Below are 56,816 nucleotides of genomic sequence, written 5' to 3' on the forward strand. Positions count from 1 at the left end.
GGGCGGGAGGGGTGGATCTTGGCATTAGTGCTCCGGTACCCCGAGCGGCTGCTCGGAGGGCTTGTCAGTGGGTGCTGGCAGCGGTTTTTGCGGCACTTTCGGGCCAGCGGTGACGATCACCAGTTTATCGGCTGACAGGTGTTTGTTCATGGCCGTTCTTACCTGTTCGACGGTGAGGGCCTGGGACTGCTGCATGAAGTCCTCCAGCCAGGTCAGCGGCAGGTTGTAGAAGCCAATGGCACCCAGTTGGCCGACGATACTGGCGTTGCTGGCATTGGACAGCGGGAAGCTGCCAGCCAGTTCGCGCTTGGCATCGTCCAGCTCCTGCTGGGTGGGGCCGGCCTTGAGGTAGTCGGCGAGAATATCCTGCACCAGCTTGAGCGTGCCCTCGCTGAGTTCGGCACGGGTCTGCAGGTTGATCATGAACGGGCCGCGCACCTGCATCGGGCTGAACACCGAGTACACGCCGTAGGTCAGGCCGCGCTTTTCACGCACCTCGCTCATCAGCCGGGTGCCGAACGCACCGCCGCCGAGAATCTGGTTGCCCAATGACAGGGCCGGCCAGTCCGGGTCCTGGCGGTCGATGCCGAGTTCGGCCAGCATCAGGTGAGTCTGCTTGGACGGGAAGTCGATGTGGGTCAGGCCTGCCTTGGCTTCGCCGGGTTGGGCCGGTGCGGCCAGCGCGGGGCCCTTGGGCAGGCCAGCTGATACCTGGGCGGCGATGGCTTCTGCCTCGGCGCGGCTGAGATCGCCGACCAGGGCGATGACCGCGTTGCCGCTGGTGTAGGCCTTGGCGTGGAAGGCGCGAAGCTGTGCCAGGGTGATGCCGCTGATGCTTTCGGCGGTGCCGTCGCTCGGGTGGGCGTAGGGGTGGTCGCCGTAGAGCTTGGCGAACAGGGCCTTGCCAGCGACCTTGCCGGGGTTCTGCTTTTCATACTCGAAGCCGGCCAGCATCTGGTTCTTGATGCGCTTGAGGGCGTCTTCGGGGAAGGTCGGCTTGCCGGCCACCTCGGTGAACAGCTTGAGCGCCGGTTCGCGCTTGTCCCTGGCGCTGAGGCTGCGCAGCGAAGCCACGGCCATATCGCGGTAGGAACCGTTGCCAAAGTCGGCGCCCAGGCCCTCGAAGCCTTCGGCGATGGCAGTCACGTCCTTGCCGGCCACGCCCTCGTTGAGCATGGCGTTGGTCAGGGCGGCAAGGCCTGGGGTGCCGCCATCCTGGCTGCTGCCGGCGGCGAAGGTGACGCGCAGGTCGAACATCGGCAGTTCGCGGGCTTCGACGAACAGCACCCGGGCGCCTTCGGCGGTGTTCCAGTGCTGGATGTTCAATTGGCGCCGGCTGGGCGCCTTGCCATCCAGCTCGGCCAGCGACTGCAAGGTGTTGGCCGGACGAGCCGCGTTGCTGTCGGCCTTGGCGGCGTTGTCGGCCATGACCGGAGCGGCCAGCACCGCTGCCAGCGCCAGTGCGCGGATGCCCGTGGCCAGCAGGGTTGGGCGTGGTGCGCGGCGATCACTCATGAGCGGACTCCTCGGGCAGTACATGGGCAACGCTCAGGCGTTCGCGGGTGAAGTAGGTGCGCGCGGCGTTCTGGATGTCCTGCGGGGTAACGCGCCTGAGTTCGTCCAGCTCGCTGTCGATCAGCTTCCAGGACAGGCCGACGGTTTCCAGTTGCCCGATGGTGGTGGCCTGGCTGCTGATGGAGTCGCGGTCGTAGACCAGGCCGGCAATGACCTGGGCGCGTACGCGCTCCAGCTCTTCGGCGCTGGGTGGGGTGGTCTTGAGCTCATCCAGCAGCTGCCAGACGCCTTTCTCGACATCGGTGAGGGTTTTCTGCTTCTGCACGTTCGGGGTGGCCGAGATCAGGAACAGGCTGTCGCCACGGGTGAAGGCGTTGTAGCTGGACGAAGCGCCGGCCACCAGCTCCTGGCCACGCTCCAGGCGTGCCGGCATGCGGGCACTGTAGCCGCCGTCGAGCAGCGCCGAGATCAGGCGCAGGGCATGCACTGTACGCGGGTCCTTGGCAGTGGGCAGGCCAGGTACGTTGAAACCGTAGATCAGGCTCGGCAACTGGGTGCGCACATGCAGGGTCAGCTGGCGCTGGCCTGGTTTGGCCAGTTCGAGCGGCAACTTGGCCGGCGGCACGGCACGTTTGGGGATACTGCCGAAGTACTTTTGCGCCAGGCCCTTGACCTCATCGGCGGTGACATCGCCGACCACCACCAGGGTGGCGTTATTGGGGGCGTACCAGGCTTCGTACCAGCGGCGCAGTTCCTCGACCTTCATGCGCTCCAGGTCGGCCATCCAGCCGATGGTCGGGGTGTGGTAGCCGCTGGCCGGGTAGGCCATGGCGCGGAACAGCTCGAACGCCTTGGCGTTGGGCTGGTCGTCGGTGCGCAGGCGGCGTTCTTCCTTGATCACCTCGATTTCGCGGCTGAACTCGTCGGCGGGCAGGCGCAGGCTGGCCAGGCGGTCGGCCTCCAGCTCCAGGGCCACCGGCAGGCGGTCGCGGGCCAGTACCTGGTAATAGGCGGTGTAGTCATCACTGGTGAAGGCGTTTTCTTCGGCGCCAATGTCACGCAGGATGCGCGAGGCCTCGCCGGGGCCGACCTTGGCGCTGCCTTTGAACATCATGTGTTCCAGCGCGTGGGACAGGCCGGTCTGGCCCGGGGTTTCGTAGCTGGAGCCAACCTTGTACCAGATCTGCGAGACCACCACCGGGGCGCGATGGTCCTCGCGCACGACCACTTTCAGGCCGTTGTCGAGGATGAATTCGTGGGTGGGTTGCACATCGGCGGCGAAGGCCGTGAGTGGCAGGCAGAGCGTGCCAAGCAACAGGCCAGCGGCGCGGCGGGCTAGAGCATTCATACGGTGTTTAACCTGTTCGACGGCCCGCTGGGTTTAGCGTCGGCGGGCCAGGAGGTGCTAGGATACTGATCCGGTTGCCTGGCGACCATGCCTGTCGCCGTTCTGGCCCGCAGGACACTAAGACAAAACGTTGCGCATGAACCAGCCGGCTTCAAGATAGTCTGTTCTGCGTAGAGAGAATTCCTGATGCGCCATAGCTGGCCCATCGCTACCCTGAGATAGCCGTCTTCCATGTTTGGTTCCAACGACGACAAAAAAGCGCCGGCCGAGGCTGGCGAAAAGAAAGGCCTGTTCAGCTGGTTCCGCAAGAAACCGCAGCAACCTGTGGCAACGGGCGTGCCCGCGAATGAAGCCCCCGCCGTCGAGCAGCCTGCAGCCGCTCCGGTCGAGGGATCTACCGCCGAAGTGGCACAGGCCCCCGAGCCCGTTCAGGCCCCTGCGGCCCCACAGCTGACTGAACCGCAGCAGGTCCCCGCACCAGCCCTGTCCCCGGTAGTCGAGGCCCCCGTTCCCGAACCGGTTGCTTCCCAGCCGTTGCAGGCCCCTGAGCCCGAACCGGTCGCGTCCCGGCCGTTGGTGGCACCTGCACCGCAACCGGTCGCGTCGATGCCCTTGCAGGCAGCCCTGGTCGAACCGGCCCCTGTCGAGGCGGCCCCGGTCGTCGAGCCGGTCGCGCCGGTCAGCAACCTGGTGCTGCCGGTTGCCGAAGAGCCCGTGGCCCTGGTGCCGGACCTGGAGCCGAAAGCGCCGCCCGCCATCCCGGAACGCCCTGCACCAGCGCCTGCTGCCCCTGTGGCTGCGGCCCCGGTCGCCGCGCAGGCCGAACAGGCCAAGCCCGGCTTCTTCGCCCGCCTCAAGCAGGGCCTGTCGAAGACCAGCGCCAGCATCGGCGAGGGCATGGCCAGCCTGTTCCTGGGCAAGAAAGTCATCGATGACGACCTGCTCGACGAAATCGAAACCCGCCTGCTGACCGCCGACGTTGGTGTGGAAGCCACTTCGACCATCGTCCAGAACCTGACCCAGAAGGTTGCACGCAAGCAGCTGGCCGACGCCGATGCCCTGTACAAGTCGCTGCAGGAAGAGCTGGCTGCGCTGCTGCGCCCGGTCGAGCAGCCACTGGTGGTACAGGCGCAGAACAAGCCTTATGTGATCCTGGTGGTCGGTGTGAACGGTGCCGGCAAGACCACCACCATCGGCAAACTGGCCAAGAAACTGCAGCTTGAAGGCAAGAAAGTAATGCTGGCAGCTGGTGACACCTTCCGTGCCGCTGCGGTCGAGCAGTTGCAGGTGTGGGGCGAGCGTAACCAGATCCCGGTGATCGCCCAGCACACCGGTGCCGACTCCGCTTCGGTGATCTTCGATGCCGTACAGGCCGCCAAGGCCCGTGGTGTCGACGTGCTGATCGCCGACACCGCTGGCCGCCTGCACACCAAAGACAACCTGATGGAAGAGCTGAAGAAGGTCCGCCGGGTCATCGGCAAGCTCGACGCCGAGGCGCCGCACGAGGTGCTGCTGGTGCTCGATGCCGGCACCGGCCAGAACGCCATCAGCCAGGCCAAGTACTTCAACCAGAGCGTCGAGCTGACCGGTCTGGCCCTGACCAAGCTGGACGGCACTGCCAAGGGCGGTGTGATCTTCGCCCTGGCCAAGCAGTTCAAGCTGCCGATCCGCTTCATCGGTGTCGGTGAAGGCATCGACGACCTGCGTACCTTCGAAGCCGAGCCGTTCGTCAAGGCTCTGTTCGCCGAGCGAGACTGACCATGATCCGATTCGAACAGGTTGCCAAGCGCTACCCCAATGGTCATGTGGGTTTGCATGAGCTGAGTTTCCGGGCGCGCCGGGGCGAATTCCTGTTCGTCACCGGCCATTCGGGCGCGGGCAAGAGCACCTTGCTGCGCCTGCTGCTGGCCATGGAACGCCCGACCAGCGGCAAGCTGATGCTGGCCGGGCAGGACCTGGGCCAGATCAGCAATTCGCAGATCCCGTTCCTGCGCCGGCAGATCGGCGTGGTGTTCCAGAACCACCAGCTGTTGTTCGATCGCACGGTGTTCAACAACATCGCCTTGCCGCTGCAGATTCTCGGCCTGTCCAAGGCCGAGGTCGCCAAGCGCGTGGACTCGGCGCTGGAGCGTGTGTCGCTGGCCGACAAGGGCGAGCTGTTTCCGGCCGACCTGTCCACCGGGCAGCAGCAGCGGGTGGGTATCGCCCGCGCCATCGTTCACCAGCCAGCCCTGCTGCTGGCCGACGAGCCCACCGGTAACCTCGACCCACGCCTGGCCGCGGAGATCATGGGCGTGTTCGAGGACATCAACCGCCTGGGTACCACGGTATTGATCGCCAGCCACGACCTGGCACTGATTGCGCGCATGCGTCACCGCATGCTGACCTTGCAGCGCGGCCGCTTGATCGGCGATGGGGAGGCCGGGCAATGAGCACTACACGTACGCCGAAGGTTTCCGAGCGGGTTGCGCCGAAACCGGCCGACCCGCAACCGGCGAAGAAAAAGCGCGACGACGATGACGGCCCGGATTTCCGCACGCTGCTGCATGCCTGGCTGGAAAGCCACCGTGCCAGCATGGCCGACAGCCTGCGTCGCCTGGGCAAGCAGCCGATCGGCAGCTTTTTCACCTGCCTGGTGATGGCGGTGGCGCTGAGCATGCCCATGGGCCTGTCGTTGCTGCTGAAGAACGTCGAGCAGCTTGGCGGCTCGTGGCAGCGCGCCGCGCAAATTTCGCTGTACCTCAAGCTCGATGCCGGCAGCCGCGAAGGCGAGGCGCTGCGCGACGAGATCAAGGGCATGCCTGGTGTGGCCGACGCGCAGTATGTCAGCCGCGAGCAGGCGCTGGAGGAGTTCCAGCAGCAGTCCGGCCTGGGCGAAGCCCTGCGTGAACTGCCCGACAACCCGCTGCCTGGCGTGGTGGTGGTGACCCCGACCGAGGTCGACAAACCAGCCCTGGAAGCCTTGCGTCAGCGCTTGTCGGAGCTGCCACGGGTGGAAACGGCGCAGCTCGACCTGGTGTGGGTCGAGCGCCTGGCGGCCATCCTCAAGCTGGGTGACCGCTTCGTCTTCGGCCTGGCCGTGATGCTGATTTCTGCGCTGCTGTTAGTAATCGGTAACACAATTCGTCTACACATTGAAAACCGCCGCACCGAGATCGAAGTGATCAAGCTGGTCGGCGGCACAGACGCCTACGTGCGCCGGCCTTTCCTGTACATGGGCGCGCTGTATGGCCTGGGTGCAGGCGTGATCGCATGGGGCATCCTGGCGTTTGGCCTGAACTGGCTGAACGAGGCGGTGGTAGGGCTTTCCGGGCTGTACGGCAGCGACTTCGCCCTGGGCGGGGTACCGGCGTCCGATGGTCTGTCCCTCTTGATCGGGGCGGTGCTGTTGGGGTATATCGGTGCATGGATCGCAGTGGCCCGCCACCTGAACGAGCTGGCGCCGCGATAGTTTTTACCTGCCAGCATTGACAAATTCTTCACTACGGAACTTGTACCGTCGTTCCAGGTCAATGTTGGCAGCGCCCACAAGGCGCGAGTTTTGTAAGTCGGAGGTTCTTGAATGACCACATCGTTGCAACCTGCCTATGCCCTGGTGCCCGGTGCAAACCTGGAAGCCTACGTGCACACGGTCAACAGCATCCCGCTGCTGACTGTCGAGCAGGAGCGTGATCTGGGCGAGCGTCTCTATTATGAGCAGGATGTCGAGGCCGCTCGTCAAATGGTGATGGCCCACCTGCGTTTCGTCGTACATATCGCCCGTAGCTATGCCGGCTACGGGCTGGCCCAGGCTGACCTGATCCAGGAAGGCAATGTCGGCCTGATGAAAGCCGTCAAGCGCTTCAACCCGGAAATGGGCGTGCGCCTGGTGTCGTTCGCCGTGCACTGGATCAAGGCAGAGATCCACGAGTTCATCCTGCGCAACTGGCGCATCGTCAAGGTGGCTACCACCAAGGCCCAGCGCAAGCTGTTCTTCAACCTGCGCAGCCAGAAGAAGCGTCTGGCCTGGCTGAACAACGACGAAGTGCACCGCGTGGCGGAAAGCCTGGGCGTGGAGCCGCGTGAAGTTCGCGAGATGGAAAGCCGCCTCAGCGGCCAGGACATGGCCTTCGATCCGGCAGCGGAAGCTGACGACGACAGCGCTTTCCAGTCGCCTGCGCATTACCTGGAAGACCACCGTTACGACCCGGCGGTGCAGCTGGAGGATGCCGACTGGAGCGACAACTCCACCAGCAACCTGCACGAAGCGCTGCAAGGTCTGGACGAACGTAGCCGTGACATTCTCTACCAGCGCTGGTTGGCGGAAGAGAAGGCCACGTTGCATGAGCTGGCGGACAAGTACAGCGTTTCGGCTGAGCGGATTCGCCAGCTGGAGAAAAATGCGATGAACAAGGTCAAGGCGCTGATCGCGGTCTGATCGAGCCCTGCCTGCAAAGAAAAGCCGCTGGCCCGGATAGGGCGAGCGGCTTTTTTATTGGTGTTGGCTTTGCCGGCCTCTTCGCGGGCGCGCCCGCTCCCACAGGGCCCCTGCTAATTCAATGAGTCATGTGCAGTTCTATGAGGGCGGGCGTGCCCGCGAAGAGGCCCTCAAAGCTTGCGTGAAGTGTCGAGCTGCATCAGGTAGCTGGGCCCACCCAATTGGCTCATCTGCCGGCGGATCCAGCCGGCCCGGCTGGCCACATAGGCACTCGGCCGACTGGCACTCCACTTGATCGGGCTCGGCAGCACCGCTGCCAGCTGCGCCGCCTGCTGTCGGCTGAGTCGACTGGCATCGACGCCAAAGTGATAGCGCGCTGCAGCCTGGGCGCCAAACACACCTTTGCCCCATTCGGCACTGTTCAGGTAGACCTCGAGAATCCGCTCCTTCGACCAGAACAGCTCGATCAATGCGGTGAACCAGGCTTCCAGCCCTTTGCGGAACCAGCTGCGCCCGGACCACAGGAACAGGTTCTTGGCCACCTGTTGGGTCAGGGTGCTGGCCCCGCGAATGCTGCCGCCGCGCTCGTTGTAGGCCAGTGCCGCCTGGATGGCCGGGATGTCGAAGCCCCAGTGGTTGGCGAACTTCTGGTCCTCGCCAGCGATGACCGCGACCTTGAGATCGTCGGAGATGTTCTCCCACGGCTCCCAGTCGCGCTGCAGGTCGATCGGCTCGCCATTCACCCAGGACTCCACCTTGCGCTCGACCATGAGCGCGGTACCGGGTGGTGGCACCCAGCGGAACACCAGCACCAGCACGATGCTGCCGGCAGCGAACCAGAGCAGGGCGCGGGAGAGGCGGCGGAGAAGGGTTGGCAGCATGACGATGGCTTGGCCGTACGGGTTGAAGGGGCCATTATACAGACCCGATCCAAGGAGTCGTCCCATGCTTCGCAGCTTCCTGATGCTTGCCGCCTTTTTCGGCTTCACCGGTGTCGCCCTGGGGGCTTTCGCCGCCCACGGCCTGAAAAGCCGACTGACGGCCGACTACCTGGCAATCTTCCAGACCGGTGTGTCCTACCAGTTGGTGCATGCCCTGGCGATCTTCGCCGTCGCCGTGCTCTCGGTGCACCTGCCGGGGCGCCTGGTCGGCTGGGCTGGCGGCCTGTTTGCCCTGGGGATAGTACTGTTCTCCGGTAGCCTGTACCTGCTGACCCTGAGTGGCTTGGGCAAGCTTGGCATCATCACCCCGATTGGTGGCCTGTGCTTCCTCGCCGGCTGGTTGTGCCTGGGCCTTGCAGCCTGGCGGCTCGGTTGACCATGTGGTCCACAATCGCGACTAATGGCGTGCACCGCCCTTGGGTTGCAGGGCGGTTCAGCGCTAGAATGCGGGCCCCCAAAGAACAATGGTGGCCGTGCGCATGCGCATTCAACTGAACGGTGAACCTTACGAATTGCCCGCTGGCGAAAGCGTCGCGGCCCTGCTGGCCCGCCTGGAACTGACCGGGCGCCGCGTCGCGGTGGAGCTGAACCTGGATATCGTGCCGCGTAGCCAGCACGACAGTACGCTGTTGAACGACGGTGACCAGGTCGAAGTGGTCCACGCCATCGGTGGCGGCTGATTCCGGCCGGCGATTCACCTGCAAGCCCAGCAACCTATTCCCGAGGAACAACCATGAGCAACGTTCGTAGCGACAAGCCCTTCACCCTGGCCGGGCGTACTTTCCAGTCGCGCCTGCTGGTCGGTACCGGCAAGTACCGTGACATGGAAGAAACCCGCCTGGCCATCGAGGCTTCGGGTGCCGAGATCGTCACCGTTGCCGTGCGCCGCACCAACATCGGCCAGAACCCGGGCGAGCCGAACCTGCTCGACGTGTTGCCACCGGACCGCTACACCATCCTGCCGAACACCGCTGGTTGCTACGACGCAGTCGAAGCCGTGCGCACCTGCCGCCTGGCCCGTGAACTGCTGGATGGCCACAACCTGGTCAAGCTGGAAGTGCTGGCCGACCAGAAAACCTTGTTCCCCAATGTGATCGAAACCCTCAAGGCCGCCGAAGTGTTGGTCAAGGACGGTTTCGACGTGATGGTCTACACCAGTGACGATCCGATCATCGCCCGCCAGCTGGCCGAAGCCGGCTGCATCGCGGTCATGCCGCTGGCTGGCCTGATCGGTACCGGCCTGGGTATCTGCAACCCCTACAACCTGCAGATCATCCTGGAAGAGTCCAAGGTGCCGGTGCTGGTCGATGCCGGTGTAGGTACCGCGTCCGACGCTACCATCGCCATGGAAATGGGCTGTGAAGCGGTGCTGATGAACTCGGCCATCGCCCACGCCCAGCAGCCGGTGCTGATGGCCGAGGCCATGAAGCACGCCATCGTCGCCGGTCGCATGGCCTACCTGGCCGGCCGTATGCCGAAGAAACTCTATGCCAGCGCCTCTTCGCCGCTGGATGGTCTGATCAAGTAAGAGCCCCTGATGACTGAATCGCACGATACGCCGATCACCCCCGACGGCGAAGCCCGCCCGCACCGCCGCATCAAGAGTTTCGTGATGCGCGCCGGGCGCATGACCGAAGGCCAGCAACGTGGCCTGGAGCAGGGCGGCCCGCTGTACATCCTGCCGCTGGCCGACAGCCCGGTGGACTACGACCAGGTGTTCGGCCGTTCGGCGCCGCGCACCCTGGAGATCGGCTTCGGCATGGGCCATTCCCTGCTGGAAATGGCGGCTGCCGCGCCTGAGCAGGACTTCATCGGTGTGGAAGTACACCGCCCGGGTGTTGGCGCGCTGCTCAACGGTGTGCTTACCCAAGGCCTGAAGAACCTGCGGGTATATGACTGCGATGCCATCGAAGTGCTGAACCGCTGCGTGGCGGACAACAGCCTCGACCGCCTGATGCTGTTCTTCCCTGACCCATGGCACAAGGCGCGTCACCACAAGCGCCGCATCGTCCAGCTGGAGTTCGCCGAGCTGGTACGGCGCAAGCTCAAGCCCGGTGGTGTGTTCCACATGGCTACCGACTGGGAGCCGTATGCCGAGTACATGCTGGAAGTGATGAGCGCTGCCCCGGGCTATCGCAACCGTGCGGCCGACGGTACCTACGTGCCACGCCCGGAAGAGCGCCCGATCACCAAGTTCGAGCGCCGCGGCGAGCGGCTGGGACATGGGGTTTGGGATTTGAAGTTCGAGAAGGTGGATTGATCGGCTGATACGGCCTTTCGGTGCACTGGTGCCTGCAGGAATGCAGGCGAAAAAAAACCGCCTTGAGAAGGGCGGTTTTTTTATGTGAGCGACAGGACTGAGTATCCTTCGCTCTGAGGTTTCACAGAAAACCCTCACACAGTTTTCGAAGTCATCGAAGTGCCGGTTAGATGCTGGAAGATTGGCCCGCCAATACGGAGGCCAGGGCATATGAAGCGTTTGCTTGATGCGCTGAGCCGCGTTTGGAAGCTGGTCCGGATCTTGACTGTGCTCAAGACCGTTCGGGATTTCATGCGCGATCACTTCGATGATGCCCAGTAAGGGCTAGTCAAGTGGTAGGGCTGCCCTGGTTTTCCGGGGCAGCTTTTAGAACCCATCTCTGTACTCGGATTACGCGCTCCTACAAGGGTTCAGTGCCAGGCCGTGGCTCAGCCCCGGCGATCCGCCACTACCCCGATCAGCACCAATACCACCAGCAAAACCGGCGCCAGCGCGTAGTTGTTGAACTGGCTCAGCCCCTTCACCACCCACGGCGTGGCGTAGATCAGTGCCGCACCGCTGCCGATCATCACCAGCAAGGCCATGAACGGTACGCGCAGGGCGCCCGCCAGGCCGCCCAGGCGCTGTTCCACCCAGCCCTTGATATCGGTGCCGAACAGCACCAGCAGGCAGCCTACCAAGGCCAGTGAAATCTCCGACAGGTTGCTGCGGCTCCAGCGAGAAACCGTCGCGAGCAGATCAAGTACCAGATCCATGGGTCATCCTTAGGTCAAGAAATACTGCAGCAGGTCATTGAGGAACAACTGGCCCCTTGGCGTGGCCACCAGTCGATCCGGTTGGACCTGCAAAAGGCCTTTTTGTTCGGCGGCGCGGCGGGCTTCGGCCAGCTGTGCCAGCGGCAAACCGGTACGCTGGGTGAACAGTTCGGCTTCCACGCCATCGGTCAGGCGCAGTGCGTTCATCAGGAACTCGAACGGCAGTTCGTCGACCGGCAGCCGCTTCTCGCCGGCCTTGAACGGCTTGGCCAGGTTCAGGTAGTCCTTGGGCAGGCGGGTTTTCCAGGTGCGCAGGATGCGCCCGTCGGCGAAGGTCAGCTTGCCGTGGGCACCGGCACCGATGCCGATGAAGTCGCCAAAGCGCCAATAGTTGAGGTTGTGCCGTGCGGCGCGGCCCGCCTGGGCGTAGGCCGAGACTTCGTACTGGCGGAAGCCGTGCTCGGCCATCAGCGCCTGGCCGGCTTCCTGGATATCCCAGAGGATGTCGTCCTCGGGCAGCTCGGGTGGCTGGTTCCAGAACACCGTGTTCGGCTCCACGGTCAGCTGGTACCACGACAGGTGCGTCGGCCCCAGGTCGATGGCCTGGCGCAGGTCGCCCAGCGCGTCGTCCAACGACTGCTCGGGCAGGCCGTGCATCAGGTCCATGTTGAAGTTGTCGAAGCCGGCGGCGCGCGCCATGCCGGCGGCACGGACCGCTTCATCGCCGTTGTGGATGCGCCCGAGCGCCTGCAGTTTGGCTGGCTGGAAGCTCTGCACGCCGATGGACAGGCGGTTGATGCCGGTTTGCCGGTAGGCCTTGAACTTGTCCTGCTCGAACGTACCCGGGTTGGCCTCCAGGGTTATTTCGATGTCCGGCGCAAACGGGATACGTTGCTCCACGCCACGCAGCAGCCGGCCAAGGGCGTCGGCACTGAACAGGCTGGGGGTACCGCCACCGAAGAAGATCGAGCTGATCGGCCGGCCTTGCACGGCGGCCAGTTCCTGGTCGAGGTCGGTCAGCAGGGCGGCGACGTAGGCGTCTTCCGGCAGTTCAGGCCCGGCAGCGTGGGAGTTGAAGTCGCAGTAAGGGCATTTGCGTACGCACCACGGAATGTGGATGTACAGCGCCAGCGGCGGCAGGCTGGTGAAGCCCGCCGCGCCGGGGTTGGACAGCGTTTCGATCATGCCAGGCCCAGACGTTGGCGCAGCAGGGCCATGGCGCGGGCGCGGTGGCTGAGCTGGTTCTTGTCCACAGGAGCCAGGTCGGCGCTGGAGCAGCCGCGCTCCGGAACCCAGAACAGCGGGTCGTAGCCAAAGCCGTGCTCGCCACTGGCCTCGAACATGATGCGCCCGTGCCACAGGCCTTCGCAGAGGATCGGCAGCGGGTCGTCGGCATGGCGCACCAGCGCCAGGACGCAGACGAACTGCGCACCGCGCTCGGCTTCAGGCACGTCTTTCAGCGCTTCGAGCAGCTTGGCGTTGTTCGCCGCATCACCCTTGCCGTCGGCATAGCGCGCCGAGTAGATGCCCGGCGCGCCGCCGAGGAAGTCCACCGCCAGGCCCGAATCGTCGGCCAGGGCCGGCAGGCCGGAAATGCGTGCGGCGTTGCGTGCCTTGAGGATGGCGTTCTCGACGAACGACAGGCCGGTTTCTTCCGGCTCGACCTGGCTGAACTCGCCGATCGAGTGCAGCTGCACGGAGGCGCCGAGCATGGCCTGGAGTTCCTTGAGTTTGCCGGCGTTGTGGCTGGCCAATACGAGTTGCTGGAAATTCATCATTCGCCTGGGAACACTTCCTGGTTGAAGCTGAGGGAGTTGCTGATGCCGCCGGTTTCGATGTTCAGGTCGAAGGTGACGGTTTCTGGCTGGTCGATCTTGAACTGGGCGATGTAGTACACGGCGCCCTGTTCGGTGATCTGCTTGAATGACAGCGGGCTGCTACGCCCGGTCAGGTCCTTGACCGTGCCGCTGACCACCGCCATGGCGGGCTTGTTGGCCTTGAGCACGGCAATGTTGAGCACACCCTGGTTCTTGCTGCGGACCAGGCCGGTGGCCGCGGCCACCTCCGGTGTCAGCATGCTCGAGGTGAACGCACTGTAGTGCACCGTCACGTCGCCAAACACTTCCTTGCGCTCGGGGCGGGCGGCATCGGCAGCCAGTACCGGCAGGGCCAGGCACAGGCTGATCAGGAACAGGGCTAGGCGACGCATGGGGTGACTCCTCCGGTGGGCGTCAGACCGCGAGCTGATGCTCTTGCAGGCCCGGGCTGCTGACGCGATAGATGCCGATCTCACCTAGAAGATTAGGCCAAAGCCGGCCACCCCACCCATTACGGTGCAAGTGATCGACGGCCAGGCGGTCGAGCACCTTGGCCCGGCGTTCGTGCACCAGCTCTTCGAAGTCGGCGAAGGTGCAGAAGTGGATGTTCGGCGTGTTGTACCAGGTGTACGGCATGAAGTCCGATACCGGCATGCGGCCTTTGGTCGCCAGGTACCAGCGGCAACGCCAGTGGCCGAAGTTGGGGAAGGTGATGATGCACTGGCGGCCCACGCGCAGCATCTCGTCGAGGATGCGGTCGGGGTACTCCACGGCCTGCAGGGCCTGGGTCATGATCACCACGTCGAAACTGTTGCTGGCGAAGTTGCCCAGGCCCTTGTCCAGGTCCTGCTCGATCACGTTGACGCCCTTGGCCACGCAGGCGGCGATGTTGTCGGCGTCGATTTCCAGGCCATAGCCGGTGACCTGCTTGCGGTCGCGCAGCGAGGCCAGCAGTTCGCCGCTGCCGCAGCCCAGGTCGAGTACCCGGCTGCCGGCGGGGATCCAGTCGTGGATGATTTCCAGATCGGCTCTCATGCTGTCCTCAGATGGCAATGCGGTTCATGTAGTTCGAGAAACCCTGCATGTAGCGAGGTGTGGGGATCAGGAAGGCATCGTGCCCGTAAGGCGAGTCGATCTCCAGGTAGCAGACGTTCTTGCGCGCAGCCATCAGGGCGTCGACGATCTCGCGCGAACGGGCCGGGGAGAAGCGCCAGTCGGTAGTGAACGACATGATGCAGTAATCCGCCTTGACGTGGTCCAGGGTGGCCGCCAGGTCGCCGCCTTTGGCTGCAGCCGGGTCGAAATAGTCCAGCGCCTTGGTCATCAGCAGGTAGGTGTTGGCGTCGAAACGGCCGGAGAACTCCTCGCCCTGATAGCGCAGGTAGCTCTCGACCTGGAATTCGACGCTGTGGAAGTCGTAGTTGAGCTTGTCGCTCTTCAGCTCACGGCCGAATTTTTCACCCATCGAGTCGTCCGACAGATAGGTGATGTGGCCGACCATGCGCGCCAGCATCAGGCCGCGTTTGGGGATTACCCCCTGGTCCTGGAACGAACCGCCGTGGAATTCGGGGTCGGTGAGGATGGCCTGGCGTGCCACTTCGTTGAAGGCGATGTTCTGTGCCGACAGCTTGGGCGCCGAGGCGATGTCGACGCAATGGCGCACGCGCTCGGGGTAGCTGATGGTCCACTGCAGCGCCTGCATGCCACCCAGGCTGCCACCGACTACCGCGGCCCACTGATGGATGCCCAGGCGCTCGGCCAGGCGCACCTGGCTGTGTACCCAGTCTTCCACGGTCAGCACCGGGAAGTCGGCGCCATAGGCTTTGCCGGTGGCCGGGTTGATGCTGCTGGGGCCGGTACTGCCGTTGCAGCCGCCCAGGTTGTTCAGGCTGACCACGAAGAAACGGTTGGTGTCGATCGGCTTGCCAGGGCCGATGCAGCTGTCCCACCAGCCCGGCTTGCGGTCGGTGGCGGCATGGTAGCCAGCGGCATGATGGTGGCCGGACAGGGCATGGCAGATCAGCACGGCATTGCTCGCGCTGGCGTTCAGGGTGCCATAGGTCTCGTAGACCAGTTCATAACTGGCCAGGGAGCGGCCACAGGCCAGGGCCAGCGGCTCATCGAACCGGGCTGTTTGCGGTACTACCAGACCGACGGAATCTTCGGGAAAGACAGTGGACATCGACCCTGCTCACGCTTGACGGAGGCGTAAGTCTAAAGAGCGCTACCCCCAGCGGCAAGCAAAGGCTTGCCGCTGGAAGCAACCAAGGTCAGGTGAGGCTCAGATCATCCGCCACAGCTCTTGTGGCATGCCGGCATAGGCGGCCAGCGGCGGCATGACGAACGACTGGATTACCTGGATCGCAAGGAAGGCGAAGATCGGCGAGATATCCATGCCGCCCAGGTTGGGCACGATGCGGCGGAACGGTGCCAGCACCGGCTCGCTGATCTGGTAGGCCAGTTCAGCTGCGGGGTTGTGGCTGTTGGGGGCCACCCAGGACACGATCACCATGACGATCATCGCCACCCAGAAAATCTTCAGGAATAGCGAGGTGATACCGATGATTGCCCACATCAGCAGGTGCAGGATGTCACCGAAGGTGCCGTAGGTGACCATCAGCACGAAGGCCATCAGCAGCGCCTGGATGAGCACCGACAGTAGCAGAGACGAGGTGTCCAGCCCGCCGACGCTGGGGATGACCCGGCGAATCGGCTTGAGCAGCGGCTGTGTGGCACGCACGGCGAACTGGCACAGCGGGTTGTAGAAGTTGGCCTTGACCAGCTGCAGGACGAAGCGCAGCAGGACGATCACCAGGTACAGGCTGACCAGGGTTTGCACCACGAAGATCGCGGCGCCGGACAGTGCATTCATCTATGGCTCCTTATTTGCCCAATTGTTCGGCCAGCTCTGCGGAGCGTGTGGCCGCGGCCTGCAGCGCCTGTTCGACGATGGCTTCGAAGCCGCTGGCCTGGAACGACTTGATCGCAGCTTCCGTGGTGCCGGCAGGCGAGGTGACCCGGCGGCGCAGTTCGGCGGCATCGACATCGCTGGCAACCGCCATGCGCGCGGCGCCCAGGGCTGTCTGCAGGGTCAGCTGGGAGGCGGTTTCACGTGGCAGGCCAAGCTTTTCGCCCGCCGCGGTCATGGCCTCGATCAGCAGGAAGAAGTACGCCGGGCCGCTGCCGGAGACGGCGGTCACGGCGTCCAGTTGCTGCTCCTGTTCCAGCCACAGGGCGGTGCCCACGGCCGACAGCAGTTGCTCGGCCTGCTCGCGCTGTGCGCCGGACACTTCGGCGGTGGCGTACAGGCCGCTGACGCCCTGGCGCAGCAGTGCCGGGGTGTTGGGCATGCAGCGCACCACCGGGCGAGCGCCCACCCAGCTCTGCAGGCTGGCGCAGGTGATGCCGGCGGCGATGGAAACGATCAGCTGGCCATCCTGCAGGTTCGGTTGCAGGGCCTGGCACACGGCTTTCATGACCTGCGGCTTGACCGCCAGCACGATGACGTCGGCGCCATCGATGGCCTGGGCGTTGTTCTCGAAGGTTTCGATGCCGTGCTCGGCCTGGATGCGGCTGCGGGTCTCGGCGCCCGGGTCGCTGGCGCGGATCTGCGAGGCGTCCAGGCCCTGGGCACGCAGACCACCGATCAGGCTGGCGGCCATGTTGCCGGCGCCGATAAAGGCAATACGAGTCTTGCTCATGTCAGGTCCTTGTGGGGAAGAGTGAGTAAAGCATGGAATCAGGGCTGCCCGTAGTCGCGGGCACCGAACAGGGCGGTGCCGATACGCACCCAGGTCGCCCCCTGTGCAATGGCCGCTTCCAGGTCGTGGCTCATGCCCATGGACAGGGTGTCCAGGCCAAGGCCCAGGCCTTCCTGCAGCTGGCGCAGGGTGGCGAAGGCGGCTTCCTGGGCGGCTCGGTCATCGGTGGGTTCGGGGATGGCCATCAGCCCGCGCAGGCACAGGTTGGGCAGCGCGGCTACCGCCTTGGCCAGGGCCGGCAGGTCGGCAGGGGCGCAGCCAGACTTGCTGTCTTCGCCGCTGACGTTCACCTGCAGGCAGATGTTCAGTGGCGCCAGCCCGGCCGGGCGCTGCTCCGACAGGCGTTGGGCGATTTTCAGGCGGTCCACGGAATGTACCCAGTCGAAATGCTCGGCGATGGCCTTGGTCTTGTTCGACTGAATGGGGCCGATGAAGTGCCAGATCAAGGGCAGGTCGCTGAGTGCCTGCTGCTTTGTCAGCGCTTCCTGTAGGTAATTTTCCCCGACATCGCGTACGCCAGCGGCATGGATCTCACGGATGGCGCTGGCTGGCTTGGTCTTGCTCACGGCCAGCAACTGGACGCTGGCCGGATCGCGCCCGGCAGCCTGGGCAGCGCTGGTGATACGGGCGGAAATAGCGGAAAGGTTGTCTGCTAGGGTGGACATGGACTGATGCCGGCGGCTGTGGGGTTTGCGGCATTCTACCTACTTGAAGGCCTTTGGGGAGTCTCATGGATGTGACCGACCTGTTGGCCCGGGCTGTAGATGCGGGGGCTTGCGACCTGCACCTGGCAGCGGGGCAGATACCGATGTTGCGCCTGGATGGCGAGCTGCAGCGCATGGCCCTGCCGGCCTTGTGCTCGGCCGCCTTGATCGAGGGGCTGGCACCCATGTTGGGTGAAGACCAGCGCCGGCAATGGGCCCAGGGTGATGAGCTGGACCTGGCGCTGGAACTGCCTGCGCTCGGGCGCTTTCGGCTGAACCTGTTTCGCCAGTTGCATGGCCCTGCCGCCACCTTTCGCCTGATCCCGCGGCGCATCGCCACGCTCGATGAACTCGACCTGAGGGATGTGTTTCAAGCTGTTGCGCAGTGCAGTGATGGCTTGATCCTGGTGGGTGGGCCGACCGGCAGCGGCAAGTCCAGCACCCTGGCGACGCTACTGGACCAGCTGAACCGTGATCGGGCACTGCATATCATTACCCTCGAAGACCCTGTCGAAGTTATCCACAGCAGCCAGCGCAGCCTGGTCAACCAGCGTGAGATCGGTCGCCACTGCGGTGGGTTCGCCCAAGGGCTACGCAGTGCCCTGCGCCAGGACCCGGATGTGATCATGATCGGTGAGCTGCGCGACCTGGAAACCATTCGCCTGGCCTTGCGCGCGGCCGAGACCGGGCACCTGGTGCTGGCGACCGTGCATACGCGTTCGGCGGCCAACAGCATTGACCGGTTGGTGGAGGTGTTTGCTGCCGAGGAAAAGCCGCTGGTGCGGACGATGCTGGCCGAGTCATTGCGCCTGGTGGTGGCGCAGGTACTGGTCAGGCGTGCGGGTGGTGGGCGGATTGCGGCGCGGGAAGTGCTGGTGGTGACGCCAGCGGTGCGCAACCTGGTTCGGGAGGGGCGGATGGCGCAGTTGTGTTCGGTGATGCAGGCGGGTGGTGCGGACGGGATGCGGACGATGGAGGGGGCGATGCGAGGGTTGAAGGAGAGGGGGCTGATCAGCGATCTATAGTGCCTGTGCTGGCCCTTTCGCGGGTAAACCCGCTCCCACATGGATAACACAGCCTTCGAATGCTGTGGTGTACCTGTGGGAGCGGGTTTACCCGCGAAGAGGCCCGGGCAGGAGAGCGCCGATCAGCTCAGCGCTTGGCCAGGTTCAGCTGCTGCTGTTCTTTCGGCAGCACCCGCTTGGCCACTACGTAATGCTTCTGCCAGTAAGGCTTGCTCAGGGTGTCGATGCTTACCCGCTTGCCACGGCGTGGTGCATGGATGAAGCGGTCGTTGCCCAGGTAGATGGCAACGTGGTTCACCCGGCGGCTCTTGATGTTGAAGAAGATCAGGTCACCTGGCTTCAGGTCACCCTTGGCCACCTTCACGCCGTGGCCCTGGGCCATGGCATTGGAGGTGCGCGGCAGGTCGACGTCGGCGACGTCGTTGAAGGCGTATTTGACCAGCCCGCTGCAGTCGAAGCCTTTCTTCGGGCTGCTGCCACCCCAGACATAAGGGGTGCCGAGCACATTCACCGCACGGCTGAGCACATCGCTGCTCTGCTTCGGCGACATGGCAGCGATCGGCATGCCGGGCACGCCGCGGCTGCTGCTGGCAGCATTGCCTGGGCGGGTGCGCAGCGCGGTCTGCTTGACCGGTGCGTGTCTCACCGAGGCGTTGGTGGTATAGCCGGTGAAACCATTGGGAAGACGTTGCTCACGGTTGGTGGCGTGGGCGGCCAGGGGCAATAATAGGCAGAGGGTCAGCCATGTCTTGAGTAAAGGCGGCATAGATGAAGCTCTTATGAATAGTTATGTGTTGGGCGCGCAACTTTATAACAGCTTTTTGATCAGTCTTTGATCCGTTGGTCGATTGTTCAGGTGCCGTACGTCGGCCTGCGACAAGAAAGTCACATTTTTTTTTAGAAAATTTTCGGATAACCCAAGGGGGCTATGAATGAACAGTTATCAACAGGGGGCGCCGTTTCACGACACCCACAGCAAGACCATTGGCTATCTGCTATGGATTTTCGGCTTTACCGGGTCGCATCGCTTCTATTACGGCAAGCCCGTCACCGGCACCATCTGGTTCTTCACCCTGGGCCTGCTGGGCATCGGTTGGTTGATCGACCTGTTCCTGATCCCGTCCATGGACCGTGAAGCCGACCTGAGGTTCCAGTCCGGGCGCGTTGACTACAACATCGCCTGGATCCTGCTGACCTTCCTCGGGGTGTTTGGCCTGCACCGGCTGTACCAGGGCAAGTGGGTGACCGCGATCATCTACTTCTTTACCGGCGGGCTGTTCCTGGTGGGGGTGCTGTATGACTTCTGGACACTGAACAGCCAGGTTTCCGAGCGGAACGCATCGCGCTGAAATTATTCGCGGGTGAACCCGCTCCTACAGGCACCATAGAGCCCTGTGGGAGCGGGTTCACCCGCGAAGAGGCCGGAAGCGCCTATGAAAAAGGCCTGTCGCACCGAAGCGGCAAGGCCTTTTTTGTTACTGACGGGTCTGCCGCTGCTGCAGCAACAGGTTGCTGAAACCTGCCCCGGCCAACTGTTTCTGCGCCCCGGTAAGCTGCTCACGGTTGCTGAACGGGCCCACCAGTACGCGGTACCAGGTTTCGTCCTTGACCGTGCCCGACTCTACCTTCACTGCCTGGCCCAGCAGAATGATCTGCGCGCGCACCTTGTCGGCATCGGCCTGCTTGCGGAACGAGCCTGCCTGCAGGAAGAACTGGGTGGTCGCCGCCGGCTTGATCACCGGTGGTGCCGGTGGCGGAGTCTGCCCCATCAGCGCTGCCTGGGCGCGCGCCGTGTCGATCTTCGCCGCTTCGGCCGGTGTCACCGGAGTCACCGGTTGGGCCGGTACTGGAGGCGTTTTCTCTGGCACGGCCTCCGGCGGCACGATCACCTCGGACTCCGGCAGCAGCGTGTAGAAGTCATACTTCGGCTTCACCGGCTGCTGCGGGGTGGCCTGCGCCGGCTTGCCGGCTTCGGCCACTTTCTCCGCCTTCTGCTGCTCAGGCTTGGTGCGCTTGATGTCTTCGCCACCGGGCTCGAGTTTCATCAGGAACACGATGAACGCGCCTACGGTCAGGCCGACCGCCAGCCATACCCAACCGGGAATCGGCTGCTTGGCCGGCGCCGTCTGGCGGCTGGCGCCGCGTTTGGGTGCGGGTTTTTTCTTGGCAGCCAACTTACATGCGCTCCAGGGTTTCCAGGCCGAGCAGTTCCAGACCTTGCTTGAGGGTGCGGCCAGTCAGGGCTGCCAGGCGCAGGCGGCTCTGTTGTTGCTCCGGGGTATCGGCAGCCAGAATCGGGCAGTTCTCGTAGAAGCTGGAGAACAGGCCGGCCAGGTCGTACAGGTAGCTGCACAGCACGTGCGGCGTGCCCTTGTCGGCGACGTTGTTGAGGATTTCGCCAAACTGCGCCAGGCGCGCGGCCAGGTCCTGCTCGTGGGCAGCCTGCAGCACGATGTTGCCTTCGACTTCATCGAAGCCCTTGCCCAGCTTGCGGAACACGCCGGCCACGCGGGTGTAGGCGTACAACAGGTAAGGCGCGGTGTTGCCTTCGAAGTTGAGCATCAGTTCGAAGTTGAAGCTGTAGTCGCTGGTGCGGTGCTTGGACAGGTCGGCGTACTTCACCGCGCCAATGCCCACCACTTCACCGATGTGGCGCAGTTCTTCGTCGGCCAGGCTCGGGTTCTTTTCCTTGACCAGCGCGTAGGCGCGCTCCTTGGCCTCGGTGAGCAGGTCGATCAGCTTCACGGTGCCGCCGTCACGGGTCTTGAACGGGCGGCCGTCGGCGCCGTTCATGGTGCCGAAGCCCATGTGTTCCATCTGCATCGGGTGGCCGACGAAGCCTGCGCGGCGTGCAACTTCGAACACCTGGTTGAAGTGCAGGGCCTGGCGCTGGTCGACGAAGTACAGGGCGCGGTCCGCCTTGAGCACGTTGCTGCGGTAGCGCACGGCGGCCAGGTCGGTGGTGGCGTACAGGTAGCCGCCGTCGGCCTTCTGCACGATTACCGGCAGTGGTTCGCCTTCGCTGTTCTTGAACTCGTCGAGGAACACGCACTGGGCGCCCTGGTCTTCGACCAGCAGGCCCTTGGCCTTGAGGTCGGCAACCACGTTGGCCAGGTCGTCGTTGTAGGCGCTTTCACCCATCACGTCGGCCATGGTCAGCTTGACGTTGAGCAGCTCGTAGGTTTTCTGGCAGTGCGACAGCGAAATGTCCTTGAAGCGCGTCCACAGGGCCATGCAGTCCGCGTCGCCGGCCTGCAGCTTGACCACCAGGCCGCGGGCGCGGGTGGCGAATTCTTCGGATTCGTCGAAGCGCTTCTTGGCGGCACGGTAGAAGTTTTCCAGGTCCGACAGCTCGTCGCTGGTGATCGGGTTTTCTTCCAGGTAAGCCAGCAGCATGCCGAACTGGGTGCCCCAGTCGCCCACGTGGTTCTGGCGGATCACGTCATCACCGAGAAACTCCAGCACGCGCGCCACACTGTCACCGATGATGGTCGAACGCAGGTGGCCGACGTGCATCTCCTTGGCCAGGTTGGGTGCCGACATGTCGATCACCACCTTTTGCGCAGGGCCGGCCTTGCGCGCGCCCAGGTGGGCGTCGGCCAGTGCAGCATCCAGGCGGTTGGCCAGGGCGTCGGTGTTCTGGAAGAAGTTGAGGAAGCCGGGGCCGGCGATCTCGACCTTGCTGATGTCGGCGCTGGCCGGCAGGGCATTGATCAGTTTCTCGGCCAGGTCGCGCGGCTTCATGCCGGCCGGCTTGGCCAGCATCATGGCGATGTTGCTGGCAAAGTCGCCGTGGGTCTTGTCCCGGGCGTTTTCCACCTGGATCGCCGGCGACAGCCCTTCAGGCAGCACACCGTCGGTGACGAGTTGGGTGAGGGCTTGCTGGATCAGCTGGCGAATGGTGTCTTTCATGGGGATCTCTTTTCGACCGCAAGCGCGGTGGAGCGCTTGGATGCGCAGGTGGAAAAACTGGGCATTATCCGTGGCTGGGGGCGGGTTGCCAACCTTTGGGGCTGCAAAGCAGCCCGCAGGATCAATAAAGGTCTACCGGGTCGACATCCAGCGACCAGCGCACCTGGCGCCCGCTCGGCATCTGCTCCAACACTAGCAACCAGGCGCTGATCAGTCGATGCAAAGGCGCCCGCGTATTGGCCTGTATCAACAATTGCGCGCGGAAGCGCCCGGCGCGGCGCTCCATGGGGGCCGGTACCGGCCCCAGCAGCTCGATGCCAGGCAGCTGCTGTTCGGCCACCAGGCGCTCGGCGGCGGCACAGGCCTCGTCGAGGAAACCTTCGGCCTGCCCGGGCTTGTGCGCTTCGGCGCGCAGCAGTGCCAGGTGCGAGTAAGGCGGCAGCCCGGCGGCGCGGCGTTCGTCCAGGGCCTGCTCGGCGAAGGCGAAGTAGCCCTGCTCGGTAAGCTGCACCAGCAGCGGATGGTCGGCCAGGTGGGTCTGGATGATGACCTTGCCGGGTTCTTCGGCCCGCCCGGCTCGCCCGGCAACCTGCACGATCAGCTGCGCCATGCGTTCGCTGGCGCGGAAATCGCCGGAGAACAGCCCGCCATCGGCATCGAGGATGGCCACCAGGGTCACCCGCGGGAAGTGGTGGCCCTTGGCGAGCATCTGGGTGCCGACAAGGATGCTCGGCTGGCCGCGCTGGATGGTGCTGAACAGGTTGTGCATGGCGTCCTTGCGTGCCGTGCTGTCGCGGTCCACGCGCAGGATCGGGTAATCCGGGAACAGCACTTTCAGGCGCTCTTCGGCGCGCTCGGTGCCGGCACCGACCGGGCGCAGGTCAACGTGGTTGCACTGCGGGCACTGCTGCGGCAGGCGCTCGTCATAGCCGCAATGGTGGCAGCGCAGCACGCCGGAGCGCTGGTGCACGGTCATGCGTGCATCGCAGCGCGGGCATTCGGACAGCCAGCCGCAATCGTGGCACAGCAAGGTCGGGGCGAAGCCGCGGCGGTTGAGGAACACCAGCACTTGCTGGCCCGCCTCCAGGGTCTGGCGGATGGCCTGCTGCAGCGGACCGCTGATGCCGCTGTCCAGCGGCAGGCTCTTCACATCCAGACGCAGCATGCGCGGCGGGCGGGCGCCGCCGGCGCGCTGGTTCATGCGCAGCAGGCGGTAGCGACCGGTCAGGGCGTTGTGCAGGGTTTCCAGCGATGGCGTGGCAGAACCGAGCAGGATCGGGATGTTTTCCTGGTGGGCGCGCACCAGCGCCAGGTCGCGGGCGTGGTAGCGCAAGCCTTCCTGCTGTTTATAGGAACCGTCGTGCTCCTCGTCGATGATGATCAGGCCGGGGTTCTTCATCGGCGTGAACAGCGCCGAGCGGGTGCCGATGATGATGTCGGCCTCGCCATCCCGGGCGGCCAGCCAGGCATCCAGGCGCTCGCGGTCGTTCACCGCCGAATGCAGCAGGGCGATGCGGGCGTTGAAGCGTTGCTCGAAGCGGGCCAGGGTCTGTGGGCCGAGGTTGATCTCCGGGATCAGTACCAGGGCCTGCTTGCCGGCTTCGAGGGTTTCGCGGATCAGCTGCAGGTACACCTCGGTCTTGCCGCTGCCGGTGACACCGGCCAGCAGGAAGGCACCAAAGCCGCCAAAGCCTTCGCATACGGCGTCGAAGGCGTCGCGTTGCTCTTCGTTGAGCGGTAGTTCCGGCTGGGCCAGCCAGTGTTCATGGCGCAGTGTCGGCAGGTGGCGACGGACCTCGATCTGCACCAGGTCCTTGGCCAGCAGCAGGTCGAGGCTGTCCTTGTTCAGGTTGAGCTTGGCCAGCAGGCTGTGGGCCACACCGTGCGGGTGCTGGGCCAGGGTCTTGAGGGCATCGCGCTGGCGTGGTGCGCGGGCGATGCGCGGGTCTTCCAGGCGGGCGCCGGGGGCGACGTGCCAGAAGCGCTCCTGGCGCATTTCGGCGGGTTCACCCTGGCGCAACAGGGTTGGCAAGGCCCAGCTCAGCGTGTCGCCCAGGCTGTGCTGGTAGTACTGGGCGGTCCACAGGCACAATTTGAATAGCGACGGCGGGATCGGCGACACCGGGTCGAGCAGGGCGCTGGCCGGCTTTAGCTTGTCGGCTGGCACTTCGCTCTGCTCGCACACCTCCACCAGCACGCCGATCATTTCGCGGCGGCCGAATGGCACGCGAATGCGCATGCCCGGGCTCAGGGTCTGGCGCGCCATGCTTGCCGGCGCCTTGTAGTCGAACAGGCGACGCAGCGGAGAGGGCAGGGCAAGGCGCAGGATGACGTCGGACACGCGGAAAGTCTCGGAGGGCGTTTCAAAGACTGGCGAGCCTAGCAGACGACGGTCGGTGCAAGCGACAACTTGCGTTGGCGTGATGCTCTGGTATTATTCGCCGCCTAATTACGTGCGGTATTCAACAATTGGTGTTGGGTGGCGGCACGCAGCTCGAGGAAGTGACCATGAAAGCAGATATTCATCCGAACTACGAAGTAGTTGCAGTCACCTGCAGCTGCGGCAACAAATTCGAAACGCGTTCGACCCTGGGCAACACCCTGGCGATCGACGTTTGCAACCTGTGCCACCCGTTCTACACCGGTAAGCAGAAAGTCCTGGACACCGGTGGTCGCGTACAGAAGTTCGCCGATCGCTTCGGTATGTTCGGTACCAAGAAGTAATCATGCGCATGGCGAATCCTTCGGGCTTCGCGTTGCTGCTGAAAAAAGCGCCCCTTGTGGGCGCTTTTTTTATGGGCGTCATCTGGCATGTCCCGGCCCTGGCGTTCTGCCCACTGCCAGGGCAAATGCAGCAGGTGGCGGTACGCCAGGTGGTGGATGGCGATACCTTGCGCCTGGTCGATGGCCGCAGTGTGCGCCTGATCGGCATAAATACCCCGGAAATCGGCCGCAACGGCCGCACCAGCGAGCCCTATGCCGAGGCCGCCAGGCAGCGCCTGCAGGCGTTGGTCAAGGCCAGTGACGGGCGTGTCGGGCTGGTGCCGGGCATCGAGGCCAGGGACAAATACGGCCGTACGCTGGCGCACATCTACGGCCGCAATGGCGACAATCTGGAAGCGCAATTGCTCAGCGAGGGCCTGGGTTATCGTGTGGCGGTTGCCCCCAATGTGCGCCTCAGCGCTTGCCAACAGCTTGCCGAGCAGGCAGCGCGCAAGGCTGGCAGCGGACTGTGGCGCCGTTCGCCGGTGGTGCGTGCTGGGGATGTGAGGCAGTCGGGTTTCGCGATCATTGCAGGCCGCATCGAAGGCGTGGAGCGCAACCGGGGCGGGGTCTGGCTGACCCTGGACAGTGCTGTGGTGCTGCAGGTTCCCGCTCGTCTGCAACGCAACTTCCCCGCCAGCTTCTTCGATAACCTCAAGGGACGCCAGGTCGAAGCGCGTGGTTGGGTGCTGGATCGTTCCCGCAAGGGCGGCCTCAAACCTGGGCAGCGACGCTGGGTGTTGCCGTTGACCGATCCGAGCATGTTGGAGCGCATTTCAGGCTAAAAGATGTAGACATTTCGCTATTAGATTGTACACACTGTGAGCCGTATGCCCCGTGGGTTATAGCGTAAAGTCGTAGGCTAAAGGCCTTGACACAAGTGACCGACCAGTCTTGTGACTCCCCGGCTCTTTGCGTATCCTCGGCGGTCCGTCAGAACAGTAAATAGCGGAATGCCCACCATGTCAGACCTGAAAACCGCCGCTCTCGAATACCACGCTCAACCTCGTCCGGGGAAACTGAGCGTCGAGCTCTCCAAGCCCACTGCCACCGCCCGTGACCTCGCCCTGGCCTACAGCCCAGGTGTTGCTGAGCCCGTGCGCGAAATCGGCCGTGATCCAGAGCTGGCTTACAAATACACCGGCAAAGGCAACCTGGTTGCGGTGATTTCCGATGGCACCGCCATCCTCGGTCTGGGCGACCTCGGCCCACTGGCTTCCAAGCCGGTCATGGAAGGCAAGGGTGTTCTGTTCAAGCGTTTCGCCGGTATCGACGTGTTCGACATCGAAGTCGAATCGGAAAGCCCGCAAGCGTTCATCGACACCGTTCGCCGCATCTCGATCACCTTCGGTGGCATCAACCTCGAAGACATCAAGGCACCTGAGTGCTTTGAAATCGAGCGCACCCTGATCGAACAGTGCGACATCCCGGTATTCCACGATGACCAGCACGGTACCGCCATCGTGACCGCGGCCGGCATGATCAACGCCCTGGAAATCGCCGGCAAGAAGCTGGAAGACGCCAAGATCGTCTGCCTGGGTGCCGGCGCTGCGGCCATCTCCTGCATGAAGCTGCTGGTGAGCATGGGTGCCAAGGTCGAGAACATCTACATGATCGACCGCAGCGGCGTGATTCACGCTGGCCGTGACGACCTGAACCAGTACAAGGCTCAGTTCGCTCACGCCACCGACAAGCGCACCCTGGCTGACGCCCTCGACGGTGCCGACGTGTTCGTAGGCCTGTCCGGCCCGAACCTGCTGAGCGCCGAAGGCCTGAAGTCGATGGCTGCCAACCCGATCGTGTTCGCCTGCTCGAACCCGGACCCGGAAATCGCGCCAGAGCTGGCTCACGCCACTCGCAGCGACGTGATCATGGCGACCGGTCGTTCCGACTACCCGAACCAGGTCAACAACGTACTGGGCTTCCCGTTCATCTTCCGTGGTGCCCTGGACGTTCGCGCCAAGCGCATCAACGAAGAAATGAAGATCGCTGCCGCCATCGCCCTGAAAGACCTGGCCAAGCTGCCAGTGCCGAAGGAAGTGTGCGACGCCTACGGCGTACAGGCTCTGGAGTTCGGCCGTGAGTACATCATTCCGAAGCCGCTGGACGCCCGCCTGATCACCGTCGTTTCCGACGCTGTGGCCAAGGCCGCCATCGAATCCGGCGTGGCTACCCTGCCGTATCCGAAGCACTACCCGCTGACCAGCGTGGATGACGTGTTCAAAGGCTGATTGCTGCCTGGCGACACAAAAAAGCCCCGGCTCGCATGAGCCGGGGCTTTTTGTTGGCTCATGAGAATGTGTCAGGGCTGCAAGGTGCTTGTCACAACATTTTTGGCGCCTATGAGATCGAGCGCCGCCCGCGCGGCGCATCGCGAGCGAAGCTCGCTCCTACATTTGTTTCGGGCCAGTTATTCCTGAAATAGAAGCGCGCGGCCCCCTGGCGTCCACCTCGATATTGTGTCGGGCAAACAAGGCGGTCGCGTGCGTTGGTGCAGGCGATACCGGCCCGAAACAAATGTAGGAGCGAGCTTCGCTCGCGATGCGCCGCGCGGGCGGCGCTCGATTTACGCGCCCACGTAAAACCTGAGCCGAACGCCCTGCTTCAGAACAAATCCATCGGTGCCGCTTCATCCGCCGGCAGCGGGCTGCCCGGTGCTGCGCCAGTGCCCAGTTCGTCCACCGACGGCGGCGAGTCCTCGGCCTTGAACAGCTCGAAGTAGGCATTCGGCGTGCTCGGCGAAGCGGCACGGCCGCTGACCGGGTCGACGCGCAGACTGAGGATGCCTTCCGGCTCGGCAGGCGCATGCTCAGGCTTGTCCTTGAGTGCCGCACCCATGAAACTCATCCAGATCGGTAGCGCCACGGTGCCGCCATACTCGCGGCGGCCCAGGGTTTCGGGCTGGTCGAAACCAACCCACACGGTAGTCACGTAGTCGGCGTTGTAGCCGGAGAACCAGGCGTCCTTGGACTCGTTGGTGGTACCGGTCTTGCCTGCCAGGTCGGTACGGCCCAGGGCCAGCGCCCGGCGACCGGTACCGCGCTTGATCACGTCCTGCAGCATGCTGGTGAGGATGTAGGTGGTGCGCCCGTCGATGATCTGCTCGGCCACCGCCGGCGCTTGCGGTGCAGACGCCACCTGGCTGAAGGCAGCGGGTGCCTCGCCCGGCATGGCTGCGGTGCTGATCGGCTGTTCGGGCGCTGCCAGGCCCGCCTGGTCCTCGGCTCCTTGCGGTACCCGGGCCGGGTTGGCGGTAAACAGCGTCTCGCCGCTGCGGCTTTCGATGCGCTCGATCAGGTACGGGGTGATCTTGTAGCCGCCGTTGGCAAAGGTGCTCCAGCCGGTAGCGATTTCCATCGGGGTCAGGGTGGCGGTGCCCAGTGCCAGCGACAGGTTGCGTGGCAAGTCCTGCTTGTTGAAGCCGAACTTGGCGATGTAGTCGATGGTGCGGTCCACGCCCATGGCCTGCAGCAGGCGGATCGACACCAGGTTGCGTGACTTGTACAGCGCCTCGCGCATGCGGATCGGGCCAAGGAAGGTATTGGTGTCGTTCTTCGGCCGCCAGACCTTGTCCAGGTACTCGTCGACGAACACGATCGGTGCGTCGTTCACCAGGCTGGATGCGGTATAGCCACTGTCCAGGGCGGCACTGTAGACGAACGGCTTGAAGCTCGAGCCCGGCTGACGCTTGGCCTGCATGGCGCGGTTGTAGTTGCTCTGCTCGAACGAGAAACCGCCGACCAGGGCGCGGATGGCGCCGTTGTAGGGGTCGAGGGTGACCAGTGCACTCTGCGCCCCAGGTACCTGGCTGAACTTGAGCTTGCCATCCTCCAGGCGCTGCACGCGCACCAGGTCGCCGACCTGGGCCACGTCCGCCGGTGACTGCGGCGCACGGCCCTGGGAGTTGCTGTTGATGAACGGGCGCGCCCATTTCATGGTGTCCCAGGCAACCAGCTCTTCCTGGCCAGCGCGGGTCAGCACCTTGAGGCCGTTTTTTTCGACCTGGGTGACGATGGCCGGTTCCAGGCCGCCTAGGCTGCGCTGCTTGCCCAGTTCCTGCAGCCAGACCGCCTGGGTGCGGCCCGGGAAGCGTGCTTCGGGGCCGCGATAGCCGTGGCGCTCGTCGTAGTCGGAGAGGCCGTTGAGGATGGCCTTGTTGGCCATTTCCTGCATGTCGCTGGGCACCGTGGTGGTAACGCGGAAGCCTTCGGTATAGGCGTCGCTGCCGTAGCGGCCGACCATTTCGGCACGGGCCATTTCGGCGATGTAAGGCGCATTCACTTCAGGTGCGGGCACGTGGTAGCTGGCGTTGAGTGGCTCGGCCAGGGCTGCCTGGTAGCTGGCTTCGTCGATCTTGCCCAGCTTGTACATGCGGCCGAGGATCCAGTCGCGGCGTTCTTTGGCGCGCACCGGGTTGGCCAGCGGGTTGAAGCGCGAAGGTGCCTTGGGCAGGCCGGCGATCATCGCCATCTGCGCCAGGCTCACGTCGCGGATCGACTTGCCGTAGTACACCTGTGCAGCGGCGTCGATACCGTAGGCGCGGTTGCCCAGGTAGATCTTGTTCACGTACAGCTCGAGGATCTCGTCCTTGGTCAGCTCACGCTCGATCTGCAGGGCCAGCAGGATCTCGTTGGTCTTGCGCGAGAAACTGCGCTCGCTGGTGAGGAAGAAGTTCTTCGCCACCTGCATGGTGATGGTACTGCCGCCGGTCTGGATATGCCCGGTTTTCACCAGCTGGGTCGCGGCGCGCATCAGGCTGCTGGGGTCGACACCGTAGTGGTTGAGGAAATTGTCGTCCTCGGCCGACAGAAGCGCCTGGATGAACTGTGGGGGAATTTCCGCGAAACGGATTGGTGAGCGACGCATTTCGCCGAACTCGGCAATCAGCTTGCCGTCGCTGCTGTACACCCTGAGGGGGATCTGCAACTGGATGCTTCTGAGCGATTCGACCGAGGGCAGGCTGGGGCTAAGATACAGAAACGCACCGCTCACACCGAGTACGAGCGCGCAGATGACTGCGACGGAAGACCACCAGAAGAACTTCAGCAGGCGTATCAAGGCTTTTCGGTGTCCAGGTTGGGAGTGGATTGCGTGCAGGTCCGGCGGACCAGAAAACGCTGGGCATTATAAGCATTTTTTCGCCTCTCCGGGTTACCGGTCAGGCTGCCCGTCGCCTCGATGGGCCTGCGTGGCCCAGTGTTGGCGCGGGGTTGAGGCAGATAGCTGCGACAGACAACAAGGATGCCACGATGCTAGGACGCTTCGGCAAGGATGCCGGTTCACTCGTGGGGGTGGAAATTGCCCCTGACACCGTTCGGATGGTGCAACTGCAGCGGCATAACCGACGCTGCAGGGTGCTTGTGTCGTTACAAGAGCCGTTCGAATCACCGGCTGGCAGTGATTGGGTAGCAGAGCCTGCCGCCGTTGTGGCTGCCTTGAGGCGTGCCTATCGACGCAGCGGCCTCAGGCAGCGCCGGGTAGCGCTGGCGCTGCCGGCCAACCAGGTGATCTGCAAGCTGTGCCACTTGCCAGTGGAACAGGGCGGAGCAGAGATGGAGGCGCAGCTGCTGGCTGACGCCGAACGGCTATTCCCATTTCCGTTGGAAGACCTGGCCCTGGATTTTCAGGTCATGGGGGGCTCCCGTGACCAGCCAGGTTGCGCCGAGGTGATGGTGGCTGCGTGTCGGCAGAGTGCGCTGGCGCCACTTGAAGCCGTCGTCGAGGAGGCCGGGTTGCAGCTGGAGGCCGTGGAGATTGACAGCATTGCCTTGGGTCGCATGCTGCCGCAGGGCAGTCATCAGGGCGCGGCGTTGCTGCGTATCGAGGCGCACAGCACCACCCTCTATAGCTGGCAGTCGGGCTGGCCGCAGCAACGGCGTGAGCTGAGCCTGGGCATGTCGACGATATCGGGGGCGCTGCCGGAGCGCCTGCAGGACCTGCTCGCCAATGAGCCTTTGCCCGATTGCCTGTTGGTCGCCAGTCGTTCGCCGATAGGGGCGGGCCGGCTGCAGGACCTGGGCTCCCGGTTGAACCTGCCGTGTCACCTGGTGCCCGACCTGGCAGGCCTGGAGCACCTCGATGGCGCGATGATCCTGGCGAGCGCCCTGGCGCTTGGAGGGTTGCACCGATGATGCGGCTGAACCTTCTGCCCTGGCGCGAACGGCAGCGTCAGGCGGCGTTGCGGTGTTTTCGCAGGCAGCTGGTCGCCGGTGCGCTGCTGGCCCTGTGTGCCGTGATGCTGGTCGACCAGTTGGCCCGCCAGCGCGGGCAGCAGCAGGCGCTGGCCAACACCCAGCGCCAGGCAGCCCTTGAGGTGTTGGGCGAGCAATTGCAGCCGCTGGCCGAGGTGCGTGCGCAGCACCAGGCACTACTGGCTCGCACGGCCACGCTGGAAGGCCTGCGCGCCCATCAGGATGTGCTGGCCGGGCTGTTCGCCGACCTCGAGAGGGCGTTGCCAGTGGGGGTGCAGCTACTCGACCTCAGCCTTGAAAACGGCCGCCTGCAGATGACCGGGCTGGCCACGTCCGGTGCCGTGGTAGCGCAGTTCATGCGTGACCTGAGCCGCTCGAATGTGGTGTTCGGTCTGGAACTCAGGCGCATCAGGAGCCTGCCGGGCGGCGATGAATTCCTGCTGGGCGCGCGTTTTTCGGCGTTCTGGTTGTGAATGCTGCATTGGTACTCGGCTGGCTGGCCGTGGCCGAGCGCTCCCGACGCTTCAGGCAGCTGGCGCCAGTGCTGGTGGCCGTGGCGTTATTCGGCCTGGGCTGCGCGATACGTCTGCCGGCAGTGTTGCAGCAGCAGGCGCACGAGAAGGCCCGGTACATAGAGCTGAACGAACAGCAGGCAGCCAGTGCGGTGCAGCTGGCCGAACTGGAGCAGCTCCAGGCGTCCGTGGCCATTGCCGAGCAACGCTTGCAGGAGGCGCACTGGCACCTGGCCGCCGGAGAGGACATGAGCGACCTGCTCGACCGCCTGGCGGCTTCGGGGCATGCGCATGGTTTGCTCATCGAGCGGTTCGATGTGCACGAAGACGAACAACAGGCCGGTTTGCGCAAGGTACCGCTGGAGCTACAGGTGGTGGGGCGTTATGCGGCCTTGCGCCAGTGGCTGGGCGATTGGTTGGGCCAGGCGCGCGTGTTGCGCAGCGGTGACCTGCAGCTGGCAGCGGTCGCTGGCCAGCCTGGTCTGCTGCGCCTGCAGTTGCGGGTTGATGCCTATCAGGCGCTGGCCCCCACGCCGGCGCCCGCTGCACTTGTGCGCATGCCTGCCAGGGGCATGGCCGCAGCGCCCGCAGTCGACCCGTTTGCGCCCGGTGCGACGCGATTGACGGGCACCGGGCTGGCCAATGTGCCTTTGGCGCAACTGGAGATGGTTGGCAGCCTGTCGCGTGGGGAAGAACACGAAGCACTGCTGGTGGCTGCTGGCAGGCTCTATCGCGTGCGCCCTGGGGACCGGGTCGGGCGTGATCTGGGGGTGGTGGCGAAGGTTGATCAAAGCCAGGTCGAAGTACGCGAACGGCTGTTCATGGCAGGGGTGTGGCACGAGCGCACGGCGTTCATCACCCTCGCAAAGCGCCTGGGCAAGGAGGCCCCGGACCACGATGAAAACATTGAAGAAATGGGCGCTGGCAGCGGTGCTGCCGATCCCGCTGGCGTTGGCGACGCCTCATCAGGGTGAACCGCTGTCGCTGAACTTCCAGGATGTGGAAGTGCGCTCGTTGCTGCAGGTGCTGGCTGACTATGCCGGCGTCAATCTGGTCGCCAGCGATGCCGTGCAGGGTAGCGTCACCTTGCGCTTGCAGGATGTGCCGTGGGACCAGGCGCTGGACCTGGTGCTGCGCAGCAAGGGCCTGGCCCGGCGCCAGGAGGGTAATGTGCTGCTGGTGGCGCCTGCGGCCGAGTTTGCCGCGCAGTCTGTCGATGCCCGCATGGGGCAGGCGCTGGATGCGCAGTTGCAGCCGTTGCGTCGGGAACTGCTGCCCATCCATCATGCCAACGCCGGCGAGCTGGCGGAGTTGCTGCTGGCGAGCCTGGCGGACGACGGTATTCTCACCGGGCGAGGTAGCCTGAGTGTCGATGAGCGCACCAATACCCTGGTGGTATACCAGCCCGCCGACCGCCTTGCCGAGTTGCGGAAACTGGTGGCGCAGCTGGACGTGCCGGTGCGCCAGGTGGCAATAGAGGCACGTATCGTCGAGGCCAACGTCGATTACGAGAAGAACCTGGGGGTGCGTTGGGGTGGGCCGCTGTACGTTGAAAGCCCGCGGCCGGGCAAGGATTTGTTCGTCGACCTTGGAGTGGAGCGCGTGGGCAGCAGCATCGGCCTGGGCCTGCTGCGCGGCGGCGTGCTGCTCGACCTGGAGCTCAGTGCCATGGAAAAGAGCGGCAATGGCGAGATCATCTCGCAGCCCAAGGTCGTCACTGCCGACAAGGAAACGGCCAGGATCCTCAAGGGTACCGAGGTGCCTTACCAGGAAACCAGCAAGAGTGGCGCCACCTCGGTCGCGTTCCGCGAAGCCTCGCTGTCGCTGGAGGTGACCCCGCAGATCACTCCGGACAACAAGGTGATCATGACCGTCAGGGTGACCAAGGACGAGCCGGATTACGTCAATGCCTTGAACAATGTACCGCCGATCCGCAAGAACGAGGTCAATGCCAGGGTTCGCGTGGCGGACGGCGAAACGATCGTGATCGGTGGCGTGTACTCGACCTCGCAAAACAATGTGGTCGACAAGGTGCCATTTTTCGGCGATCTGCCGTATGTTGGGCGGCTGTTTCGACGCGATGTATTACAAGAGAAAAAATCCGAGCTGCTGGTCTTCCTGACTCCGCGTATCATGAATGACCAGGCGATTGCTGTGAGTCGTTGATTCTGTGCGAAATTTGATACTTGTGGGGCCCATGGGCGCTGGTAAAAGCACCATTGGACGCCTATTGGCCAAAGAGCTGCGCCTGCTGTTCAAGGATTCCGACAAGGAAATCGAACTGCGATGCGGCGCCAACATCCCGTGGATTTTCGACAAGGAAGGCGAGCCGGGTTTCCGTGACCGTGAGCAGGCGATGATCGCCGAGCTGTGCGCACTCGACGGCGTGGTCCTGGCGACCGGCGGTGGTGCGGTAATGCGCGAAGCCAACCGCCAGGCGCTGCATCAGGGTGGCCGGGTGATCTACCTGCATGCTTCGGTGGAACAGCAGGTTGGCCGTACCGCACGCGATCGCAATCGCCCCCTGCTGCGCACGGCCAATCCCGAGGCGACCTTGCGCGCCCTGCTGGAAGCCCGCGACCCTCTCTACCGCGAGATCGCCGACTTGGTAGTAGAAACCGACGAGCGGCCACCACGCATGGTGGTGATCGATATTCTCGAGCGCTTGCAGCAGTTGCCGCCCCGTTAGCCCGGGACTATTCTCGGCCCCCAGCGCCGAGGCGAGGTTCAACGTTACCGCGTGGGCGCCTGAACGGCGTCGCGCCCAAGTACATTGTGGGGATACATGCAGACACTAAAAGTCGACCTGGGCGAGCGTAGCTACCCGATCTACATTGGCGAAGGCCTGCTGGACCAGCCCGAGCTGCTGGCGCCGCACATCGCCGGGCGGCAGGTTGCCATCGTTTCCAACGAGACCGTCGCGCCCCTGTATCTCGAACGCCTGAGCAAGACCCTGGGTGCCTATTCGGTGCTGCCGGTGGTATTGCCCGATGGCGAAGCCCACAAGAACTGGGAAACCCTGCAACTGATTTTCGATGGCCTGCTGACTGCGCGGCACGACCGCCGCACCACCGTGGTCGCCCTGGGTGGCGGCGTGATCGGTGACATGGCCGGCTTCGCTGCCGCCTGCTACCAGCGCGGCGTCGACTTCATCCAGGTGCCGACCACCCTGCTGTCCCAGGTCGACTCTTCGGTCGGCGGCAAGACCGGCATCAACCACCCGCTGGGCAAGAACATGGTCGGTGCCTTCTACCAGCCCAATGCGGTGCTGATCGATACCACCAGCCTCAAGACCCTGCCGGCACGCGAGCTGTCCGCAGGCCTTGCCGAAGTGATCAAGTACGGCCTGATCTGCGACAAGCCGTTTCTCGCCTGGCTCGAGGACAATATGCAGGCGCTGCGTGCCCTCGACCCGGTGGCGCTGACCGAAGCCATCCGCCGCTCCTGCGCGGCCAAGGCCGCGGTAGTGGGTGCCGACGAGCGCGAGTCTGGCGTGCGCGCCACGCTGAACCTGGGGCATACCTTCGGGCATGCCATCGAGACCCACATGGGTTATGGCGTGTGGCTGCACGGCGAAGCCGTGGCGGCGGGCACGGTAATGGCCCTGGAGATGTCCATGCGCCTTGGCTGGATCGACCAGGCCGAGCGCGATCGCGGAATCCGCCTGTTGCAGGACGCAGGTTTGCCGGTGGTGCCACCACAGGAAATGACCCCGGCGCATTTCATGGAGCACATGGCGGTCGACAAGAAGGTTCTCGATGGTCGTTTGCGTCTGGTGCTGCTGCGCCAGATGGGCGAGGCCGTGGTGACCGACGACTATCCGAAAGAGATTCTACAGGCCACGTTGTCGGCGGATTACCGCGCGATCGTGGCCCAGCTTTGAGGTTGTGACAGCGCAATGACCAGTTTGCATGCCGATGAGGCCTTTCTCGACCATTACCAGTTGAGCCACGATCCGTTCGCGCCCCGCGTGCCCGGCTTCAAGTTCTTCCCGGCCCAGCGCAAGCCCGTGCTCGGCCAACTGCACCACCTGGCACGCTACAGTCAGCTGATGCTGGTTGTCAGCGGCCCGCTGGGCAGCGGCAAGACCCTGCTGCGCCAGGCCTTGGTGGCCAGCACCAACAAGCAGGCGGTGCAGAGTGTGGTGGTGTCCGCCCGTGGCGCCAGCGATGCCGCCAGCGTACTGGGCCAGGTCGCGCAGAACCTGGATGTGGCCCAGGCCGAAGTGCAGGCGATCCTGGCCAAGGTGGTGCAACTGGCACTGACCGGCCAGGAAGTGTATTTGCTGGTGGACGATGCGGAACAACTCGACGAGTCGGCACTCCAAGCGTTGCTGGAATTGGCAGCGGGGGTACCGGAAGGGCGCCCGCATGTGTTCCTGTTCGGTGAGCCGTCGCTGATTGCCGGGCTTGAAGAGATCCATGTCGAGGAAGAACGCTTCCACATCATCGAGCTCGCCCCCTACAGTGAAGAAGAAACCCGCGAGTACCTGGAGCAGCGCCTGGAAGGTGCTGGCCGGGGCATCGAGGTGTTCAGCCGTGAACAGATCGTCGATATCCATGAAAACTCCGACGGCTGGCCTGGCAACATCAACCAGGTCGCCCGTGACACTTTGATCGAAGCCATGATCGCCAGCCGCTCGACGGCCAAGCGACCATCCATGGGGTTCAAGATGCCTAAAAAACATGTGCTCGCGCTGTCCGCTGTGGTTGTGGTCGCCGTTGCGGCCGCGGTGTTGATGCCGAAGAAAGGTGAGAAGGCGCCCGCCGAAGCGCCGGCCGCCCAGGCCCAGTTGCCGCTTGGCGAGGGTCAGGCCAATGGTGGCAGCCCGGCTATCGAGTTCTCGGGTTCGTCCCAGCCGATGCCGCTGCCGCTGGTTGGCCAGTCGCAGCCGGTGATGCGCGAGCCGCTGGCCCAGGCTGCGGGCATGGGCGAGGGCGAAGAGGGCAGCCCGGCCGGTGATACTGCCCTGCAGCCTGGCAACCCACCGCCAACCGTGACCACCATCGCGCCGCCGCAAGGTGTGCCGGCGGGCCCGGCACCGGTACCTGCCCAGCCTGTAGCCACGGCGCCGGCCCAGCCAGTGCAGCCGCAACCACAACCGGTTGCGCCTGCGCCAAAACCTGTCGCAACCCAGCCTGCCAAACCGGTTGCGCCTGCCAAGCCTGCACCAGCACCGACCCAGGTCGCCGTGGCCAAGCCGGCCGCCAAGCCTGCCGAGAAGCCAGCGGCCGGTGGCAGCGGCAACAGCGGCTGGTACGCCGGACAGAAACCGGGCAATTACGTGGTGCAGATCCTGGGTACCAGCTCCGAGGCTTCGGCCCAGGCGTTCGTCAAGGCCCAGGGTGGCGACTATCGCTACTTCAAGAAAAACCTGCAGGGCAAGCCGCTGTACGTGGTCACTTACGGCAACTTCGCCAACCGCGACGCAGCGGTTGCGGCAATCAAGAACTTGCCAGCGAAGGTCCAGGCTGGTAAACCTTGGCCACGTACCGTCGCCAGCGTCCAACAAGAGCTGGCCTCGGCCCGCTGATACCTTCCGGGCGGCATCACCCCGCCGCCCAGTAGCTAAGCGAATTCTAGCTTTCGACTAGCCTGCTGCGCCTGAGCGCGGCAGGCTTTTCTGTCCCGGACTGCCGGCCACAAGCCTTACTTGCAGTCATGGCTGAAACGCTTCAGACTCGAGCCAAGCCGCTATCACGGCACATGGCGCAAAAACATTCAAAATTGCGACATAAATTTTCAATGGTGAGACATGAAAATTTGTGAGCATCGCTGTCGCTGTGCAACAATGGTTTTCCATGGCCACCGCAAAAAAGCTGGCGTTTGATCGGCGTGGATGGTAAGTGGTTGTTAAAAAAGAGATTTACCTCCGTTGAGAGGTGAACCTGGTGAGAATGTGTCTATGAAAACAGGTCTGTACCATCCCGAAGAATTCAAGGACAACTGTGGTTTTGGCCTGATCGCCCACATGACGGGCGAACCGAGCCACCACCTTCTGCAAACCGCCATGCAGGCCCTGACTTGCATGACCCACCGCGGCGGCATCAACGCCGACGGCAAGACCGGTGATGGTTGCGGTCTGCTCATGCAGAAGCCCGATCAGTTCCTGCGTGCCGTGGCCCAGGAGCACTTTGCCGTCGAACTGCCCAGGCAGTACGCCGTCGGCATGGTGTTCTTCAACCAGGACCCGGTCAAAGCCGAAGCCGCTCGCGCCAACATGGACCGCGAAATCATCAACGCTGGCCTGAAGCTGGTCGGCTGGCGCAAGGTGCCGATCGACACCAGCGTGCTCGGCCGCCTGGCCCTGGAGCGCCTGCCGCAGATCGAGCAGGTGTTCATCGGCGGTGAAGGCCTGAGCGACCAGGAATTCGCCATCAAGCTGTTCAGTGCCCGTCGCCGTTCGTCCGTGGCCAACGCCCACGACGCCGACCACTACATCTGCAGCTTCTCGCACAAGACCATCATCTACAAAGGCCTGATGATGCCGCGCGATCTCGCGGCCTTCTACCCGGACCTGGGTGACGAGCGCCTGCAAACCGCGATCTGCGTGTTCCACCAGCGCTTCTCCACCAACACCTTGCCGAAATGGCCGCTGGCGCAGCCGTTCCGCTTCCTCGCCCACAACGGCGAGATCAACACCATCACCGGCAACCGCAACTGGGCCATGGCCCGTCGCACCAAGTTCGCCAACGACCTGATCCCCGACCTCGAAGAGCTCGGCCCGCTGGTCAACCGCGTCGGTTCCGACTCCTCGAGCATGGACAACATGCTGGAGCTGATGGTCACCGGCGGCATCGACCTGTTCCGTGGCGTGCGCATGCTGGTACCGCCAGCCTGGCAGAACGTCGAGACCATGGACGCCGACCTGCGCGCCTTCTACGAATACAACTCCATGCACATGGAGCCGTGGGATGGCCCGGCCGGTATCGTCATGACCGAAGGCCGCCACGCGGTGTGCCTGCTCGACCGTAACGGCCTGCGCCCGGCGCGCTGGGTGACCACCAAGAACGGCTACATCACCCTGGCGTCGGAAATCGGCGTATGGGACTACAAGCCCGAGGACGTCATCGCCAAGGGCCGCGTCGGCCCGGGCCAGATCTTCGCCGTGGACACCGAAACCGGCCAGATCCTCGACACCGACGCCATCGACAACCGTCTGAAGTCGCGCCACCCGTACAAGCGCTGGCTGCGTCAGCACGCCCTGCGCATCCAGGCGACCCTGACCGACGACCAGGGCGTGGCCAGCTACGACGCTGACCAGCTCAAGCAATACATGAAGATGTTCCAGGTCACCTTCGAAGAGCGTGACCAGGTGCTGCGCCCGCTTGGTGAGCAAGGCCAGGAGGCGGTCGGCTCGATGGGTGACGACACGCCGATGGCCGTGCTGTCGCAACGCGTGCGTTCGCCGTACGACTTCTTCCGCCAGCAGTTCGCCCAGGTGACGAACCCGCCGATCGACCCGCTGCGCGAAGCGATCGTCATGTCCCTGGAAATCTGCCTGGGTGCCGAGCGCAACATCTTCCAGGAATCCCCGGAGCACGCTTCGCGGGTGATCCTCAGCTCGCCGGTCATCTCGCCCGCCAAGTGGCGTTCGCTGATGAACCTGGAGCGCGAAGGCTTCGACCGCCAGCTGATCGACCTCAACTATGAAGAGAGCGTCGGCCTGGAAGCGGCCATCCGCAACATCGCCGACCAGGCTGAAGAGGCCGTGCGCGCTGGCAAGACCCAGCTGGTGCTGAGCGACCGCTACATTGCTCCGGGCAAGCTGCCGGTGCACGCCTCGCTGGCCGTGGGTGCGGTGCACCACCGCCTGACCGAACAGGGTCTGCGTTGCGACAGCAATATCCTGGTGGAAACCGCCACCGCTCGCGACCCGCACCACTTCGCCGTGCTGCTGGGCTTCGGTGCCTCGGCCGTTTACCCATATCTGGCCTATGAAGTGCTGGCCGACCTGATCCGCACCGGCGAAGTGCTGGGTGACCTGGACGAAGTCTTCAAGTACTACCGCAAGGGCATCTCCAAGGGCCTGCTGAAGATCCTGTCGAAGATGGGTATCTCCACCATCGCCTCGTACCGTGGCGCGCAGCTGTTCGAAGCGATCGGCTTGTCCGAGGAAGTGGTCGGTCTGAGCTTCAAGGGCGTTTCCAGCCGCATCAAGGGTGCGCGCTTCGCAGACCTGGAAAGCGACCAGAAGCTGCTGGCAGCCGAAGCCTGGAGCGCGCGCAAGCCGATCCAGCAAGGCGGCCTGCTGAAGTTCGTCCACGGTGGCGAATACCATGCCTACAACCCGGATGTGGTCAACACCCTGCAGGCTGCCGTGCAGCAGGGCGACTACGCCAAGTTCAAGGAATACACCACGCTGGTCGACCAGCGCCCGGTGTCGATGATCCGCGACCTGCTGAAGGTGAAAGTGGCCGACCAGCCGCTGCCGCTGGAGCAGATAGAGCCGCTGGAGGCGATCCTCAAGCGCTTCGACTCCGCGGGTATCTCGCTGGGCGCACTGTCGCCTGAGGCCCACGAAGCGCTGGCCGAGGCGATGAACCGCCTGGGCGCGCGTTCCAACTCGGGTGAGGGCGGTGAAGACCCGTCGCGCTACGGCACCATCAAGAGCTCGAAGATCAAGCAGGTGGCCACCGGCCGCTTTGGCGTGACCCCGGAGTACCTGGTCAACGCCGAAGTGCTGCAGATCAAGGTTGCCCAGGGCGCCAAGCCCGGTGAGGGCGGCCAGCTGCCAGGCGGCAAGGTCAACGGCCTGATCGCCAAACTGCGCTATGCGGTACCGGGTGTGACCCTGATCTCGCCACCGCCGCACCACGACATCTACTCGATCGAAGACCTGGCCCAGCTGATCTACGACCTCAAGCAGGTCAACCCGCAGGCCCTGGTTTCGGTCAAGCTGGTGGCTGAAGCCGGCGTCGGCACCATTGCCGCCGGTGTGGCCAAGGCCTATGCCGACCTGATTACCATCTCGGGCTACGACGGTGGTACCGGTGCTTCGCCGCTGACCTCGATCAAGTACGCCGGTGCCCCGTGGGAGCTGGGCCTGGCCGAGACCCACCAGACCCTGCGTGGCAACGACCTGCGCGGCAAGGTACGGGTACAGACCGACGGCGGCCTGAAGACTGGCCTGGACGTGATCAAGGCGGCCATCCTCGGCGCCGAAAGCTTCGGCTTCGGTACCGCGCCAATGATCGCCCTGGGCTGCAAGTACCTGCGCATCTGCCACCTGAACAACTGCGCCACCGGCGTGGCCACCCAGAACGACAAGCTGCGCAAGGACCACTACATCGGCACCGTCGACATGGTGATCAACTTCTTCACCTTCGTCGCCGAAGAAACCCGTGAGTGGCTGGCCAAGCTGGGCGTGCGCAGCCTCGGCGAGCTGATCGGCCGTACCGACCTGCTCGACGTGCTGCCGGGCGACACCGAGCGCCAGCAGTACCTGGACCTGTCGCCACTGCTGGGCAGCTCGCACATCCCGGCGGACAAGCCGCAGTTCTGCGAAGTCGACAAGAACCCGCCGTTCGACCAGGGCGAGCTGGCCGAGAAGATGGTGGAAATGGCCATGCCGGCCATCCGCGACCAGGCCGGTGGCGAGTTCAGCCTCGACATCTGCAACTGCGACCGTTCCATCGGTGCGCGCGTGTCGGGTGAAATCGCCCGCTTGCACGGCAACCAGGGCATGGCCGCGGCGCCGATCACCTTCCGCTTCAAAGGCACTGCGGGCCAGAGCTTCGGCGTGTGGAACGCCGGTGGCCTGAACCTGCACCTGGAAGGCGACGCCAACGACTACGTCGGCAAGGGCATGACTGGTGGCAAGGTCACCATCGTGCCGCCAGCCGGCAGCCCGTTCGAAACCCAGCACAGCGCCATCGTCGGCAATACCTGCCTGTACGGCGCCACCGGCGGCAAGCTGTTCGCCGCCGGTACTGCTGGTGAGCGCTTCGCTGTACGTAACTCCGGCGCCCACGCTGTTGTCGAGGGCACTGGCGATCACTGCTGTGAATACATGACCGGCGGCTTTGTCTGCGTGCTGGGCAAGACCGGTTACAACTTCGGTTCTGGCATGACTGGCGGCTTCGCCTACGTGCTCGACATGGACAATACCTTCGTCGACAAGCTCAACCATGAGCTGGTGGAAATCCAGCGTATCAGTGGTGAAGCGATGGAGGCCTACCGCAGCCACCTGGCGCGGGTCCTTGCCGAGTACGTGGAAGAGACCGGCAGCGAGTGGGGGCGTGAGCTCTCGGAGAACCTGGACGACTACGTGCGGCGCTTCTGGCTGGTCAAGCCGAAGGCAGCCAACCTGAAGCAACTGCTGTCCAGCACCCGTGCCAACCCGCAGTAACAACAGCTGCAAGTGGCGGCCCCGTACGCGGGGCCCGTCGTGCTCAAGTGATCGTCTTGCAGCTTGCAGCCTGAGGCTGGCAACTGCGGTAAAGAGGTTTTGAAAAATGGCTGAACGTCTGAACAACGACTTCCAGTTCATCGAGGTGGGCCGCAAGGACCCGAAGAAAAAGCTGCTGCGCCAGCGCAAGAAGGAGTTCGTGGAAATCTACGAGCCGTTCAAGCCGCAGCAGTCCGTGGAGCAGGCACACCGCTGCCTGGGCTGCGGTAACCCGTATTGCGAATGGAAGTGCCCGGTGCACAACTTCATCCCCAACTGGTTGAAGCTGGTTTCCGAAGGCAACATCCTGGCCGCGGCGGAGCTGTCGCACCAGACCAACACCCTGCCGGAAGTGTGCGGCCGCGTATGCCCGCAGGACCGCCTGTGCGAGGGTGCCTGCACCCTGAACGACGGTTTCGGCGCAGTGACCATCGGCTCGGTGGAGAAGTACATCACCGACACCGCCTTCGCCATGGGCTGGCGACCGGACATGTCCAAGGTCAAGCCAACCGGCAAGCGCGTTGCCATCATCGGCGCGGGGCCGGCCGGCCTGGGCTGTGCCGATGTGCTGGTACGTGCCGGCGTGACCCCGGTGGTGTTCGACCGCAACCCGGAAATCGGCGGCCTGCTGACCTTCGGCATTCCCGAGTTCAAGCTGGAAAAGACCGTGCTCAGCAACCGCCGTGAAGTGTTCACCGGCATGGGCATCGAGTTCCGTCTGAACACCGAGGTGGGCAAGGACGTGACCATGGAGCAACTGCTCGCCGAGTACGACGCGGTGTTCATGGGCATGGGGACCTACACCTACATGAAGGGCGGCTTCCCGGGCGAGGACCTGCCGGGCGTGCATGACGCGCTGGACTTCCTGATCGCCAACGTCAACCGCAACCTGGGCTTCGAGAAGTCGCCGGAAGATTTCGTCGACATGCAGGGCAAGAAGGTGGTGGTGCTGGGCGGTGGTGACACTGCAATGGACTGCAACCGCACCTCGATCCGCCAGGGCGCCAAGTCGGTGACCTGCGCCTATCGCCGTGACGAGGCCAACATGCCGGGTTCGCGTCGCGAGGTGAAGAACGCCAAGGAAGAGGGCGTGAAGTTCCTCTACAACCGCCAGCCTATCGCCATTGTCGGCGAAGACAAGGTCGAAGGCGTGAAAGTGGTCGAGACCCGTCTTGGCGAACCGGATGCCCGTGGCCGTCGCAGCCCCGAACCGATCCCGGGGTCCGAAGAGATCCTGCCGGCCGATGCCGTGGTCATCGCCTTCGGCTTCCGCCCAAGCCCGGCGCCGTGGTTCGAGCAGCATGGCATCCAGCTGGACAGCCAGGGCCGCGTGGTGGCACCGGAGAAGGGCAAGTTCAAGCACCAGACCAGCAACCCGAAAGTGTTTGCCGGTGGCGACATGGTGCGCGGGTCGGACCTGGTGGTGACGGCTATCTTCGAAGGACGTACTGCTGCTGAGGGTATCCTGGACTACCTGGAAGTCTGATCGATTGTCGGGGCCGCTTCGCGGCCCTTTCGCGACACAAGGCCGCTCCCACAGGGGAAATGCATTCCTCATGTGGGAGCGGCCTTGCGTCGCGATGGGCTGCAAAGCAGCCCCAACGGCATTTTTGTATACAAAAATCCTTGATCCATGGCATCCAATAGACAAAACGCATGGCCTTGACCGTGCCTTTTGCGCTGGCGTCTGAGAAAATGCCCGCACTATTTTTCCGGATGCCGACATGACTGCCCTGAAGAACGATCGTTTCCTGCGTGCACTGCTCAAGCAACCCGTAGACGTCACCCCGGTGTGGATGATGCGCCAGGCCGGCCGCTACCTGCCGGAGTACCGCGCCAGCCGCGCCAAGGCCGGTGACTTCATGAGCCTGTGCATGAATCCCCAGTTCGCCTGTGAGGTCACCTTGCAGCCGCTGGACCGCTACCCGCTGGACGCTGCGATCCTGTTCTCGGACATCCTCACCATCCCCGATGCCATGGGCCTGGGCCTGTACTTCGAAAGCGGCGAAGGCCCGCGCTTCAAGAAAGTCATCAGCACCCCGGCCGACATCGAAGCGCTGCCAATCCCCGACCCGCAGAAAGACCTTGGCTACGTGATGGACGCGGTCAGCACCATCCGCCGCGAGCTCAACGGTCGTGTGCCGCTGATCGGCTTCTCCGGCAGCCCGTGGACCCTGGCCACTTACATGGTCGAAGGCGGCTCGTCGAAGGATTTCCGCAAGACCAAGGCCATGGCCTATGACAACCCGCAGGCCCTGCACCTGCTGCTGGACAAGCTGGCCCAGTCGGTCACCAGCTACCTCAACGGCCAGATCCTCGCTGGCGCCCAGGCCGTGCAGATTTTTGACACCTGGGGCGGCAACCTGTCGGCGGCGGCTTACCAGGAATTCTCCCTGGCCTACATGCGCAAGATCGTCAGCGGCCTGATCCGCGAGCACGAAGGGCGCAAGGTGCCGGTGATCCTGTTCACCAAGAATGGCGGCCTGTGGCTGGAAAGCATCGCCGAAGCCGGTGCCGATGCGCTGGGCCTGGACTGGACCTGCGAAATCGGCGACGCCCGCCGCCGCGTGGGTGACAAGGTGGCGTTGCAGGGCAACATGGACCCGACCGTGCTTTACGCCAAGCCCGAGGCCATCCGCAAGGAGGTGGCGCGCATCCTGGCCAGCTATGGCCACGGTACAGGCCATGTGTTCAACCTGGGCCACGGCATCACCCCGGAAGTCGACCCGGAGCACGCTGGCGTGTTCATCAACGCCGTGCATGAACTGTCGGCGCAGTACCATCAGTGAATCGATCGCTGAACACGAAAGCCCGGCCATGTGCCGGGCTTTTTGTTGCATTAAGTTTTAATTCAGCGATCGTCGTTAATCTGGTCCCATCGAAACCGAAACAGGACCTGATCCTCATGAAAGCACGTTATCTTGCATTGATCCTCGCCCCCTTGTTCAGCACTGCGGCCCTGGCTGCCGGGTATACCGGCCCAGGTGCCCAGTCGGTCACCACCGTAGCTGCGGCCAACGATGCTGCCGATGACACCCCGGTTGTGTTGCAAGGCTTCGTGACCAAGAAGATCAACAACGACGACAAGTACGAGTTCAAGGACAACACCGGCACCATCACCGTGGAAATCGATGATGAAGACCTGCCGCCGACGCCGTTCAACGACAAGACCAAGGTCAAGCTGACCGGTGAGGTGGAGAAGCACCTGATGAGCCGGGAGGTGGATGTGGATAGGGTCGAGATCATCAACTGAGCCACTGGCCTCTTCGCGGGTGAACCCGCTCCCACAGGTATAGCGTTGCCCTCAGCTGTAGCGCGGTCCCTGTGGGAGCGGGTTTACCCGCGAATGGGCCTCAAGCAGTTTTCGGTGGTAGCCTGCTCAGGTGCAGCGCCACCAGCAACGCCACCACCAGCAAGCCGCCAATGAACAGCCCGATGCCGTTCCAGCCCCACTGGTGCCAGAACACCCCGCCCGCCGTACCGGCCACACTCGACCCGGCGTAATAGCTGAACAGGTACAACGACGACGCCTGCCCTTTGGCCTTCAAGGCCCTGCGGCCAATCCAGCTGCTGGCCACCGAGTGTGCGCCGAAGAAGCCAAAGGTGAACACCAGCATACCGACGATCACCATCGCCAGGGGGCTGGCCAGGGTCATCAGCAAGCCACCCGCCATCACCACGATACTGGCCCAGAACACCTTGCGCCGGCCCAGCTTGTCGGCCAGCGCGCCGACCTGCGCCGAACTGTAGATGCCCGACAGGTACACCACCGACAGCAAGCCGACCAGTGCCTGGTTCATGTGGTAGGGCTCGGCCAGCAGGCGGTAGCCGATGTAGTTGAACAGGGTGACGAAGGCGCCCATCAGCAGGAAGGCTTCGAGGAACAGCCAGGGCAGGCCGGCATCCCTGAAGTGCATGACGAAGCCATCCAGCAGGCTGCGTGGGTTCATCGCCTGTGGGCGGAAGTTGCGCGATTCGGGTAGCACCCTCCAGAACACCAGCGCCGCCACCAGGGCCAGGCCGCCGATGGTCAGCATCGCCGTGTGCCAGCTGACGAAGTCGATCAGCACGCCGGTGATCAGGCGCCCGCTCATGCCGCCAATGGCATTGCCACCGATGTACAAGCCCATGGCCAGGCCGATGTGCTGCGGGTGAATTTCTTCGCTCAGGTAGGTCATGGCCACCGCCGCCAGGCCGCTCAACGACAGGCCGACCAGGGCGCGGGTGGCCAGTACCAGCTCCCAGCTCGGCATTATCGCGCTGGCCAGGGTGGAGAGGGCGGCGCAGACCAGGGCAAACACCATCACCGGCTTGCGCCCGATGCGGTCGGAGACAGGGCCGGTGATCAGCAGGCCGATCGCCAGCATGGCTGTCGAGACCGACAGCACCAGGCTGCTCTGCGCCGCATTGATGGCAAATTCCTTCGACAGCAACGGCATCATCGGCTGTACGCAGTACAGCAGGGCGAAGGTGGCGAAGCCGCCGCTGAATAGCGCCAGCACGGTCTTCATGAAGGCGGGGGTGCCTTTTTCGATCCACATTTCGTTCAGCGGGGCAGGTTCGGGCTCGGCGGGAAGGGGCGCTACAGCAGTTTTCACGGGCGGGTACCTCTGGCGCAATGAAAAAAAGCATATAGCTGGCTAATGATTAGATCCAATATATTGTTCGACCTATTTAAGACGTTTTACGACCTGTTCGGAGCCGATCATGGAACTGCGCCATCTGCGTTACTTCATCGCCGTGGCCGAAGAGCTGCACTTTGGCCGCGCTGCCCAGCAACTGGGCATTTCGCAACCACCTTTGAGCCAACAGATCCAGGCGCTGGAGCAGGAACTGGGAGCCCGGCTGTTCGAGCGTACCAACCGTCGGGTCGAGCTGAGCGAGGCGGGGCGGCTGTTCCTCGAGGAAGCCCGCCAGGTGCTGGCGCAAGTGGAGAAGGCCGCCGACGTGGCCCGGCGTGCGCAGTTAGGTGAGCTGGGGGAGATGAAGATCGGCTTTACCTCGTCGGCACCGTTTACCTCGAAGATCCCCAAGGCCATCCATGCCTTCCGCCAGCGCTTCCCGGCGGTGCACCTGAACCTCAAGGAAATGAGCAGCCGCGATGTTGCTGAAGGAGTATTCGACGAGTCCATCGAAGTGGGGCTGATGCGGCCGATGCCGCTGCCGGAAGGGCTGGTGGCCACTGAACTGTTTCGCGAGCCGCTGGTGGCGGTGATCAACGCCTCGCACCCGTTGGCCGAAGGCACGGAACATGGCGTGCACATGGCCGCCCTGGCCCATGAGCCGTTCGTGTTCTTCCCGCGCAGCTATGGCAGCGGGTTGCACGCGCAGTTGCTGAGCCTGGCGCGCCAGGCGGGTTTCAGCCCGCATTTTGCCCAGGAGGCAGGGGAGGCGATGACCATCATCGGCCTGGTGTCGGCGGGGCTTGGGGTGTCGGTGCTACCGGCGTCGTTCCAGCGCATGCGCATCGAGGGGGTGGTTTATCGCACGCTGCTGGATGAAGGGGCGATGTCGGCGGTGTGGCTGGTGCAGCGCGAGCGTGGGGCTTCGGCGATGGCCAAGGCATTCGCCGAGCTATTGACGGGGCAGGTGGTCGGCCAAGGGTAATGCGGGTCAAATGGCGCTGGTCATTGCCGCAGCCGCACCACATACTCGGGCATTCGTTGATACACGGAGGTCAATCATGCGGCGCGTGGTGTTCAATCAGAAAGGTGGCGTGGGCAAGTCGAGTATCGCCTGCAACCTGGCGGCGGTCAGTGCCAATGAAGGCTACCGGACCCTGTTGATCGACCTGGATGCCCAGGCCAACTCGACCCAGTACCTCACCGGCCTCACCGGCGAGGACATCCCCATGGGCATCGCCGACTTCTTCAAGCAAAGCCTGTCCAGCGGGCCGTTCAGCAAGAAGAACCAGGTCGATATCTACGAAACCCCGTTCGACAACCTGCACGTGGTCACCGCCACGGCCGAGCTGGCCGATCTGCAGCCCAAGCTTGAGGCGAAACACAAGATCAACAAGCTGCGCAAGTTGCTCGACGAGCTGGACGAGGACTACGAGCGCATTTACATCGATACCCCGCCAGCGCTGAACTTCTATGCGGTGTCTGCGCTGATCGCCGCCGATCGCGTGCTGATTCCCTTCGACTGCGACAGCTTCTCGCGCCAGGCCCTGTATGGCCTGCTGGCCGAGATCGAAGAACTCAAGGAAGACCACAACGAAGACCTGGTGGTCGAAGGCATCGTGGTCAACCAGTTCCAGTCCCGCGCCAGCCTGCCACAGCAGATGCTCGACGAGCTGCTGGCCGAAGGGCTTCCGGTGCTACCGGTGTACCTGGGCAGCTCGGTGAAGATGCGTGAGTCGCACCATGCCAGCCTTCCGCTGATTCACCTGGAGCCCAGGCACAAGCTGACCCAGCAGTTTGTCGAGTTGCACGATTTGCTCGAACGCTGCGAGTGAGCGTTGTTTCTTGTCGCTTGCAGGAAGGGTGACTACCGCTCATAATCTCCCAAAACGGGAGATATGCTTGGATGCGCGTCATTGCCAAAAGCACCTTGGTGAAGTTCTGGGGTTTGCCCGGACATGAGGATGCCAAAGCCCCCTTGGAAAGCTGGCACGACATGGCCATCAAAGCCATCTGGCGAACGCCGCAGGATGTAAAGGACCAGATTGGCAGCGCCAGCATATGTGGCAACAACCGCGTGGTCTTCAACATCGGGGGTAACAAGTACCGGCTTGTAGTCGAGATGCAGTATCGAGCCGGTATTGCCTGGGTGAAGTTCGTCGGTACGCATGAGCGACATGACGAGATTGACGTGGAGACAATCTGTGAATATTAAGCCAATCCGCAACGATGATGATTTGCGAGCAGCATTCCAGCGGCTTGAAACCATTTTTCAGGCTGAAGCGGGAACGCCAGAAGCCGATGAAATGGAAGTGCTTGTGACACTGATCGAGGTGTACGAGAACAAGCACTACCCCATCCACCCGGCTAACCCCATCGAGGCCATCAAGTTCTGCATGGATCAGCAGGGGCTCACACCGCGTGATCTAGAACCCTTCATTGGTCCAAGCGGGAGAGTCTCGGAAGTCTTGAATGGAAAGCGTGGATTGAGCCTTTCCATGATCAAGCGCCTGCATGATGGCCTTCGTATCCCCTATGAGTCGCTGCTGGCGAGTGCTTGAGAACTAAACTCCCTGGCTACGCAACCACTCCAGCAACGACTGGAGTGGAAACGCCCCGGCTTGACGGCTGACTTCACGGCCATTCTTGAACAGCAGCAGGCTGGGGATCGAGCGGATACCCAGTTGCCCGGCCAGGTTGCGGTTGGCTTCGCTGTCGAGCTTGGCCAGGCGGCAGCGGCCGGCCAGTTGGCGGGCGGCCTGTTCGAATGTGGGGGCGAAGGACTTGCATGGGCCGCACCAGTCGGCCCAGATGTCGACCAGCAGTGGCAGGTCGCCTTTGATCTGGCTGGCGTAGCTGGCTTCGGTGAGTTCGAAAGGGGTGCTCAGCAACACGTCCTGTTTGCAGCGGCCGCATTTCGGCGCGTCGCCCAGGCGCTCGGCAGGCAGGCGGTTGAGGCCGTTGCAGTGGGGGCAGGGGATTACCAGTGGTTCGGACATATCAATTCCTTGTGTTGTTTGTTCGGGCCCTATCGCCGGCAAGCCAGCTCCCACAGGGTTCGGAGTTGGTCAGGAGGAGCAGCTGATTTCCAGGTGCTTGCCCCATTCCGGCGGTCGCTCGGCATAGTCCTGCATCCCGGCCTGCTCCTCGAACGGGCGGCTCAGCACTTCATGCAGCCGTCGCACTTCACTGTAATCCCCCGCTTCGGCCGCTTCGATGGCTTTCTGCGCCAGGTAGTTGCGCAGCACGTACAGCGGGTTCACCGCATGCATGCGCTCACGGCGCCCTTCGGCATGATTCGCTTCGCGCTCGCAGCGGGCCAGGTAGTCCGCCCCCCAGGCATCGAAACCGGCCAGGTCGATGAAGTCGTCGCGCACCACCTTCAGCGCCTCGGTGACGGGCTGATCACCCAGCTTGCGGAAGAACAGGTTGTAGTCCACACCACCGCTCTGCATGCGCTGCAGCAGGCGTTCTACCAGCGCCATGTCGTCCTCTTCTGCGGTGGTCAGGCCCAGGCGCCGGCGCATCAGGTCCAGGTAGTGTGCCTGGTACAGCGGCAGGAACAGGCCCAGCGCCTCCTTGAGCGGTTCGACTTCGATCACCGTGGTCAGCGCCTGGGCCAGCGCACTGAGGTTCCAGTGGGCGATCGGTACCTGGTTGGCGTAGCTGTAGCGACCACGGTCGTCGGAGTGGTTGCAGATGAAGTTGGCGTCGAAGTCGTCGAGGAAGGCGTACGGGCCGAAGTCGAAGGTGATGCCGAGGATCGACATGTTGTCGGTGTTCATCACCCCGTGGCAGAAACCATAGGCCTGCCAACGGGCGATCAGCTCGGCATTGCGTTCGACGATGGTGCGGAACATGGCCAGGTACGGCTGCTCGGCATCGCGGCATTCGGGGTAGTGCTGCTCCAGCACGTGGTCGATCAGCACGCGTTGCTGTTCCGGCTGCCTGGTGTAGTAGAAGTATTCGAAATGCCCGAAACGCACATGGCTCTGCGCCAGGCGGGTGAGCATGGCCGCGCTTTCGCGGGTTTCGCGCCACACCGGGGTGCTCGAGCCGATCACGCACAATGCCCGGCTGCTGGGAATGCCCAGGGCGTGCAGGGCCTCGGAGGCGAGGAACTCGCGGATCGACGAGCGCAGCACGGCGCGGCCGTCGCCCATGCGCGAGTAGGGCGTCTGTCCGGCGCCCTTGAGGTGCAGGTCCCAGTGCTCGCCCTGATCATTCAGCACTTCGGCCAGCAGCAGCCCGCGGCCATCACCCAGGCGCGGGTTGTAGGAGCCGAACTGATGGCCGGAATAGACCATCGCCCGCGGATCGGCCTCTTCCCATAGCTTGTGGCCGCTGAACAGCTCGGCGAAAACCGGCAGCTCTGCCTGGGCCGGGTCGAGATCGAGCAGGGCCATGGCCGACTCGCTCGCTACCACCAGGCGCGGGTCTGCGATGGGTTCGGGCAGGACCTGGGTGGAGAACGCATCGCCCAGGCGGGCGAAGCGATTGTCGAAGGTGAGTTGGTCGAGGGCTTTCACGGGGCCGGCTCCAGAAATTGATTGGCTGGGGCCGCTTTGCGGCCCTTCGCGGGCTTGCCTGCTCCCACAGGGATTGCACCGCTCTCAGGGGCAGCGGTGGCCCTGTGGGAGCGGGCGAGCCCGCGAACGAGGGCAAAGCCCTCGCAGGGGTTCTGCACAGAATAAAGTATTCGCGCCCGTTCAGGCCGAAGCAGTGCCATCCGGTTTCGGCTGTTCCACAGGAATCAGCTGCTGTTTGCCGCCCTTCGGATCCATCAGGAACACCTCGACCTGGCGCACCGAGATCTTGATGTTGTGCGCCTTGAACTCGCGGTTGATGTAGCGGTTGATCTCGTCCAGCGTCGGGTTGCGATCGCCCAGGTCCCGCACGTGCATGCGCAGCTCGTGGTCCAGCGAGCTCTCGCCGAAGTTGAGGAAGTACACGATCGGCTCCGGGTCCTTGAGCACGCGTGGGTTTTCGTGGGCGCCCTTGAGCAGCAGGTCGCGCACCAGGTCCAGGTCCGAGCCATAGTCGATGCCCAGCTTCAGCGTCACCCGGGTGACCGTGTCGGTCAGCGACCAGTTGATCAGCTGGCCGGTGATGAAGGTCTTGTTGGGGACGATGATGTCCTTGCGGTCGAAGTCGGTGATGGTGGTGGCGCGGATGCGGATCTTGCTCACGGTGCCGGACAGGTTGCCGATGGTGATGGTGTCGCCAATCCGTACCGGGCGCTCGAACAGGATCATGATGCCGGAGATGAAGTTGGCGAAGATCTCCTGCATGCCGAAGCCCAGGCCCACCGACAGCGCTGCTACCAGCCACTGCAACTTGTCCCAGCTCACCCCGAGGGTGGACAGGGTACTGACGATGCCGACCCCGACGATGACATAGGACAGCAAGGTGGTGGTGGCGTACGCACTGCCCTGGGCCAGGTTGAGCCGCGACAGCACCAGGACTTCGAGCAGGCCGGGCAAGTTGCGTGCGAGCGCGAAGGTGATGCCGATGATGACCAGCGCACCGAGGAAGTCGCCCAGGCTGATCGGCACCATGCTGGCGGTGGCGCCGGTGCCGCTGGTGTATTCGTAGAGGACGAAGTTGTTGAGGTAGGCGAACACCGAGATCAGGTCTGACCACACCCAGTACAGGCCGGCGATGAAACCGCCAAGCAAGGCCAGGCGGATCAGGCGCAGCGACTGCTGGTTGACCTGTTCGATGTCCAGCGTGGGTTCTTCGGTGATGACTTCGCCATCCAGCCCTTCCTTGGCCGCCGCCCGCTTGCTCAGCGCACGCTGGTAGGCCAGGCGCCGTGCCGCCACCGACAGGCCACGCACGAACGCGGCTTCGATCACCAGCCAGAACAGCAGCAGGTACAGGGTGTAGATCAGCCGGTCGGTCAGTTTCAGCGCGGTGTAGTAGTAGCCGAAGCACACGGCCACGAACAGGGCGATGGGCAGGGCGGTGAAGGCCACGCCCACGGCCTTGCGGAACAGCGAGGTATCGCGGTGCGCCGGGCTGCTGAGCAGCAGGCGGCTGAGCAGCCAGGCCATCAGCGCGTAGCAGGCCAGCACCACGCCGATGCCCAGTACATCATCGGCCAGCGCCGAAGGCTGATGTTCGGCTACCGCCACCACGCCGACCAGCGCCAGTACCACGGTGCCCAGGCGGCGCACCCAGCCGCGCAGGAACTCGACCTGCGGCTTGTGCCAGCGGAAGTGGATTTCCGCCACGCCGCCGGGAGCAAGGATGCGGTAGGCGGTGTAGAACACCAGCCAGGCCTGGGCCAGTTGCCAGAGGGCGGCGCCGAGGTTGGCGTTCTGCCCGCGCGCGTCGATCTGCAGGGCGTAGCTGCACAGGGCCAGGCCCAGGCTGACCGGCATCGCCAACAGGATGTTGATGAGGATCGCCTGAGGCGTGTGCCACTGGCTGTCGCGGCGGAAGTGGCCGATGTCCTGGTGCACCTTGCCCAGCCTTTGGTACAGGTACGTGCGGCGCCACAGCAGGGCGCCGATCACCAGCAGCAGCGGCAGGAACAGCAACGGGCGTTGGCTCAGGCCGTCGGCCAGCTCCTTCAGGCCCGAGCCCCACGGCAGGTTGGCCACCTGGTCGGCCAGGCGTTCCGGCACATAGCGCAGCCAGTCCCAGTCCAGCGGCTTGTTGCTGGGGATCCAGAACATTTGCTCGTCGAGGGTAGTGCGCAGGCTCTGGGCAGTGCCCAGCAGCTGCTTCTGGTTGAGCTGCAGGGTGATCGATTCGTTGAGCAGTGCCGACAGCTCGCGGTTCAGCCGCTCCAGCAGGTCGCTGCGGGTAATCGCCACTTCCAGCAGGGCTTTGCGCAGCTGTGGCGTCACCTCTTCCTGCGGTTGGGCGGCCAGCAGCTTGTCGACGTAGGTGACCGGGCTGCTCATCTGCTCGCGTTGCTGGTTGACCTCGAACTGGTACAGGCGGGTGTCGGCGATCTGGTCGGCCAGGTCACGGTCGACCTTCAGGTGCGGCAGGGTCTGCTTTTGCTTGTAGAGGATCTTCGACAGCAGCAGGCTGCCCTTGAGCACATTGATCTGCTCGTCCAGTGCCTGGTCGGCTTGGGTCAGGCTATCCAGTTGCTGCTTGGTGCGCAGGTTCTGCTGGGTCAGTTCGTTGAGGCGGTCGGTGCTTTTCAGCAGGTAGTCGGAGAGCTTGAGGTTGACCGCGCTTTCGGTGGCCAGCAGGCTGCTGCCGCCGGCTTTCTGGGCCTCGATCGACTGCTGGGTGACGGCTTCCTGGGATTGGGCCAGGCGCTTGTCGTTGATCAGGGTCTGCAGGTCCTGGATTTCCTGCTCCAGGCGCGCGGCGCGTTCGATCAGCAAGTCGTGGCGGGCGTTGCCCAGGTCTTGCAGCAGGCTGTTGCCGGCCAGCTCCTGGCGGCGCAGCAGGGTCAGCGCGTTGAGCGAAGCCAGTTCGGCATTGAGCTGGTTGCGCTGGTCGGCGTTGATCTGTTTGCCGGCGTCCTTGCCTGTCTTGAGGATGTTGTTGATCTGCTGGGTGCGCGCCTGGCTGTTGCTGATTTCGGCTTGGGCGCGTTCCGGGCGGGTCTGCGAGTTGATGATCAGGCTGTTGGCTTCGGACAGTGCCTTCTGCAGCTCTCCCTGCTGGGTGCTGCGTTCGCTGAGCATCTGCTCCAGTTGCGGCACGCTGAGGCTGGCATAGCGCTGGGCCACCGGCTGTGGCTTGCTTTCCTTGAGCCTTGCCAGTTCGCGCTGGCTGTCGCTGGTTTCTTTTGGCGCACCAGCCAGCTGCTGCTTCAGCGCGGCGAGTTTCTTCTCGTTGTCTTCCTTGCTGGCGAGCAGGCTGAGGGTTTGCTCCAGCACCTGCTGCAGGGCTTTCTGCTCGGCCTCGGGTAGCTTGCGCTCGGCGATCTTGTCGAGGCTGTTCTGGATGCTGGCGGTGGTCGGGGCTTCTGCTGCCGTGGCTGCAAAAGAGAGAGACAGGCACAGCCCGAGCAGGGCTGTGCGGAGGTACACGCACAGGGACATAGGCAGACTACTTGTGGATCCGGCAGAAACGAAGTTTAGAGGAACAATCCTGGTCCGGGTCGCGTTCCTTCGGGGAATCTGACGCCTACTTTCTGGATCTTGTTCCCGTCCATGGTGGCCACGGTCCAGATCGTGCCATGCCATTCGACCTGGTCACCTACTACTGGAGCGCCTCCGACCTTCTGTCGGATGAACTGGGCCAGCGGCATTTTCGCGTCCAGGCCGTCGAGTTTCAGGCCGTACAACGCTGCCACCGCACCCAGTTCGGCATCGCCTTCGAGCACGAAGTCGCCAAAGAAGCGCAGGTCAAGGCCGCGTTGTGGCGCCTGGCTGAACAGTTTGCCCAAGGCCGGCAGGTTGTGCTCGTGGCCGATCACGCAGAGCATGTCACCCACTTCCAGCACGGTGCTGCCCGAGGGGTGCAGCAACTGCTCACCCCGGAACAGCGCGGCGATCCGCGTGCCTTCGGGCATTTTCAACTCGCGCAGGGCAGCGCCGATGCACCATTTTTCGGCGCCCAGGCGGTAGACGAACAGTTCCCACTCGCTGGTGATGTGCACTTCCAGGGCGGAGCGGGAGATTGGCGCCGGGTCTGGCGGTACCGTCACTTTCAGCAGCTTGGCCATCCACGGCAGGCTGGTGCCTTGCACCAGCAGCGACACCAGCACGATGAAAAAGGCCAGGTTGAAGAACAACTGGGCGTCCGGCAGGCCGGCCATCAGCGGGAACACCGCGAGGATGATCGGCACCGCACCGCGCAGGCCGACCCAGGAAATGAAGGCCTTTTCACGGCCGTGGAAGGCCTTGAACGGCAGCAGGCTGGCGACCACCGACAGTGGGCGTGCCACCAGGATCATCCATAGCGCCAGGCCCAGTGCCGGCAGGGCGATGGGCAGCAGGTCGTGGGGCGTGACCAGCAGCCCCAGCACCAGGAACATGCCGATCTGCGCCAGCCAGGCCATGCCGTCGAGCATGTGCAGGATGCCGTGGCGACTGCGGATCGGTTTGTTGCCCAGCACCAGGCCGCACAGGTACACGGCAAGGAAGCCGCTGCCGTGCAGGGCGTTGGTCGCCGAGAACACCACCAGGCCGCCGGCGATCACCAGGATGGGGTACAGGCCGCCAGCGAGCTTGATGCGGTTGACCAGTTGCAGCATCAGCCAGCCGCCGCCCAGGCCCAGCAGCCCGCCGATGCCGAACTCGCGTAGCAGGTGGGTGAGCAGGCTCCAGTGCAGGCCGGTCTGGCCGCTGGCGATCATGTCGATCAGGGTGACGGTGAGGAACACCGCCATCGGATCGTTGCTGCCCGACTCGATCTCCAGGGTGGCGGTGACCCGCTCGTTGAGGCCTTTGCCGCCGAGCAGCGAGAACACCGCCGCGGCGTCGGTGGAGCCGACGATGGCGCCGATCAGCAGGCCCTGGATCAGGCTCAGGTCGAACAGCCAGGCGGCGACCAGGCCGGTGAGGGCGGTGGTGATCATCACGCCGATGGTGGCCAGCGACAGCGCCGGCCACAGCGCCACGCGGAAGCTCGCCACCCGCGTGCGCAGGCCGCCGTCGAGCAGGATCACGGCCAGCGCCAGGTTGCCCACCAGGTAGGCGGTCGGGTAGTTGTTGAAGATGATGCCGCCACCATCGACCCCGGCGACCATGCCGACGGCGAGGATGATGACCAGGATAGGGATGCCCAGGCGCGACGACAGCGAGCTGACCAGGATACTTGCGCCCACCAGCAATGCGCCGATCAGGAACAGGCTGTTGATGGTGCTTGCATCCAAGGGCAGGTACTCCGGGGACAGCGGGGGGAGGGGACTTGATAGCATGTCGCTAGCAGGTCGCGTGCCAAATGATTCTAACCTGATGAA

Annotated in this window: 50 protein-coding genes; 28 read left to right on the top strand and 22 right to left on the bottom strand. The window is 63.9% G+C overall.

The window, feature by feature from the left end:
* Positions 1-24: 24 nt before the first annotated feature.
* Positions 25-1,515: a pitrilysin family protein gene (locus tag J5M71_RS00005; RefSeq protein ID WP_207828227.1), complete on the bottom strand. Its 1,491-nt coding sequence runs from the start codon at positions 1,513-1,515 to the stop codon at positions 25-27.
* Positions 1,508-2,863, bottom strand: coding sequence for a pitrilysin family protein (locus J5M71_RS00010; protein ID WP_207828229.1), 1,356 nt, complete (start codon positions 2,861-2,863; stop codon positions 1,508-1,510). Before J5M71_RS00010 ends, J5M71_RS00005 begins: the two co-directional genes overlap by 8 nt.
* Before the next feature lie 231 nt (positions 2,864-3,094).
* On the opposite strand from J5M71_RS00010, the gene ftsY reads away from it, so the two are divergent.
* The 4 genes from ftsY (at position 3,095) to rpoH (ending at position 7,280) form a co-directional block, all read left to right on the top strand.
* Positions 3,095-4,621 (top strand): signal recognition particle-docking protein FtsY, encoded by a 1,527-nt coding sequence (gene ftsY / locus J5M71_RS00015; RefSeq protein WP_207828231.1) that lies wholly within the window; start codon positions 3,095-3,097, stop codon positions 4,619-4,621.
* 2 nt (positions 4,622-4,623) lie between these two features.
* Positions 4,624-5,295, top strand: coding sequence for a cell division ATP-binding protein FtsE (gene ftsE / locus J5M71_RS00020; RefSeq protein WP_013974630.1), 672 nt, complete (start codon positions 4,624-4,626; stop codon positions 5,293-5,295).
* Positions 5,292-6,314: a permease-like cell division protein FtsX gene (ftsX, locus tag J5M71_RS00025; RefSeq protein WP_207828240.1), complete on the top strand. Its 1,023-nt coding sequence runs from the start codon at positions 5,292-5,294 to the stop codon at positions 6,312-6,314. Before ftsE ends, ftsX begins: the two co-directional genes overlap by 4 nt.
* Positions 6,315-6,425: 111 nt before the next feature.
* Positions 6,426-7,280: an RNA polymerase sigma factor RpoH gene (gene rpoH / locus J5M71_RS00030; RefSeq protein WP_015272155.1), complete on the top strand. Its 855-nt coding sequence runs from the start codon at positions 6,426-6,428 to the stop codon at positions 7,278-7,280.
* A 170-nt stretch (positions 7,281-7,450) separates the two neighbouring features.
* On the opposite strand, the gene mtgA is transcribed toward rpoH, so the two are convergent.
* The gene (mtgA, locus tag J5M71_RS00035; protein ID WP_207828242.1) at positions 7,451-8,161 is read right to left on the bottom strand and encodes a monofunctional biosynthetic peptidoglycan transglycosylase; all 711 of its coding nucleotides are present in this window, start codon (positions 8,159-8,161) and stop codon (positions 7,451-7,453) included.
* A 64-nt stretch (positions 8,162-8,225) separates the two neighbouring features.
* On the opposite strand from mtgA, the gene J5M71_RS00040 reads away from it, so the two are divergent.
* From J5M71_RS00040 to trmB, 4 genes are all read left to right on the top strand, one after another.
* Entirely contained in the window at positions 8,226-8,597 is a 372-nt protein-coding gene (locus tag J5M71_RS00040) for a DUF423 domain-containing protein (protein WP_144175501.1), read from the top strand.
* 103 nt (positions 8,598-8,700) lie between these two features.
* Positions 8,701-8,901, top strand: a complete 201-nt coding sequence (thiS, locus tag J5M71_RS00045) for a sulfur carrier protein ThiS (protein ID WP_003257817.1) — start codon at positions 8,701-8,703, stop codon at positions 8,899-8,901.
* A 53-nt stretch (positions 8,902-8,954) separates the two neighbouring features.
* Positions 8,955-9,749 carry a thiazole synthase gene (locus tag J5M71_RS00050; protein ID WP_013974625.1) on the top strand — a complete coding sequence of 265 codons (795 nt, stop codon included), beginning with the start codon at positions 8,955-8,957 and terminating at the stop codon, positions 9,747-9,749.
* A 9-nt stretch (positions 9,750-9,758) separates the two neighbouring features.
* Positions 9,759-10,481, top strand: coding sequence for a tRNA (guanosine(46)-N7)-methyltransferase TrmB (trmB, locus tag J5M71_RS00055; protein ID WP_013974624.1), 723 nt, complete (start codon positions 9,759-9,761; stop codon positions 10,479-10,481).
* Positions 10,482-10,909: 428 nt separating this feature from the next.
* Here trmB and J5M71_RS00060 read toward each other — a convergent pair whose 3' ends face one another.
* From J5M71_RS00060 to J5M71_RS00100, 9 genes are all read right to left on the bottom strand, one after another.
* The gene (locus J5M71_RS00060; protein WP_003257821.1) at positions 10,910-11,236 is read right to left on the bottom strand and encodes a DUF3392 domain-containing protein; all 327 of its coding nucleotides are present in this window, start codon (positions 11,234-11,236) and stop codon (positions 10,910-10,912) included.
* Positions 11,237-11,245: 9 nt separating this feature from the next.
* On the bottom strand, positions 11,246-12,421 hold the full coding sequence (gene hemW, locus J5M71_RS00065; RefSeq protein ID WP_207828244.1) for a radical SAM family heme chaperone HemW: 1,176 nt from the start codon (positions 12,419-12,421) through the stop codon (positions 11,246-11,248).
* The gene (gene rdgB, locus J5M71_RS00070) at positions 12,418-13,014 is read right to left on the bottom strand and encodes an RdgB/HAM1 family non-canonical purine NTP pyrophosphatase (RefSeq protein ID WP_207828246.1); all 597 of its coding nucleotides are present in this window, start codon (positions 13,012-13,014) and stop codon (positions 12,418-12,420) included. Before rdgB ends, hemW begins: the two co-directional genes overlap by 4 nt.
* On the bottom strand, positions 13,011-13,445 hold the full coding sequence (locus J5M71_RS00075) for a DUF4426 domain-containing protein (protein WP_013974622.1): 435 nt from the start codon (positions 13,443-13,445) through the stop codon (positions 13,011-13,013). Before J5M71_RS00075 ends, rdgB begins: the two co-directional genes overlap by 4 nt.
* 22 nt (positions 13,446-13,467) lie before the next feature.
* On the bottom strand, positions 13,468-14,088 hold the full coding sequence (gene metW / locus J5M71_RS00080) for a methionine biosynthesis protein MetW (protein WP_003249106.1): 621 nt from the start codon (positions 14,086-14,088) through the stop codon (positions 13,468-13,470).
* A 7-nt stretch (positions 14,089-14,095) separates the two neighbouring features.
* A complete protein-coding gene (locus tag J5M71_RS00085) occupies positions 14,096-15,235 on the bottom strand; it encodes a homoserine O-acetyltransferase (RefSeq protein ID WP_207828248.1) in 1,140 nt (379 codons plus the stop codon).
* Positions 15,236-15,334: 99 nt separating this feature from the next.
* Positions 15,335-15,925 carry a YggT family protein gene (locus tag J5M71_RS00090; RefSeq protein WP_063912070.1) on the bottom strand — a complete coding sequence of 197 codons (591 nt, stop codon included), beginning with the start codon at positions 15,923-15,925 and terminating at the stop codon, positions 15,335-15,337.
* Positions 15,926-15,935: 10 nt separating this feature from the next.
* Positions 15,936-16,754, bottom strand: a complete 819-nt coding sequence (proC, locus tag J5M71_RS00095) for a pyrroline-5-carboxylate reductase (protein ID WP_207828250.1) — start codon at positions 16,752-16,754, stop codon at positions 15,936-15,938.
* 38 nt (positions 16,755-16,792) lie between these two features.
* Entirely contained in the window at positions 16,793-17,479 is a 687-nt protein-coding gene (locus J5M71_RS00100; protein WP_207828252.1) for a YggS family pyridoxal phosphate-dependent enzyme, read from the bottom strand.
* 65 nt (positions 17,480-17,544) lie between these two features.
* Here J5M71_RS00100 and J5M71_RS00105 point away from each other — a divergent pair, with 65 nt between their 5' ends.
* On the top strand, positions 17,545-18,543 hold the full coding sequence (locus tag J5M71_RS00105) for a PilT/PilU family type 4a pilus ATPase (protein ID WP_207828254.1): 999 nt from the start codon (positions 17,545-17,547) through the stop codon (positions 18,541-18,543).
* A gap of 127 nt (positions 18,544-18,670) precedes the next feature.
* On the opposite strand, the gene J5M71_RS00110 is transcribed toward J5M71_RS00105, so the two are convergent.
* The gene (locus J5M71_RS00110) at positions 18,671-19,309 is read right to left on the bottom strand and encodes a C40 family peptidase (protein WP_207828256.1); all 639 of its coding nucleotides are present in this window, start codon (positions 19,307-19,309) and stop codon (positions 18,671-18,673) included.
* A gap of 166 nt (positions 19,310-19,475) precedes the next feature.
* On the opposite strand from J5M71_RS00110, the gene J5M71_RS00115 reads away from it, so the two are divergent.
* Entirely contained in the window at positions 19,476-19,892 is a 417-nt protein-coding gene (locus J5M71_RS00115) for a TM2 domain-containing protein (protein WP_207828258.1), read from the top strand.
* Between the two features lie 126 nt (positions 19,893-20,018).
* On the opposite strand, the gene J5M71_RS00120 is transcribed toward J5M71_RS00115, so the two are convergent.
* The 3 genes from J5M71_RS00120 to J5M71_RS00130 form a co-directional block, all read right to left on the bottom strand.
* The gene (locus J5M71_RS00120) at positions 20,019-20,717 is read right to left on the bottom strand and encodes an SPOR domain-containing protein (protein ID WP_063912064.1); all 699 of its coding nucleotides are present in this window, start codon (positions 20,715-20,717) and stop codon (positions 20,019-20,021) included.
* A 1-nt stretch (position 20,718) separates the two neighbouring features.
* The gene (gene argS, locus J5M71_RS00125) at positions 20,719-22,455 is read right to left on the bottom strand and encodes an arginine--tRNA ligase (protein WP_207828261.1); all 1,737 of its coding nucleotides are present in this window, start codon (positions 22,453-22,455) and stop codon (positions 20,719-20,721) included.
* Positions 22,456-22,576: 121 nt separating this feature from the next.
* A complete protein-coding gene (locus J5M71_RS00130) occupies positions 22,577-24,796 on the bottom strand; it encodes a primosomal protein N' (RefSeq protein WP_207828263.1) in 2,220 nt (739 codons plus the stop codon).
* A 167-nt stretch (positions 24,797-24,963) separates the two neighbouring features.
* Between J5M71_RS00130 and rpmE the strand changes: the two genes are divergently transcribed.
* From rpmE to J5M71_RS00145, 3 genes are all read left to right on the top strand, one after another.
* Positions 24,964-25,179 (top strand): 50S ribosomal protein L31, encoded by a 216-nt coding sequence (gene rpmE / locus J5M71_RS00135; protein ID WP_008092997.1) that lies wholly within the window; start codon positions 24,964-24,966, stop codon positions 25,177-25,179.
* Positions 25,180-25,181: 2 nt separating this feature from the next.
* Positions 25,182-26,003: a thermonuclease family protein gene (locus J5M71_RS00140; protein ID WP_207828273.1), complete on the top strand. Its 822-nt coding sequence runs from the start codon at positions 25,182-25,184 to the stop codon at positions 26,001-26,003.
* A 177-nt stretch (positions 26,004-26,180) separates the two neighbouring features.
* On the top strand, positions 26,181-27,449 hold the full coding sequence (locus J5M71_RS00145; protein ID WP_063912060.1) for a malic enzyme-like NAD(P)-binding protein: 1,269 nt from the start codon (positions 26,181-26,183) through the stop codon (positions 27,447-27,449).
* A gap of 373 nt (positions 27,450-27,822) precedes the next feature.
* Here J5M71_RS00145 and J5M71_RS00150 read toward each other — a convergent pair whose 3' ends face one another.
* On the bottom strand, positions 27,823-30,276 hold the full coding sequence (locus tag J5M71_RS00150) for a penicillin-binding protein 1A (protein ID WP_207828275.1): 2,454 nt from the start codon (positions 30,274-30,276) through the stop codon (positions 27,823-27,825).
* Between the two features lie 191 nt (positions 30,277-30,467).
* Here J5M71_RS00150 and pilM point away from each other — a divergent pair, with 191 nt between their 5' ends.
* From pilM to J5M71_RS00205, 11 genes are all read left to right on the top strand, one after another.
* Entirely contained in the window at positions 30,468-31,349 is an 882-nt protein-coding gene (gene pilM / locus J5M71_RS00155; RefSeq protein WP_207828278.1) for a pilus assembly protein PilM, read from the top strand.
* Complete coding sequence (locus J5M71_RS00160; RefSeq protein WP_207828280.1) at positions 31,346-31,882, top strand: PilN domain-containing protein; 537 nt, start codon at positions 31,346-31,348, stop codon at positions 31,880-31,882. Before pilM ends, J5M71_RS00160 begins: the two co-directional genes overlap by 4 nt.
* The gene (locus J5M71_RS00165) at positions 31,879-32,895 is read left to right on the top strand and encodes a pilus assembly protein PilP (protein ID WP_207828282.1); all 1,017 of its coding nucleotides are present in this window, start codon (positions 31,879-31,881) and stop codon (positions 32,893-32,895) included. Before J5M71_RS00160 ends, J5M71_RS00165 begins: the two co-directional genes overlap by 4 nt.
* Positions 32,819-34,087, top strand: coding sequence for a secretin N-terminal domain-containing protein (locus J5M71_RS00170; RefSeq protein ID WP_207828284.1), 1,269 nt, complete (start codon positions 32,819-32,821; stop codon positions 34,085-34,087). Before J5M71_RS00165 ends, J5M71_RS00170 begins: the two co-directional genes overlap by 77 nt.
* A 4-nt stretch (positions 34,088-34,091) precedes the next feature.
* Positions 34,092-34,610, top strand: coding sequence for a shikimate kinase AroK (gene aroK / locus J5M71_RS00175; RefSeq protein ID WP_028698445.1), 519 nt, complete (start codon positions 34,092-34,094; stop codon positions 34,608-34,610).
* 96 nt (positions 34,611-34,706) lie between these two features.
* On the top strand, positions 34,707-35,804 hold the full coding sequence (gene aroB / locus J5M71_RS00180) for a 3-dehydroquinate synthase (protein WP_015272135.1): 1,098 nt from the start codon (positions 34,707-34,709) through the stop codon (positions 35,802-35,804).
* Positions 35,805-35,819: 15 nt separating this feature from the next.
* On the top strand, positions 35,820-37,454 hold the full coding sequence (locus J5M71_RS00185; protein WP_207828293.1) for an AAA family ATPase: 1,635 nt from the start codon (positions 35,820-35,822) through the stop codon (positions 37,452-37,454).
* A 372-nt stretch (positions 37,455-37,826) separates the two neighbouring features.
* Complete coding sequence (gene gltB / locus J5M71_RS00190) at positions 37,827-42,272, top strand: glutamate synthase large subunit (RefSeq protein ID WP_207828294.1); 4,446 nt, start codon at positions 37,827-37,829, stop codon at positions 42,270-42,272.
* Positions 42,273-42,378: 106 nt separating this feature from the next.
* The gene (locus J5M71_RS00195) at positions 42,379-43,797 is read left to right on the top strand and encodes an FAD-dependent oxidoreductase (protein ID WP_013974599.1); all 1,419 of its coding nucleotides are present in this window, start codon (positions 42,379-42,381) and stop codon (positions 43,795-43,797) included.
* A 238-nt stretch (positions 43,798-44,035) separates the two neighbouring features.
* Entirely contained in the window at positions 44,036-45,100 is a 1,065-nt protein-coding gene (gene hemE, locus J5M71_RS00200; protein ID WP_025340953.1) for a uroporphyrinogen decarboxylase, read from the top strand.
* A 116-nt stretch (positions 45,101-45,216) separates the two neighbouring features.
* Positions 45,217-45,564 (top strand): NirD/YgiW/YdeI family stress tolerance protein, encoded by a 348-nt coding sequence (locus J5M71_RS00205; RefSeq protein WP_063912051.1) that lies wholly within the window; start codon positions 45,217-45,219, stop codon positions 45,562-45,564.
* A gap of 100 nt (positions 45,565-45,664) precedes the next feature.
* On the opposite strand, the gene J5M71_RS00210 is transcribed toward J5M71_RS00205, so the two are convergent.
* Positions 45,665-46,852: an MFS transporter gene (locus J5M71_RS00210; protein ID WP_233688160.1), complete on the bottom strand. Its 1,188-nt coding sequence runs from the start codon at positions 46,850-46,852 to the stop codon at positions 45,665-45,667.
* Positions 46,853-47,018: 166 nt separating this feature from the next.
* Between J5M71_RS00210 and J5M71_RS00215 the strand changes: the two genes are divergently transcribed.
* From J5M71_RS00215 to J5M71_RS00230, 4 genes are all read left to right on the top strand, one after another.
* The gene (locus J5M71_RS00215) at positions 47,019-47,918 is read left to right on the top strand and encodes a LysR family transcriptional regulator (RefSeq protein ID WP_207828305.1); all 900 of its coding nucleotides are present in this window, start codon (positions 47,019-47,021) and stop codon (positions 47,916-47,918) included.
* A gap of 76 nt (positions 47,919-47,994) precedes the next feature.
* Positions 47,995-48,768, top strand: a complete 774-nt coding sequence (locus tag J5M71_RS00220; protein ID WP_207828307.1) for a ParA family protein — start codon at positions 47,995-47,997, stop codon at positions 48,766-48,768.
* A gap of 71 nt (positions 48,769-48,839) precedes the next feature.
* Complete coding sequence (locus J5M71_RS00225; RefSeq protein ID WP_207828309.1) at positions 48,840-49,148, top strand: type II toxin-antitoxin system HigB family toxin; 309 nt, start codon at positions 48,840-48,842, stop codon at positions 49,146-49,148.
* Positions 49,138-49,494, top strand: coding sequence for a transcriptional regulator (locus tag J5M71_RS00230; RefSeq protein ID WP_207828315.1), 357 nt, complete (start codon positions 49,138-49,140; stop codon positions 49,492-49,494). The genes J5M71_RS00225 and J5M71_RS00230 overlap by 11 nt, the downstream gene beginning before the upstream one ends.
* A gap of 3 nt (positions 49,495-49,497) precedes the next feature.
* Here J5M71_RS00230 and trxC read toward each other — a convergent pair whose 3' ends face one another.
* The 4 genes from trxC to J5M71_RS00250 all read right to left on the bottom strand — a co-directional run bounded on the left by trxC (position 49,498) and on the right by J5M71_RS00250 (position 56,729).
* Positions 49,498-49,932 (bottom strand): thioredoxin TrxC, encoded by a 435-nt coding sequence (gene trxC / locus J5M71_RS00235; protein ID WP_013974593.1) that lies wholly within the window; start codon positions 49,930-49,932, stop codon positions 49,498-49,500.
* Positions 49,933-50,001: 69 nt separating this feature from the next.
* Positions 50,002-51,462, bottom strand: a complete 1,461-nt coding sequence (gene selO / locus J5M71_RS00240; protein ID WP_207828317.1) for a protein adenylyltransferase SelO — start codon at positions 51,460-51,462, stop codon at positions 50,002-50,004.
* Between the two features lie 180 nt (positions 51,463-51,642).
* Complete coding sequence (mscK, locus tag J5M71_RS00245) at positions 51,643-54,951, bottom strand: mechanosensitive channel MscK (protein WP_207828319.1); 3,309 nt, start codon at positions 54,949-54,951, stop codon at positions 51,643-51,645.
* Positions 54,952-54,986: 35 nt separating this feature from the next.
* The gene (locus J5M71_RS00250) at positions 54,987-56,729 is read right to left on the bottom strand and encodes a potassium/proton antiporter (RefSeq protein WP_207828321.1); all 1,743 of its coding nucleotides are present in this window, start codon (positions 56,727-56,729) and stop codon (positions 54,987-54,989) included.
* Between the last annotated feature and the right edge of the window lie 87 nt (positions 56,730-56,816).

It is taken from the genome of Pseudomonas sp. 43(2021) (genome assembly GCF_017490805.1).
In the GTDB taxonomy this organism is placed as follows: domain Bacteria; phylum Pseudomonadota; class Gammaproteobacteria; order Pseudomonadales; family Pseudomonadaceae; genus Aquipseudomonas.

What these genes read in the sequence shown, in the direction of transcription:
- J5M71_RS00005 (WP_207828227.1), bottom strand. Translation starts at nt 1,515, where the DNA reads ATGAGTGATCGCCGCGCACCACGCCCAACCCTGCTGGCCACGGGCATC.
- J5M71_RS00010 (WP_207828229.1), bottom strand. Translation starts at nt 2,863, where the DNA reads ATGAATGCTCTAGCCCGCCGCGCCGCTGGCCTGTTGCTTGGCACGCTC.
- ftsY (WP_207828231.1), top strand. Translation starts at nt 3,095, where the DNA reads ATGTTTGGTTCCAACGACGACAAAAAAGCGCCGGCCGAGGCTGGCGAA.
- ftsE (WP_013974630.1), top strand. Translation starts at nt 4,624, where the DNA reads ATGATCCGATTCGAACAGGTTGCCAAGCGCTACCCCAATGGTCATGTG.
- ftsX (WP_207828240.1), top strand. Translation starts at nt 5,292, where the DNA reads ATGAGCACTACACGTACGCCGAAGGTTTCCGAGCGGGTTGCGCCGAAA.
- rpoH (WP_015272155.1), top strand. Translation starts at nt 6,426, where the DNA reads ATGACCACATCGTTGCAACCTGCCTATGCCCTGGTGCCCGGTGCAAAC.
- mtgA (WP_207828242.1), bottom strand. Translation starts at nt 8,161, where the DNA reads ATGCTGCCAACCCTTCTCCGCCGCCTCTCCCGCGCCCTGCTCTGGTTC.
- J5M71_RS00040 (WP_144175501.1), top strand. Translation starts at nt 8,226, where the DNA reads ATGCTTCGCAGCTTCCTGATGCTTGCCGCCTTTTTCGGCTTCACCGGT.
- thiS (WP_003257817.1), top strand. Translation starts at nt 8,701, where the DNA reads ATGCGCATTCAACTGAACGGTGAACCTTACGAATTGCCCGCTGGCGAA.
- J5M71_RS00050 (WP_013974625.1), top strand. Translation starts at nt 8,955, where the DNA reads ATGAGCAACGTTCGTAGCGACAAGCCCTTCACCCTGGCCGGGCGTACT.
- trmB (WP_013974624.1), top strand. Translation starts at nt 9,759, where the DNA reads ATGACTGAATCGCACGATACGCCGATCACCCCCGACGGCGAAGCCCGC.
- J5M71_RS00060 (WP_003257821.1), bottom strand. Translation starts at nt 11,236, where the DNA reads ATGGATCTGGTACTTGATCTGCTCGCGACGGTTTCTCGCTGGAGCCGC.
- hemW (WP_207828244.1), bottom strand. Translation starts at nt 12,421, where the DNA reads ATGATCGAAACGCTGTCCAACCCCGGCGCGGCGGGCTTCACCAGCCTG.
- rdgB (WP_207828246.1), bottom strand. Translation starts at nt 13,014, where the DNA reads ATGATGAATTTCCAGCAACTCGTATTGGCCAGCCACAACGCCGGCAAA.
- J5M71_RS00075 (WP_013974622.1), bottom strand. Translation starts at nt 13,445, where the DNA reads ATGCGTCGCCTAGCCCTGTTCCTGATCAGCCTGTGCCTGGCCCTGCCG.
- metW (WP_003249106.1), bottom strand. Translation starts at nt 14,088, where the DNA reads ATGAGAGCCGATCTGGAAATCATCCACGACTGGATCCCCGCCGGCAGC.
- J5M71_RS00085 (WP_207828248.1), bottom strand. Translation starts at nt 15,235, where the DNA reads ATGTCCACTGTCTTTCCCGAAGATTCCGTCGGTCTGGTAGTACCGCAA.
- J5M71_RS00090 (WP_063912070.1), bottom strand. Translation starts at nt 15,925, where the DNA reads ATGAATGCACTGTCCGGCGCCGCGATCTTCGTGGTGCAAACCCTGGTC.
- proC (WP_207828250.1), bottom strand. Translation starts at nt 16,754, where the DNA reads ATGAGCAAGACTCGTATTGCCTTTATCGGCGCCGGCAACATGGCCGCC.
- J5M71_RS00100 (WP_207828252.1), bottom strand. Translation starts at nt 17,479, where the DNA reads ATGTCCACCCTAGCAGACAACCTTTCCGCTATTTCCGCCCGTATCACC.
- J5M71_RS00105 (WP_207828254.1), top strand. Translation starts at nt 17,545, where the DNA reads ATGGATGTGACCGACCTGTTGGCCCGGGCTGTAGATGCGGGGGCTTGC.
- J5M71_RS00110 (WP_207828256.1), bottom strand. Translation starts at nt 19,309, where the DNA reads ATGCCGCCTTTACTCAAGACATGGCTGACCCTCTGCCTATTATTGCCC.
- J5M71_RS00115 (WP_207828258.1), top strand. Translation starts at nt 19,476, where the DNA reads ATGAACAGTTATCAACAGGGGGCGCCGTTTCACGACACCCACAGCAAG.
- argS (WP_207828261.1), bottom strand. Translation starts at nt 22,455, where the DNA reads ATGAAAGACACCATTCGCCAGCTGATCCAGCAAGCCCTCACCCAACTC.
- rpmE (WP_008092997.1), top strand. Translation starts at nt 24,964, where the DNA reads ATGAAAGCAGATATTCATCCGAACTACGAAGTAGTTGCAGTCACCTGC.
- J5M71_RS00140 (WP_207828273.1), top strand. Translation starts at nt 25,182, where the DNA reads ATGCGCATGGCGAATCCTTCGGGCTTCGCGTTGCTGCTGAAAAAAGCG.
- J5M71_RS00145 (WP_063912060.1), top strand. Translation starts at nt 26,181, where the DNA reads ATGTCAGACCTGAAAACCGCCGCTCTCGAATACCACGCTCAACCTCGT.
- pilM (WP_207828278.1), top strand. Translation starts at nt 30,468, where the DNA reads ATGCTAGGACGCTTCGGCAAGGATGCCGGTTCACTCGTGGGGGTGGAA.
- J5M71_RS00160 (WP_207828280.1), top strand. Translation starts at nt 31,346, where the DNA reads ATGATGCGGCTGAACCTTCTGCCCTGGCGCGAACGGCAGCGTCAGGCG.
- J5M71_RS00170 (WP_207828284.1), top strand. Translation starts at nt 32,819, where the DNA reads ATGAAAACATTGAAGAAATGGGCGCTGGCAGCGGTGCTGCCGATCCCG.
- aroB (WP_015272135.1), top strand. Translation starts at nt 34,707, where the DNA reads ATGCAGACACTAAAAGTCGACCTGGGCGAGCGTAGCTACCCGATCTAC.
- J5M71_RS00185 (WP_207828293.1), top strand. Translation starts at nt 35,820, where the DNA reads ATGACCAGTTTGCATGCCGATGAGGCCTTTCTCGACCATTACCAGTTG.
- gltB (WP_207828294.1), top strand. Translation starts at nt 37,827, where the DNA reads ATGAAAACAGGTCTGTACCATCCCGAAGAATTCAAGGACAACTGTGGT.
- J5M71_RS00195 (WP_013974599.1), top strand. Translation starts at nt 42,379, where the DNA reads ATGGCTGAACGTCTGAACAACGACTTCCAGTTCATCGAGGTGGGCCGC.
- hemE (WP_025340953.1), top strand. Translation starts at nt 44,036, where the DNA reads ATGACTGCCCTGAAGAACGATCGTTTCCTGCGTGCACTGCTCAAGCAA.
- J5M71_RS00205 (WP_063912051.1), top strand. Translation starts at nt 45,217, where the DNA reads ATGAAAGCACGTTATCTTGCATTGATCCTCGCCCCCTTGTTCAGCACT.
- J5M71_RS00210 (WP_233688160.1), bottom strand. Translation starts at nt 46,852, where the DNA reads ATGTGGATCGAAAAAGGCACCCCCGCCTTCATGAAGACCGTGCTGGCG.
- J5M71_RS00215 (WP_207828305.1), top strand. Translation starts at nt 47,019, where the DNA reads ATGGAACTGCGCCATCTGCGTTACTTCATCGCCGTGGCCGAAGAGCTG.
- J5M71_RS00220 (WP_207828307.1), top strand. Translation starts at nt 47,995, where the DNA reads ATGCGGCGCGTGGTGTTCAATCAGAAAGGTGGCGTGGGCAAGTCGAGT.
- J5M71_RS00225 (WP_207828309.1), top strand. Translation starts at nt 48,840, where the DNA reads ATGCGCGTCATTGCCAAAAGCACCTTGGTGAAGTTCTGGGGTTTGCCC.
- trxC (WP_013974593.1), bottom strand. Translation starts at nt 49,932, where the DNA reads ATGTCCGAACCACTGGTAATCCCCTGCCCCCACTGCAACGGCCTCAAC.
- mscK (WP_207828319.1), bottom strand. Translation starts at nt 54,951, where the DNA reads ATGTCCCTGTGCGTGTACCTCCGCACAGCCCTGCTCGGGCTGTGCCTG.